The 57,671-nt window shown below is 72.5% G+C and carries 43 protein-coding genes, 1 rRNA gene and 1 other RNA gene (1 of these 45 running past the window's edge); 20 read left to right on the top strand and 25 right to left on the bottom strand.

All coding sequences use genetic code 11. The annotated features are described in order from the left end of the window. Positions 1–549, bottom strand: partial view of a LysR family transcriptional regulator gene (locus IEZ04_RS11610; RefSeq protein ID WP_189216713.1) — the 5' portion only. 462 nt of this gene lie to the left of the window's left edge; the window shows 549 of its 1,011 coding nt (coding positions 1–549); it begins with the start codon at positions 547–549; its stop codon lies beyond the left edge, outside the window. An 83-nt stretch (positions 550–632) separates the two neighbouring features. On the opposite strand from IEZ04_RS11610, the gene IEZ04_RS11605 reads away from it, so the two are divergent. After that, complete coding sequence (locus tag IEZ04_RS11605; protein ID WP_189216712.1) at positions 633–1,892, top strand: MFS transporter; 1,260 nt, start codon at positions 633–635, stop codon at positions 1,890–1,892. A gap of 117 nt (positions 1,893–2,009) precedes the next feature. Further along, entirely contained in the window at positions 2,010–3,029 is a 1,020-nt protein-coding gene (locus tag IEZ04_RS11600; protein WP_189216711.1) for a LacI family DNA-binding transcriptional regulator, read from the top strand. Positions 3,030–3,114: 85 nt separating this feature from the next. On the opposite strand, the gene ssrA is transcribed toward IEZ04_RS11600, so the two are convergent. From ssrA to ftsE, 5 genes are all read right to left on the bottom strand, one after another. Beyond that, positions 3,115–3,515: a transfer-messenger RNA gene (gene ssrA / locus IEZ04_RS11595) on the bottom strand. Between the two features lie 179 nt (positions 3,516–3,694). Continuing rightward, positions 3,695–4,174: an SsrA-binding protein SmpB gene (smpB, locus tag IEZ04_RS11590; protein WP_189216710.1), complete on the bottom strand. Its 480-nt coding sequence runs from the start codon at positions 4,172–4,174 to the stop codon at positions 3,695–3,697. A 129-nt stretch (positions 4,175–4,303) separates the two neighbouring features. Next, the gene (locus IEZ04_RS11585; RefSeq protein ID WP_189216709.1) at positions 4,304–5,491 is read right to left on the bottom strand and encodes a S41 family peptidase; all 1,188 of its coding nucleotides are present in this window, start codon (positions 5,489–5,491) and stop codon (positions 4,304–4,306) included. A gap of 67 nt (positions 5,492–5,558) precedes the next feature. After that, positions 5,559–6,476 (bottom strand): permease-like cell division protein FtsX, encoded by a 918-nt coding sequence (ftsX, locus tag IEZ04_RS11580; protein WP_189216708.1) that lies wholly within the window; start codon positions 6,474–6,476, stop codon positions 5,559–5,561. 34 nt (positions 6,477–6,510) lie between these two features. Then, positions 6,511–7,200: a cell division ATP-binding protein FtsE gene (ftsE, locus tag IEZ04_RS11575; protein WP_189216707.1), complete on the bottom strand. Its 690-nt coding sequence runs from the start codon at positions 7,198–7,200 to the stop codon at positions 6,511–6,513. Positions 7,201–7,528: 328 nt separating this feature from the next. On the opposite strand from ftsE, the gene IEZ04_RS11570 reads away from it, so the two are divergent. After that, positions 7,529–7,723: a hypothetical protein gene (locus IEZ04_RS11570; RefSeq protein ID WP_189216706.1), complete on the top strand. Its 195-nt coding sequence runs from the start codon at positions 7,529–7,531 to the stop codon at positions 7,721–7,723. Between the two features lie 151 nt (positions 7,724–7,874). Here the strand turns inward: IEZ04_RS11570 and IEZ04_RS11565 are convergent, their stop codons facing one another. The 4 genes from IEZ04_RS11565 to IEZ04_RS11550 form a co-directional block, all read right to left on the bottom strand. Next, positions 7,875–8,549, bottom strand: coding sequence for a hypothetical protein (locus IEZ04_RS11565; RefSeq protein WP_189216705.1), 675 nt, complete (start codon positions 8,547–8,549; stop codon positions 7,875–7,877). A 335-nt stretch (positions 8,550–8,884) separates the two neighbouring features. Next, the gene (gene prfB / locus IEZ04_RS11560; RefSeq protein ID WP_189216704.1) at positions 8,885–9,991 is read right to left on the bottom strand and encodes a peptide chain release factor 2; all 1,107 of its coding nucleotides are present in this window, start codon (positions 9,989–9,991) and stop codon (positions 8,885–8,887) included. Between the two features lie 149 nt (positions 9,992–10,140). Continuing rightward, entirely contained in the window at positions 10,141–11,379 is a 1,239-nt protein-coding gene (locus IEZ04_RS11555; RefSeq protein ID WP_189216703.1) for a serine/threonine-protein kinase, read from the bottom strand. A gap of 148 nt (positions 11,380–11,527) precedes the next feature. Continuing rightward, positions 11,528–13,318 (bottom strand): serine/threonine-protein kinase, encoded by a 1,791-nt coding sequence (locus IEZ04_RS11550; RefSeq protein ID WP_189216702.1) that lies wholly within the window; start codon positions 13,316–13,318, stop codon positions 11,528–11,530. A gap of 629 nt (positions 13,319–13,947) precedes the next feature. Between IEZ04_RS11550 and IEZ04_RS11545 the strand changes: the two genes are divergently transcribed. The 5 genes from IEZ04_RS11545 to IEZ04_RS11525 all read left to right on the top strand — a co-directional run bounded on the left by IEZ04_RS11545 (position 13,948) and on the right by IEZ04_RS11525 (position 24,568). Beyond that, positions 13,948–18,147: an FHA domain-containing protein gene (locus IEZ04_RS11545; protein ID WP_189216701.1), complete on the top strand. Its 4,200-nt coding sequence runs from the start codon at positions 13,948–13,950 to the stop codon at positions 18,145–18,147. Between the two features lie 201 nt (positions 18,148–18,348). Further along, entirely contained in the window at positions 18,349–19,770 is a 1,422-nt protein-coding gene (locus tag IEZ04_RS11540) for an ABC transporter substrate-binding protein (protein ID WP_189216700.1), read from the top strand. A 9-nt stretch (positions 19,771–19,779) separates the two neighbouring features. Continuing rightward, the gene (locus IEZ04_RS11535; protein WP_189216699.1) at positions 19,780–21,141 is read left to right on the top strand and encodes a carbohydrate ABC transporter permease; all 1,362 of its coding nucleotides are present in this window, start codon (positions 19,780–19,782) and stop codon (positions 21,139–21,141) included. Further along, the gene (locus tag IEZ04_RS11530; RefSeq protein WP_189216698.1) at positions 21,138–22,067 is read left to right on the top strand and encodes a carbohydrate ABC transporter permease; all 930 of its coding nucleotides are present in this window, start codon (positions 21,138–21,140) and stop codon (positions 22,065–22,067) included. Before IEZ04_RS11535 ends, IEZ04_RS11530 begins: the two co-directional genes overlap by 4 nt. Positions 22,068–22,237: 170 nt before the next feature. Next, positions 22,238–24,568, top strand: a complete 2,331-nt coding sequence (locus IEZ04_RS11525) for a bifunctional glycosyltransferase/CDP-glycerol:glycerophosphate glycerophosphotransferase (protein WP_189216697.1) — start codon at positions 22,238–22,240, stop codon at positions 24,566–24,568. A gap of 163 nt (positions 24,569–24,731) precedes the next feature. On the opposite strand, the gene IEZ04_RS11520 is transcribed toward IEZ04_RS11525, so the two are convergent. Continuing rightward, a complete protein-coding gene (locus IEZ04_RS11520; protein ID WP_189216696.1) occupies positions 24,732–25,145 on the bottom strand; it encodes an organic hydroperoxide resistance protein in 414 nt (137 codons plus the stop codon). 121 nt (positions 25,146–25,266) lie between these two features. On the opposite strand from IEZ04_RS11520, the gene IEZ04_RS11515 reads away from it, so the two are divergent. Continuing rightward, positions 25,267–25,755 carry a MarR family winged helix-turn-helix transcriptional regulator gene (locus IEZ04_RS11515; RefSeq protein WP_189216695.1) on the top strand — a complete coding sequence of 163 codons (489 nt, stop codon included), beginning with the start codon at positions 25,267–25,269 and terminating at the stop codon, positions 25,753–25,755. Between the two features lie 76 nt (positions 25,756–25,831). Here the strand turns inward: IEZ04_RS11515 and IEZ04_RS11510 are convergent, their stop codons facing one another. After that, entirely contained in the window at positions 25,832–26,479 is a 648-nt protein-coding gene (locus tag IEZ04_RS11510) for a TetR/AcrR family transcriptional regulator (RefSeq protein ID WP_189216694.1), read from the bottom strand. Between the two features lie 150 nt (positions 26,480–26,629). On the opposite strand from IEZ04_RS11510, the gene IEZ04_RS11505 reads away from it, so the two are divergent. Then, a complete protein-coding gene (locus IEZ04_RS11505) occupies positions 26,630–27,553 on the top strand; it encodes an ABC transporter permease (RefSeq protein ID WP_189216693.1) in 924 nt (307 codons plus the stop codon). Next, positions 27,546–28,385, top strand: a complete 840-nt coding sequence (locus IEZ04_RS11500) for an ABC transporter ATP-binding protein (RefSeq protein ID WP_373296290.1) — start codon at positions 27,546–27,548, stop codon at positions 28,383–28,385. The genes IEZ04_RS11505 and IEZ04_RS11500 overlap by 8 nt, the downstream gene beginning before the upstream one ends. On the opposite strand, the gene IEZ04_RS11495 is transcribed toward IEZ04_RS11500, so the two are convergent. Together IEZ04_RS11495 and IEZ04_RS11490 are read right to left on the bottom strand one after the other, a co-directional pair. Continuing rightward, positions 28,366–28,848 carry a GtrA family protein gene (locus IEZ04_RS11495; RefSeq protein WP_229820984.1) on the bottom strand — a complete coding sequence of 161 codons (483 nt, stop codon included), beginning with the start codon at positions 28,846–28,848 and terminating at the stop codon, positions 28,366–28,368. The two genes, IEZ04_RS11500 and IEZ04_RS11495, sit on opposite strands and share 20 nt — an antisense overlap. A 172-nt stretch (positions 28,849–29,020) precedes the next feature. After that, the gene (locus tag IEZ04_RS11490; protein ID WP_189216692.1) at positions 29,021–33,961 is read right to left on the bottom strand and encodes an NAD-glutamate dehydrogenase; all 4,941 of its coding nucleotides are present in this window, start codon (positions 33,959–33,961) and stop codon (positions 29,021–29,023) included. Positions 33,962–34,479: 518 nt separating this feature from the next. Between IEZ04_RS11490 and IEZ04_RS11485 the strand changes: the two genes are divergently transcribed. Beyond that, entirely contained in the window at positions 34,480–35,046 is a 567-nt protein-coding gene (locus IEZ04_RS11485) for a DJ-1/PfpI family protein (RefSeq protein ID WP_189216691.1), read from the top strand. Positions 35,047–35,092: 46 nt separating this feature from the next. Here the strand turns inward: IEZ04_RS11485 and IEZ04_RS11480 are convergent, their stop codons facing one another. Together IEZ04_RS11480 and IEZ04_RS11475 are read right to left on the bottom strand one after the other, a co-directional pair. After that, positions 35,093–35,758 (bottom strand): HAD family hydrolase, encoded by a 666-nt coding sequence (locus IEZ04_RS11480; RefSeq protein ID WP_189216690.1) that lies wholly within the window; start codon positions 35,756–35,758, stop codon positions 35,093–35,095. 102 nt (positions 35,759–35,860) lie between these two features. Further along, positions 35,861–36,376, bottom strand: a complete 516-nt coding sequence (locus IEZ04_RS11475; protein WP_189216689.1) for a DUF6912 family protein — start codon at positions 36,374–36,376, stop codon at positions 35,861–35,863. 306 nt (positions 36,377–36,682) lie between these two features. Between IEZ04_RS11475 and IEZ04_RS11470 the strand changes: the two genes are divergently transcribed. Further along, a complete protein-coding gene (locus IEZ04_RS11470) occupies positions 36,683–37,144 on the top strand; it encodes an Rv3235 family protein (RefSeq protein ID WP_189216688.1) in 462 nt (153 codons plus the stop codon). A 682-nt stretch (positions 37,145–37,826) separates the two neighbouring features. On the opposite strand, the gene secA is transcribed toward IEZ04_RS11470, so the two are convergent. Next, complete coding sequence (gene secA, locus IEZ04_RS11465; protein WP_189216687.1) at positions 37,827–40,646, bottom strand: preprotein translocase subunit SecA; 2,820 nt, start codon at positions 40,644–40,646, stop codon at positions 37,827–37,829. 320 nt (positions 40,647–40,966) lie between these two features. Here secA and IEZ04_RS11460 point away from each other — a divergent pair, with 320 nt between their 5' ends. Continuing rightward, positions 40,967–41,539: a GNAT family N-acetyltransferase gene (locus IEZ04_RS11460; protein WP_189216686.1), complete on the top strand. Its 573-nt coding sequence runs from the start codon at positions 40,967–40,969 to the stop codon at positions 41,537–41,539. Positions 41,540–41,591: 52 nt separating this feature from the next. Continuing rightward, complete coding sequence (locus IEZ04_RS11455) at positions 41,592–42,791, top strand: winged helix-turn-helix domain-containing protein (RefSeq protein WP_189216685.1); 1,200 nt, start codon at positions 41,592–41,594, stop codon at positions 42,789–42,791. Between the two features lie 70 nt (positions 42,792–42,861). On the opposite strand, the gene IEZ04_RS11450 is transcribed toward IEZ04_RS11455, so the two are convergent. From IEZ04_RS11450 to mtnA, 7 genes are all read right to left on the bottom strand, one after another. Continuing rightward, a complete protein-coding gene (locus IEZ04_RS11450; protein ID WP_189216684.1) occupies positions 42,862–43,608 on the bottom strand; it encodes a response regulator in 747 nt (248 codons plus the stop codon). 207 nt (positions 43,609–43,815) lie between these two features. Beyond that, on the bottom strand, positions 43,816–44,508 hold the full coding sequence (gene hpf, locus IEZ04_RS11445) for a ribosome hibernation-promoting factor, HPF/YfiA family (RefSeq protein ID WP_229820983.1): 693 nt from the start codon (positions 44,506–44,508) through the stop codon (positions 43,816–43,818). A 310-nt stretch (positions 44,509–44,818) separates the two neighbouring features. After that, positions 44,819–45,724 (bottom strand): ComF family protein, encoded by a 906-nt coding sequence (locus IEZ04_RS11440; protein WP_189216683.1) that lies wholly within the window; start codon positions 45,722–45,724, stop codon positions 44,819–44,821. Positions 45,725–45,929: 205 nt separating this feature from the next. Next, positions 45,930–47,765, bottom strand: a complete 1,836-nt coding sequence (locus IEZ04_RS11435; protein ID WP_487222062.1) for an LpqB family beta-propeller domain-containing protein — start codon at positions 47,763–47,765, stop codon at positions 45,930–45,932. Beyond that, positions 47,755–49,863, bottom strand: coding sequence for an MtrAB system histidine kinase MtrB (gene mtrB / locus IEZ04_RS11430; protein WP_189216681.1), 2,109 nt, complete (start codon positions 49,861–49,863; stop codon positions 47,755–47,757). Before mtrB ends, IEZ04_RS11435 begins: the two co-directional genes overlap by 11 nt. 1 nt (position 49,864) lies before the next feature. After that, positions 49,865–50,554, bottom strand: coding sequence for a two-component system response regulator MtrA (mtrA, locus tag IEZ04_RS11425; protein ID WP_189216680.1), 690 nt, complete (start codon positions 50,552–50,554; stop codon positions 49,865–49,867). 8 nt (positions 50,555–50,562) lie between these two features. Further along, a complete protein-coding gene (mtnA, locus tag IEZ04_RS11420; protein ID WP_189216679.1) occupies positions 50,563–51,708 on the bottom strand; it encodes an S-methyl-5-thioribose-1-phosphate isomerase in 1,146 nt (381 codons plus the stop codon). 140 nt (positions 51,709–51,848) lie between these two features. Between mtnA and IEZ04_RS11415 the strand changes: the two genes are divergently transcribed. From IEZ04_RS11415 to IEZ04_RS11395, 5 genes are read left to right on the top strand one after another with little or no spacing between them, the layout of a single operon-like run. Continuing rightward, positions 51,849–53,204 carry a DUF7847 domain-containing protein gene (locus IEZ04_RS11415; protein ID WP_189216678.1) on the top strand — a complete coding sequence of 452 codons (1,356 nt, stop codon included), beginning with the start codon at positions 51,849–51,851 and terminating at the stop codon, positions 53,202–53,204. 37 nt (positions 53,205–53,241) lie between these two features. Continuing rightward, a complete protein-coding gene (locus IEZ04_RS11410; RefSeq protein WP_373296303.1) occupies positions 53,242–53,982 on the top strand; it encodes a DUF4129 domain-containing protein in 741 nt (246 codons plus the stop codon). Beyond that, positions 53,979–55,181, top strand: a complete 1,203-nt coding sequence (locus tag IEZ04_RS11405) for a DUF4350 domain-containing protein (protein WP_189216676.1) — start codon at positions 53,979–53,981, stop codon at positions 55,179–55,181. The genes IEZ04_RS11410 and IEZ04_RS11405 overlap by 4 nt, the downstream gene beginning before the upstream one ends. Continuing rightward, positions 55,181–56,170 carry an AAA family ATPase gene (locus tag IEZ04_RS11400; RefSeq protein WP_189217117.1) on the top strand — a complete coding sequence of 330 codons (990 nt, stop codon included), beginning with the start codon at positions 55,181–55,183 and terminating at the stop codon, positions 56,168–56,170. The genes IEZ04_RS11405 and IEZ04_RS11400 overlap by 1 nt, the downstream gene beginning before the upstream one ends. After that, entirely contained in the window at positions 56,170–57,480 is a 1,311-nt protein-coding gene (locus tag IEZ04_RS11395; RefSeq protein ID WP_189216675.1) for a DUF58 domain-containing protein, read from the top strand. Before IEZ04_RS11400 ends, IEZ04_RS11395 begins: the two co-directional genes overlap by 1 nt. A 98-nt stretch (positions 57,481–57,578) precedes the next feature. On the opposite strand, the gene rrf is transcribed toward IEZ04_RS11395, so the two are convergent. Beyond that, positions 57,579–57,671: ribosomal RNA gene (rrf, locus tag IEZ04_RS11390) — 5S ribosomal RNA — on the bottom strand; the annotation flags it as partial.

The following is a 57,671-nucleotide window of genomic DNA, read 5'->3' as shown; positions in this document are numbered from 1 at the left end:
CATCGGCTCGTACCGCACGGGCTGCTGCTCCAGGCGGGCGCGTACCGCCGGGTCCAGCCCCGCGTACCGGCCGAACGACACGTCGAGCCGGCCCGCGAGGATCTCCGCCGCGGCTCCGGTGAGGCCGCTCTCGAAGCGGGTCATCAGCTCGTCGTCCGGGGCGAGTTCGCGGGCGCGGGCGAGGATCCGCCCGCCGACCAGGCCCGGGCTGTTGACGTCCACCAGCAGCGGCCGTCGCGGGACTCCGCCGGCCGGCCGTCCGCCCCGCCCGAACGCCGTCAGCAGTTCCTCCTGCGCCTGCAGCACCCGGCGCGCGTACGGCAACAGCCGCGCCCCGTCGGCCGTCAGGGACACCTGCCGGGTCGTCCGGACGAAGAGCGCGCAGCCCAACTCCCGCTCCAGCCGCCGGATGTCGCGGCTGAGCGCCTGCTGGGCGACGTACAGCCGGGCGGCGGCCCGCGTGAAGTGCAGTTCCTCCGCGGCGGCGACGAACGACCGCAGCAGGCGGGGCTCCACGGCGGGATGCACGGTGACGGCTTCGGCAGGCATCCCGTGAACTTACAACCCAGGTGCGTGGATCACCACGGAGCAGGTGTTGGACGGCCGTTCACGGTCCGGGCGACCGTGATCCCATGCCCCAACCACCCACCCGGGAACTCCCCGCACACCGCCCCGGCACGGGCCCGCTCGCCCCGTACCGCCGTCTCTTCGCCCTCCCCGGCACCCGCGCCTTCACCCTCGGCAACCTGCTCGCCCGGCTGCCCTCGGGCATGTTCAGCGTGAGCGCGGTCGTCATGATCGCCAGTGAGCGGGGCTCGTACGCCCTCGCCGGTGCCGTCACCGCGACGGGACTGGTCGCTACGGCGCTCGTCGCCCCCTTGGTCGCGCGGCTGACCGACCGCCACGGGCAGGCCCGGGTGGCCGTACCCGCCGCCGCGCTGGCCGTGCTGGGCAGTCTGTCCCTCGTCCTGTGCATGCGCTTCGACGCCCCGGACTGGACCCTGTTCGCGGCGTACGCGGCCACGGCGACGACCCCGAACACGGGCGGCATGTCCCGCGCCCGCTGGGCCCGCCTCCTGCGGGACGACCCGGCGGCACTGCACACCGCGAACTCCTTCGAACAGGCCGCCGACGAGCTGTGCTTCATGCTCGGCCCGGTCCTCGCCGCCTTCCTCTGCACCTCGGTCTTCCCCGAGGCGGGCACCCTGACCGGCGCGCTGCTGCTGATGACGGGTGTGCTGATCTTCGTCGCCCAGCGGTCGACGGAACCGCCCGCCCGGGGCCGCGCGGCCGTGTCCCGCTCCCCGCTGCGCACCCGCGGCATGCCCCCGCTGGTGGCGGTCTGCCTGGCCACGGGCGCGGTCTTCGGATCGATGGAGGTGGTCACGATCGCGTTCGCGGACGCGCGGGGACAGCAGTCGGCGGCGGGGCTCGTCCTCGCGCTGCAGGCGGCCGGTTCGTGCGCGGCGGGGCTGCTGTTCGGCGCGCTGCGGCCGACGGGCCCGGACGGGCGGCGGCTGCCGCGGTGCGTCGCCGCGATGACGTCGCTGCTGGTCCTGCCGCTGCTCGCGGCCTCCCTGACCGGTTCGCTCGTCGTCCTGGCGGGCGCCCTCCTCGTCGCCGGCATGGCCACGGCGCCCACGATGATCACCACCATGGCCCTGGTCCAGCGGCGTACCCCCGAGGGCCGGCTGAACGAGGGCATGACCCTCGCGGTGACCGGGCTGCTCGGCGGCATAGCCGGCGGCTCGGCGGCCGGCGGGTGGCTGGCCGAGCACGTCTCGGCGACGGCCGGGTACGCGGCTCCGGTGACGGCGGCGGCCGTCGCCCTGGTCCTCGCCCGGGCGGCCGCCCGCGTTCCCCTCCCGTCCGGTTCCCGTTCACCCCATTGACGCCCTCACGACGCACCCCTACCTTCCGGATCGAAACGCTTCAACGCCCGACGCCTGTACTCCGTTCGCCCTTGAGCCCGTACGCCCGTCGACGGAACCGGAAGCGGGATCCCTGTGATGGTGAAGATCACCGATGTGGCACGGCACGCCGGGGTCGCCCCGAGCACCGTCTCGTACGCGCTCAGCGGCAAACGCCCGATCTCCGCGGCGACCCGGCGGCGCGTGGAGGAGTCCATCCGCGCCCTGGGCTACCGGCCGCCCCTCGGCCTGGGCGGGGCGGGCCGCCGCGGATCGAACGTGCTGGCGCTGGTGACGCCGTTGCGGGCCGGTGTCCCCGCGCCCGCCGCGATGGAGTACGCCCTGGCCGCGGTGACCGCCGCCCGCGGGCACGACCACGACGTGCTGCTGGTCGTACGGGAGGAGGGCGAGGAGGCGCTGCGGCAGGTGGTGGAGAGCACGCCCGCGGACGCGCTCATCGTGACGGGCGGGCAGGCGCGGGACGCCCGGGCTCCCCTGCTGTCCCTGCTGCGGCGCCACGGCCGGCCGTCCGTACTGGTCGGGTCCCCTGCCGACCCCACCGGGCTGACCTGCGTCGACCTGGATCACGGCGCGGCGGGTGAGCTGTGCGTCGAGCATCTGGTGGGGCTCGGGCACCGCGTGGTCGCGCTCGTGGGGGCGCCGCCGGAGGCGTATCTGCGCGGGACCGGGGCCGCGCAGCGGATGGTGCGGGGCTTCACCGCGACCGCCGACCGCCATGGGCTGTCGTCCGCCGTACGGCCCTGCCCGGCGTCGCCCGCCGCGGCCCGCGCGGTGGCCGAGCGGCTGCTGCGCGAGCGGCCCGCCCTGACCGGGGTCGTGGTGCACAACGAGGCCGTCGTGGAGCCGCTGATCGAGGCGTTCGAGGCGCTCGGGCTGCGGGTGCCGGCCGACCTGTCGCTGATCGCCGTCCGCCCGCCCGGACCGGCCACCACCAGCCGTTCGCCGGTCACCTCCGTGGACGTCCCGGCCGCCGAGGCGGGCGCCGGCGCCGTCGACCTGCTGATGCGCAAGCTGAACGGAGCCCACGTACCGGAGACGACCCTGCTACCGCCCCGTCTGACCTTCCGCACGACCACAGGCCCCCGCGCAACCCCCTGATCGCACAGAGGACGGCGAAGCCGCGCAGAAAACGACGAAGGCGACGCGGCCCACGCTTTCCGTGGGCACACGCCGCCTGTCGCGTTCGTGGAGATGGCGGGAATCGAACCCGCGTCCAACGGTGCGGAACCAGGGCTTCTCCGTGTGCAGTCCGCTACGTTTTTCTCGGCCCCGGAGATCACGCGGACAAGTCTCCGACGGGCTCAGTCACTGTTTGGTTTCCCTCTTCACCCCGTGACCGGGATCGAGGTTTAGTTCCCTAGTCGATGCCAGGATCCGGGTCGGGAACAGCCCCGGGCTGACACTCCCTTAATAGGAGGCTCGCGGTCGCTACCTGAGATCAGGCAGCGAGGGCGAAGGCCTGCTGGGAGGAATCGCGCTTGGTGTTGGCGATTATTTTTTTCGGCCTGTGGTTTACGAGATCATGGCCGCTTCCTCGACACGCTTCCCCTGCTTCGACAGCCGCTGTCGAAACCGATCATCCCCATGTTGATTTTTCAAACGGCGCCCCTCGCGAGGAGGGACTCACACCTGCACGGTGCTGACGCCATCGTACGTGACCAACGCACGTCCGTGCCAGCGTATTCCCCGGCGGCCCGGTGACCCGGCGGCCCGGCGGCCTGGTGACCCGGCGGCCCGGTGACCCGGGCGGCGCCGCCGCGGCGTCACGCCCGCTGCCGCCGCCGTACCGCCGAGATCGCGCGCTCCGCCTCGCGCCGGTCCTGCTTCTCACGCAGCGTCTGCCGCTTGTCGTACTCCTTCTTGCCCTTCGCCAGCGCGATCTCGATCTTGGCCCGGCCGTCCTTGAAGTACAGCGCGAGGGGCACGATCGTGTGGCCCGTCTCCTGCGACTTCGACTCCAGCTTGTCGATCTCCACGCGGTGCAGCAGCAGCTTCCGCTTGCGCCGGGCGCTGTGGTTGGTCCAGGTGCCCTGGCTGTACTCCGGCACGTGCACGTTGTGCAGCCAGGCCTCGTGCCCGTCGAGCTGCACGAACCCGTCGGCCAGCGAGGCCCTCCCCTGGCGCAGCGACTTCACCTCGGTCCCGGTGAGGACCAGGCCGGCCTCGTAGGTGTCGAGGATGTGGTAGTCGTGCCGCGCCTTCTTGTTCTGCGCGATCAGCTTGCGCCCTTTTTCCTTAGCCATAGTGCTGGCCATTTTGGCACCACGGGGACACCGCACGGGAAGTCGTTTACGCGGACCGCGCGCCGGAGGGCCGCACGCCGGAGGGCCGTGCACCGGCGGGCCGTGCGCCCAAGGACGGACCCGGCCGGACTACGAGGGCGCGCCCAGCCCGCTCAGCACCGTCTCCGCCCGCCGCAGGGCGTCCTCGTCGGTCTCCAGGTCGGGGGTGATCCCCCGGCCGTCGACCTCTCGCCCGGACGGAGTGCGGTAGTGCCCGACGGTCAGCTCGGCGACGGAGCCGTCGGGGAGCCGGCCCGGCATCTGCACCGAGCCCTTGCCGAAGGTGCGGGAGCCCACCACGACCGCGCGGCCACGGTCCTGCAGGGCGCCGGTCAGGAGTTCGGCCGCGCTCATCGTGCCGCCGTCGACGAGCGCGACCAGGGGTCTGGAGATGTCGGCCCCGGGCTCGGCGTGCAGGGCGCGCTGGTCGCCGTCGACGTCGTACGTGGCGACGAGCCCGCCGTCGAGGAAGGCGGAGGCGGCGGTCACGGCCTCCGCGACCAGTCCGCCGGAGTTGCCGCGCAGGTCGAGCACGATCCCCGTGTCCGCGCGGGCCCGGTCCACGGCGGCGCGTACGAGCTCGCCCGAGCCCTTGGTGAAGGCGGCGACCCGGACGACGGTGACCCCCGCGGCGGTCTCGCGGACGGTCACCGGGTCCGTGGAGAGCCTGGCCCGGCGCAGCGTCTCGCTCCACGCGCGCGCGTCCCGCTCCAGGCCCACCGTGACGGCCGTACCCGCGGCCGCGTCGTGGTCGTCGCCGCGCAGCAGGGAGACGACCTCCGTGACGGGACGGCCGTCGACGTCCCTGCCGTCGACGGTGCGCAGCCGGTCGCCCTCGCGGATGCCCGCCCGTGCCGCGGGCGAGCCCGCCCGTACCCGGCTGACCTCGATCCGCCCGTCGCGCTCGCGCCGGGCCCCCAGGCCCACGCCCGTGTACTCGCCGTCCAGTGCCTCCTCGAACGCCTCGTACTCGCCCTCGGAGTACACCGCGCCCCAGCGGTCCCCGCTGCGGCTCACGGCGCGCTCGGCGGCCTCCGTGGCGGACTTGCCCTCGGCCAGCGCCTCGGCGGCGGCCTCGGCGACGTCCTCGTGGTGGCCCGTGGGGGCGGAGTGTTCGATGCTGACCGGCCTGTCGCCGGCGCCGGCGCTGTCGACGGGTCCCGGTGCCCCGAACGATCCGGTGGCGGCACCCGCGGCGAGGACGCCCGCGAAGACGATGGTCAGGGCCGCTCCGCGGCGCACGCGGCGGGGCGGACAGCACATATCTCGGCCCGGCATGCCGGTGAGTCTAGGACAAGGGAGAGGGCCGTACGGCCGGTTGCCCGTACGGCCCTCTTGGCGTGCGTCACACCTTCAGGTACTTGCGCAGAGCGAAGGAAGCCGCCAACGCGGGCATCAGGAAGCTCGCCGCGAGGATGAGCGGCAGCTTGGTGAGGACGGCGTCCCAGCCGACGAAGTTGATCAGCGGGAGCTTCTCCGAGAGGGTCACGCCACCCTCGATCACGAACTGTTGTCCCAGTACGAGGGAGGCGCAGGCGATGGTGCCGCCGATGAGACCGGCGACCGCGGCCTCCATGATGAACGGCGCCTGGATGTAGAACCCGGAGGCACCCACCAGCCGCATGATCCCGGTCTCGCGGCGGCGGCTGAACGCCGAGACCCGCACCGTGTTGACGATCAGCATCAGCGCCACGGCCAGCATGACGAACATCACTCCGCGCGCGGCCCAGTTGAGGTAGCCGAGGAGGGTGAAGAGGTTGTCGAGGGTGCCCTTCTGGTCCTGGACCGACTGCACGCCGGCCCGGCCGTTGAAGGCGCTCGTGATGACCTGGTACTTCTCCGGGTCCTTGAGCTTGACCCGGTACGACTCCTGCATCTGGTCCGGGGTCAGGGAGCTGGCCAGCGGCGAGTCGCCGAACTGCTCCTTGTAGTGCTTGTACGCCTGGTCCTGCGACTCGTACGCCACCGTGTCGACGACCGGCATCTTCTCCAGGTCGGCCTTGATCTGTTCCTTCTGCTCCGTGGTGACGGCGCCCCTGGCACAGGCGGGGTCGGACTCGGCGTCGCTCTTGTTGCAGAGGTAGATCGAGACGTTGACCTTGTCGTACCAGTAGCCCTTCATCTGGCTGACCTGGTCGCTCATCAGGAGCGAGCCGCCGAACAGGGCCAGGGAGAGGCCGACGGAGACGATCACCGCGAAGGTCATCGTCAGGTTGCGGCGGAGACCGACACCAATCTCCGAGAGAACGAACTGCGCGCGCATGGCGTCTTCTTCGGGCCTTTCGTGGACGTGAGGATCAGTGCTGGTAGCCGTAGACGCCGCGCGCCTGGTCGCGGACGAGACGGCCCTTCTCCAGCTCGATGACGCGCTTGCGCATCTGGTCCACGATGTTCTGGTCGTGGGTCGCCATCACCACGGTCGTACCGGTGCGGTTGATCCGGTCGAGCAGCTTCATGATGCCGACGGAGGTCTGCGGGTCGAGGTTGCCGGTCGGCTCGTCGGCGATCAGCAGCTTCGGCCGGTTGACGAAGGCGCGCGCGATGGCGACGCGCTGCTGCTCACCGCCGGACAGCTCGCCGGGCATCCGGTCCTCCTTGCCGCCGAGCCCGACGAGGTCGAGCACCTGGGGCACGGACTTGCGGATCTCGCCGCGCGACTTGCCGATCACCTCCTGCGCGAACGCCACGTTCTCGCCGACGGTCTTGTTCGGCAGCAGGCGGAAGTCCTGGAACACGGTCCCCAACTGGCGGCGCATCTGCGGCACCTTCCAGTTGGAGATGCGCGCGAGGTCCTTGCCCAGGACGTGCACCTGGCCCTGGCTGCACCGCTCCTCGCGGAGGATCAGCCGCAGGAAGGTGGACTTTCCGGAGCCCGAGGACCCCACGAGGAAGACGAACTCGCCCTTCTCGACCTCCAGGGAGACATCCCTGAGGGCTGGACGGTTCTGCTTGGGGTAGACCTTGGACACGTTGTCGAATCGGATCACGGATGCACCACGGGTCGCCGGGGGTAGATGAGCGTGACCATACGCGAACCGGGAGCACGGGCGCAGGCGACGGTCACTTCTTCGTGAGGGTTGTTCCTTTTGTACTGGCCGGAAGGCGGCGCTCCGGCCGGGGCACGGGGGAAACCGTGCGCGACCGCGGCAGACCTGCGGCGCCCGGGAGTCCCCGGCGGCGCCTCACCGGGAGCGTTTCCGGCCGTCGCTCCGGGGCCGCGCCGAATTCCGCGGAACCTGGCACAGTGGAGAGGAACGGTCGCGGATCGCGACGCGTTGTGCATGCACGAAAGGCCACTGCGAGGAGGGCGGGCGCATGACGTACGACCGGTTGGTGTGCGCGAACTGCGCGGCGCCCGTGAGCGAGGGCCGCTGCCCGGTCTGCCGGGCCAACCGTGAGCGGTTGCAGCAGGAGAGCCCCTTCGCGGGACTGAACCCGACGGCGCTCATCGCGCTGCTCGCCGTGCTGATAGCGGCCGTGGCGCTGGTGGCGGCCCACCAGACGGCGTGACGGCCGCGGGAGCCGTGACGGGCGCCTGAGGGCGCCCAGGGCGTACGGCAAGGGCCTGGAGTGAGCGCTCACTCCAGGCCCTTGCCGCGTGTCCGGCCCGTCTCACCGTCCCACCGCGCCGGCTGCGCGGCAGGACGTCACGCGCTCAGTCTCAGGCAGCGGCGTTGCGACCGGCCGCGATGCGCGGCAGGAAGCGGAAGCCGATGCCGCCGGCGATCATCGTGGCGGCGCCGATCAGCAGGAACGTGGTCTCGGCGGCACCCGTCTCGGCGAGCTCCTCACCGGAGCCCTGCGCGGCGGTGTTCTGCGTGCCGGTCTTGGTCAGGGCGGAGGTGCCCTGGTTCTGCGGGACGGCGTTGCTGCCGCCGCCGTTGGTGTCGGCGTTGTTGCCGCCACCGCCGGTGCCGTTGCCGTTGCCGTTGCCGTTGCCGTTGTCACCGCCGCCGTTGCCGGTACCCGGGGTGGTCGGGTCCTGGCCGGCCGGGGGCTCCTCGACCGGGTCCTCGGAGGCCGGGGGCTCCGAGGTCACCGGCGGTTCGACCGGGTCCTCGGTGACCGGGGGCTCCTCGGTCACCGGGGGCTCCTCGGTGACCGGCGGCTCCTCGGTGACGGGAGGCGTCGGGACGCCGACGCCGTCGTCCGGCTCGCTCGGGTCCGGGTCGGGCGTGGTCGGCGGCTCCGTCGAGTCGTTGTTGCCCACTCCGACCTCGATACCGATGCCGAGGTCGAGGGCCGAAGCGGCGCCTGCGGCACTCAGCGAGGCGCCGGCCGCAATCACGGCACCCGCGGTGACACGCGCAAGGCGGATCCGCGTCTTCCTGGTCATATGTTTGCTACCCCCAGTAGCTCTTCGTCAGTGGAGCAGCGCCCGGGGACACGGCGTCAGAGGCAGCCCAAGGAAAGAATGAAGCCCCCCGCGTCACATGCGTCCCCGTAGACAGCGCATGCCTCGGTCACCCTCCCTACTTTTCAGGCCACCGTCAAGCACATTGCGCGCGCAATGTCTGCTTCGCAGGCATATGCCCGTCGAGAGGAGATGTGAGCGTGACGTAAAACCCGGACATGGCAGGCAAACACGACAACTGCCGCCTCGTGAGCGACAGTTGTTATGTCGACAAAGCACCCCAAACGCGAACGCCCGTGCCGGGCGCCCGCCCGCGGTTACTTCTCCTGCTGCTTGCGCCAGCGAATACCGGCCTCCAGGAAGCCCTGGATCTCGCCGTTGAACACGGACTCGGGGTTGCCGACCTCGTACTCGGTGCGCAGGTCCTTGACCATCTGGTACGGGTGCAGCACGTACGAACGCATCTGGTTGCCCCAGGAGTTGCCGCCGTCGCCCTTGAGGGCGTCCATCTTGGCCTGCTCCTCCTGGCGGCGCCGCTCCAGGAGCTTGGCCTGCAGGACGTTCATCGCGGTCGCCTTGTTCTGGATCTGCGACCGCTCGTTCTGGCACGAGACGACGATGCCGGTGGGGAGGTGGGTGATGCGCACGGCCGAGTCGGTGGTGTTGACGCCCTGGCCGCCGGGCCCGGAGGACCGGTAGACGTCGATGCGCAGCTCGCTCTCGTCGATCTCGACGTGGTCGGACTGCTCGACGACGGGGAGGACCTCGACACCGGCGAAGGAGGTCTGGCGCCGCCCCTGGTTGTCGAACGGGGAGATGCGCACCAGACGGTGGGTGCCCTGCTCGACGGAGAGCGTGCCGTAGGCGTACGGGACCTGCACGGCGAAGGTGGTGGACTTGATGCCCGCCTCCTCCGCGTACGAGGTCTCGTAGACCTCGGTCTTGTAGCCGCGCTGCTCCGCCCAGCGCAGGTACATGCGCTGGAGCTTCTCGGCGAAGTCGGCGGCGTCGACGCCGCCCGCCTCGGCGCGGATGTTGACCAGCGCCTCGCGGGAGTCGTACTCGCCGCTGAGGAGGGTGCGGACCTCCATCTCGTCCAGCGCCTTCTTCACGGCCGCGAGCTCGTTCTCGGCCTCGGCGCGGGTGTCCGGGTCGTCCTCCTCCTCGGCCATCTCGAAGAGCACGCCGAGGTCGTCGATGCGACCCCGCAGCGCCTCGGCCTTGCGGACCTCCGCCTGGAGATGGCTGAGCCTGCTGGTGATCTTCTGCGCCTCGTCGGGGTTGTCCCACAGGGACGGCGCGGCCGCCTGCTCCTCGAGCACGGCGATGTCTGCCCTCATCCTGTCGAGGTCCAGGACGGCCTCGATCGACTCCATGGTCGAGGAGAGGGACTTGAGCTCTTCGGAAACATCGACGACTGCCACGCCCTCCAGCCTAACGGCTGTGGCAACCGACCCGGGCGCGGCCGTCTCCGCCGGGGAGTGCGCGGGGGCGCCCGCGCCGTGCCGATGCGCCGTTCTCCGCCACCGCAGATCCGTGGTCCGGGACCGTTGCCGCGGCCCGGTGCGCCGGGTCAGGGGGACCCGGGGGCCGAGCTCTCCGTGCCGTCCGTGGGGGTGCCGCCCGGGTCGTCGCCCGCGCCGGCCGCCCAGGTGCCGATGCCGGCCGCGGCGACGAGGACCACGGCCGCCGCGCCGAGGGTGATCCGTCTGCGGCGGGCCGCGGCGCGGTTGCGGGCCGAACCCGGCCGGGGGGCGCCGGCGGTGCGGGGGGCCCTGGCCGTGCCGCGGGCGCCGCCGGCCAGCTCGTCCGGGGCGGGCACCCGCATGGAGGTGTGCGTGTCCCGGTTCGAGTCGGGCTTGGCCCCGGGGACCAGCGGCACCGCGCCGCGCCGTACGCGCTCGCGGGGCGCGGGCGCCGCAGCGGTCGCCTCCTGCGGCTCGCCGCCCGGCTCCGCCTCCGGCTCGTCCACGTCCAGCGGCGGGAGCCCCGCCAGCGCGGGCAGCTGCTCCCGCAGCCGGGTCGCCAGCTCCGAGGCGCGCAGCCGGGACGCGGGCGCCTTGGCCAGGCACTGCACCAGCAGCTGCCAGAGCTCCTCCGTGATGCCGGGCAGCGGGACCACCGTCTCGGTCACGTGCCGGCGCAGGACCGCGCCCGGATGTCCGCCGCCGAAGGGCGTGAACCCGGCGAGCAGCTCGTACAGCACCGTGGCCAGCGCGTAGATGTCCACCGCGGCCGTGGGCGGCAGGCCCTCGACGATCTCCGGGGCCAGGTAGTCGGGGGTTCCGATGATCTTCGTCGCGCGGGTGCGGCGCGGGGTGTCGATCAGTTTCGCGACGCCGAAGTCCGTCAGCAGCGCCGGGTGCGCGCCGCCCGGGCCGAGCGGTCCCTGCATGTCGAGCAGGATGTTCTCCGGCTTGACGTCCCGGTGCACCACTCCGGACGCGTGCGCGGCGGCCAGCCCGTCGGCGACGTCCGCCGTGATCGCCACCGCCGCCTCGGGCGCCAGCCGCCGCTCCCGGTCCAGCCGGGTGCGCAGGTCGGTGCCCCGGACCAGGTCCATGACCAGCGCGAGGTCGTTGCCGTCCACCACGAGGTCCCGTACGGACACCACGTGCGGATGGTCCAGCTTCAGCAGCGCCGTCCGCTCCTGGACGAAACGCCCCACGAGTTCCTCGTCGGACGCGAGGTCCTCGCGGAGCAGCTTGACGGCGACGGGCCCCTCCGGTCCCTCGCCCAGCCACACCGTGCCGGCGCTGCCCCGCCCCAGAATCTGGTTCGCGGTGTACCGGCTCCCGATCTTCCGTGCCAAAACTGCTCCTACGGCCGCGTGTTGTCGCCAAAACTACGCGGCCGAGGCCCCTGCCTTCACCGACCGGGCCGAAATCACCCGTCGGATGTCGACAAATCCCCAACCCCGGTCACCGGTCGCGGGAGGGGCGGGTCGCCTCACCGGCCCCCTACCCGGAGAAGGTGTTCCCCAGGTTGCTGATCCAGTCGGAGACGTCACCGACCCAGGTGGTCAGCTGGTCCCAGTACCCCTTGCCGGTCCCGATCCACTCCTGCAGCGGGCTCAGCTCCCAGACCAGCCAGCCGGCGACGAACAGGATGACGAGGGTGAACAGGCAGCCCTTCAGGCAGCCGAGCCCGGGGATGCGCATCGGGTTGGCGCTGCGCTGCCGCGGCGGACGGGGTTCACGCGGCTCGCGGGGCGGGCGGGGCGCGGGTGCCCGGGGCCGCTGCGGGGCGGGCGGCGCGTACTGCTGCGGCTCGGGCTGCGGCGTGACCTGGCGCCGCTGCGGCTGCGGGGGGTACTGCTGGGGCTGCTGCGGCTGGTACGGCTGCGGGGACTGGTACGGCTGCTGCGGGTAGCCGTACCCCGGGCCGGGCTGCGGGGGCTGCGGGCGCCGTCCCTGCGGCGGCTGCTGCTCGGGCCGTGCGGCCTGCCGCCGGGGGCGGCGGCGCAGCGGGTCCTCGCCCGGGTCGAGGTACTGGACCTGCGTCTGCTCGTTGCGGTCGCGGGCCGCGCGGAGCTGGTTCTGCCAGGGGTGCGGGTCGTCGCCCTGCCCCGGGCCGCCCGGACCTCCCGGACCGCCCTGCGCGTCCGGTCCGCCGGGCTGGTGCTGCGGCATGACGGCGGTCGGGTCGGCGGCCCCGTGCTGCGGCAGTACGGCCGTGGGGTCGGCCGCGCCCGCCGGACCGGAGGTGTGCGGCAGCACGCTGGTCGCGGCGTTCGGGTCGTACGCGCCCGCGCCCCCGTCGGCACCCGCGCCCTGCGGCAGCACCTGCGTCGGGTCGGCGGCGCCGGCCGGCCCGGGGGTGCCGGGCACCCGCGCGGGGGCCGGGTCGGGCGCGAGCAGGACGCCCACGCCCTCGGCGGCGGCGATCTGCGCGGAGCTCGCGTGCACGCCCACGCCCTCGGCGACGACCCGCAACGCGCGCGCGAGGCTCGCGGCACCGGGCCTGTCGTCCGGGTTCTTGCGCAGACAGCGCTCGATGACCGTCCACAGCGGGTCCGGGACGGTGGACGGGCGGCGCGGCTCGGCGCTCAGGTGCTGGTGCAGCACCTCGAGCGCGGTCTGGCCGGAGAACGGCGGGCGCCCGGTGACCAGCTCGTACAGCAGGATGCCGGCGCCGTAGATGTCGACGGCGGAGGTCTGCGGGCGGCCCTCGGCGGACTCGGGGGCGATGTACGCGGGCGTGCCGACGAACTCGCTGGTCCGAGTGAGCCCCGGGGAGTCGGCGAGGCGGGCGATGCCGAAGTCGGTGAGCATCGGGTGCATCTCGCCGCCGTCCTGCTTCAGCAGGACGTTCGCGGGCTTCAGATCGCGGTGCACCACGCCGTCGGCGTGGCTGGCCGCGAGGGCGTCGGCGATCTGGGCGGTGAGCAGGGCCGCGGCGACGGGCGTGAACGGACCGTTCTCCCGCAGGTAGCGGTGCAGGTCCGGGCCGTCGACCAGGTCCATGACCAGGGCCAGCAGCTCGCCCTCGACCACCAGGTCCCGCACCCGCACGATGTTCGGGTGGGTGAGCCGGAGCAGCACGGACCGCTCGCGCAGGAAGCGCATCACGATGTCCGGATCGCTCGCCAGCTCCTCCTTGAGGACCTTGATGGCGACGGTCTCGCCGGGCTGGCCGGCCACCGCCGCCTCGGCGCCCGCGGTCTCCCGCTGGCGGGCGCGCCAGACCGTGCCCGTGGCGCCGCGTCCCAGCGGCTCCTCCAGGAGGTACTTGCTCCCTACCGGCCGCACGTCATGCGCTCCCTGCTGCTTGCTTGCCTGGTCCGTGGTCCTCGCCGGCGCCCTGGGGTTCCGGCGTGTGTTCGACGTGTGTTTCCGACCCACTGTAGTGCCGCCGTGTACGAGACCGGCCGGTTCGCTCCCGGTGCCCGGGCGGGTCGGCCGGGCGGCCGGGCACACCCTGTGCGTGCCGTGTGCGCGATGCCTGCCTTTACGTATGCCTCGCCATGGCCGTTCGCCATTCTTTACAGATCCCGCGCCCTGTACACGTGGCATGGATCCGGCCGCCCGGCCCGGTGCCGGGCGCCGCTCGCTCCCTTCGCGAGGGCCTGGGCCACGGCCTGCGAGGGCTTCCGCGCGGGAAAGACGCCGGACTCGGGCGGTTGGTTGCCCGATCCGGACGCGACCGATCCCAATCGGACAACTGTCGCGCACTGGTCAGGCACTTTTGCGGGCAGAGCCGACCAATCAAGATCACTTGCCGTTGGGAGGCGGGCGTGTTGTCAGCGGCAGGTGCGAGGATGCCTACTGATACTGGCCGACGTGCCCGTGTGCGGTGGGGGAAGTCTGCGGTGGGGACCGCGCAGGCTCGTCCCCGTCTCCGTCTCCGGGCGCCCGCGCGGAAGGGACCGCTGACGGCGATGCAGATCCGGCTGACCGTCGTAGACCCGCTGGGGCAGCCCTCGGAGGCGCGGGGGCACACCACGGCCTGCGATGTCCTGGTGACGGCACCGTCGGGGACCGCGCTGGCCGCGGTGGCTCCGGGCCTCGCGGCGGCGGTCGGGGGAGGAGCGGGCGCCGTACCGCCCGAGAGGGGCCGCGAGTCCGGGACGGGGCCGGTCGTGCTCTACGCGGGAGCGGAGCGGCTGGACGCACAGCGCTGCACCCTCGGCGAACCGCCGCTGACCGACGGCGCCGTGCTGTCCCTGGGCGCGCCCGCCGAGCCGGGCCCCGAGGTGGACGAGTCCGCGCCCCGGCTGCACGTGGTGGCCGGCCCGGACGCGGGCGGCGTGCATTTCCTGCACGGCGGCAGGATCGACGTCGGCCGCTCCGCCGACGCCGACGTCCCCCTCGACGATCCGGACGTGTCCCGCTTCCACTGCACGGTGATCGTCGTCGACGACGGCCGCGTCTGGGTCGCCGACAACGGCTCCACCAACGGCACCGAGCTCGACGGCACGCGCGTGGACGACCGGCCGGTGCGCTTCCCGGCGGGGTCACTGCTGCGGATCGGCGAGTCCGCGCTCCGGCTGGCGCCGCCCGGGGCCGCGCGCGTGCTGGACACGACGCCCGACGGCGAAGGACACGTGCGGGTGGTGCCGCGAGGTGGCTCCTGTGAGGGGGAGGACGTTCCCGACGCCCGCGGTTCGTCGGTGGGGGTGACGGCCGAGCCGAAAGAGCCGAAGGTGTCGCCGCGGCTGCCCGCACAGGCCGGAACGGCGCCCGCTTCGGACGGGGGCACCCGGGCAGCCACCGGCTCGGTGGCGGCGGGGGCGGGTGTCCCGGGTCAGGGTGGCGCGGGCGGTTCCGCGGCGACGACGGGTGCGGTGCCCCACGCGCGCGCGGAGGGCGACGACGGGCACGCCGCCGGGGGCGGCAGCGGGGCGCGCACGGCCTCCGGTGCCCCGGCTCCGGCTCCCGGGGCCGCCACCGGCGCGTGCGGGCACGCGACCGGGCACGGGGCCGTCGTACCGGGCCGAAGCGCGCCCCGGAGCGGCAGCGGAGGCAGCACGCCGGAGGCCGGCGGGAAGGGGCGTACGGGCACCGACGGCGGCACCGGCTCGGCGGCTCCCGGCGGCACCGGTGGCGGGTACGGGACCGAGGGCGGCGTCCCCGGCCCGGGCGGCACCCGGAAGGGCACGCCCCTGCGGGGCACCGACGCCCCCCGTGAGCCCCGCAGGCGCGGCGGGTTCACCGCCTGGGCTCGGCGGCTGACCGGCGGGCGCGGCGACCGGACGGCCGACGACCGCGATCCGTACGACGTGGACGACGTGGACGACGCGGCCGAAGACCTCGCCCCGCGCCCCCCGGTCTCCGCGGGAGCCCCCGAGACCTGGCCGGACCCGGCGGCCCTGCTGCTCACGGCGCTCGGCCCGGGCCCCCGGCTCTGGGAGCGGACGCCCGGCCACCCGGAGCTGCTGACGGTACGGCTCGGCACGGCCGACCGCACGGCACCCGACGGCACGGGGGTGCTGCCCGCGGTGCCGGTGACGACCGGGCTGCGCGAGGTCGGCGCCCTGGGACTCGCCGGTCCGCGCGCGCGGCTGACGGGTCTGGCCCGCGCGGTCGTCGCGCAGCTCGCCGCGCTGCACTCCCCCGACACCCTGGAACTGGTACTGATCAGCGCGGACCGGTCGCGTCCCGTGGACGAGCGCACGGCCGAGTGGGCCTGGTTCGGCTGGCTCCCCCACGTCCGCCCCGGTCACGGCCAGGACTGCCGTCTCCTGCTGGCGTACGACCACGAGCAGGCCACGGCCCGCACGGACGAGCTCCTGCGGCGCCTGGAGGACCACCTCGCCGACACGGGTCCCGCCGACGGCACGCACCAGGAGGGGGCGCCCGGTGCCCGCGGTGCTGTCACGCCCGCGTCCGCCGGGCCGTACACCGTGGTGCTGGTGGACGGGGACCCCGGTGGCGCCGATGTCCGGGAGGCCGTCGCGCGGCTGGCGCTGGACGGTCCCGTGGCGGGCATCCACGTGATCTGCCTCGCCGAGACGGACGCCGCGTCGCCCGCGTCGCCGGTGACGGAGACGTACGAGGCCGCGTGCGCGGCCTCGCCGGTGTTCCGCGCGTGCGGGGCCGTGGCGCTGCTCAGCGGGGACGTCGCCACGGCCCTGCGGCTGATGCGGGTCCCCCCGGCCCGGCCCACGGCGCGGGACACGAGCGCGGCGGCGGCGCCCCGGCACACCGGGCCCGACGGCCACGCGCGCGCCGCGGACGCCGACGGCCAGGCGCCCGCGCGGACCGCCGCCCACGGGCCGGCCGGCTCGACGAACCCCACCCGGCCGGGCGGCGACCACCGCGATCCGCGCGACCGACGCGCCCCGCACGAGCGCCACGAGCGCCACGAGGACCGCGAGGACCGCGAGCTCCGCGCACCCCGAGCGGACCGTGACCGGCCCGATCCCGGGAGCGGTTCCACCGCCGTCCCCCGGCCCCGGTCCGTGCCCCGGACGGACACCGGGCGCACGAGCCCCACGCACGTCGGCCTGACGGCCCGCCCGCCCGCCGACGCCCCCGGACACGCCCGCACCGGCAGGCCGGACGCTCGGGGCTCTGCGGGTGCTCCGGGTGCTCGGGGCTCCGCGGGTGCTCCAGGTGCTCCGGGCTCTGCGGGTGCTCCGGGCACGTCCGGCCCGGTCACCCCCGGCACCGTCGCCGCCGTCGACGCGGTCTCGGCGGAGTGGGCCGAACGGTTCGCGCGGGCACTGGCACCGCTGCGGGCGGGCGGCGCCGTGGGCGAGCGGCACGCGCGCGTGTCGGCCCCGTTGCCCCAGTCCGCGCGTCTGCTGGACGAGCTGGGGCTGGCCCGGGCCACCCCGGCGTCCCTGCTGGCCCGCTGGGCCGACGCGGCCGACGACGCCTCGGCCGTCGGCGGGCGGGCCCGGGCCGTGCTCGGCGCCGGCCCGCGCGGTCCCGTCTGCGCGGACCTCGTCGCCGACGGCCCGCATCTGCTGATCGAAGGCCCGCCCGGCAGCGGCCGTACGGAGCTGCTGCGCTCCGTCGCCGCCTCGCTCGCCGCCGCCGAGCGCCCCGGCCGGCTCGGCATCACCCTGGTGGACGGCCGGGACGGCACCGGCCGGCTCCCCGGCGACGGGCTGGGCGCCTGCACCGACCTCCCCCACGTGGGCACCCACCTCACGGCCACCGACCCGGTCCGTATGCGGGAGTTCGCCCAGTCCCTGAGCGCCGAGCTCAAGCGCCGTGCCGAGCTGCTCGGCCGTCTCGACTTCGTGGAGTGGCACACGAACCGCGAGGTGTCCGACCGTCTCGTCGGCCAGCGCGCGGCCACCGGCAGAGGGCCGGGCAGGGCCGCGGGTCCGGGCACGAGCACAGGCACGGGCACGGGCACGAGCCCGAACCCGGGCCCAGGCACAGGCACGAGCACGGCGACGCCGCGCGGTGCGTCCACGGGGACGGCGCCGCCGGCCGGACCGGTCCTCCCGGCCGGCGCCGCGGAGCCCGACGCCCCGTCCACCGCCACGATCCGCCTGCGTCCCGCCGCGGGCCGGGAGCGTCCGGAGCCCGGCCCGCCGCTCGCCCGCCTGGTATTGATCGTCGACGACCTGGACACGCTGCTCTCCCCGCCGCTGGGCGCCCCGGGCCGTCCGGCCGCCGGCTCCGTCGTACGCGCCCTGGAGGCCGCCGCCCGGGAGGGCGCCCGGCTCGGCGTGCACCTCGTCGCCGCCACGGCGGGCGGCGCCCGTACGGCCGAGACGGTTCTCGCCCGCGCCGCCACCCTCCGCGTCACGCTCGACGCCCCCGCTCCCGGCCCGGACGAACCGGCGGCGGGGCGCGGCCGTCTGACCGTCACGGACGGCACGGCTCCCGTCACCTCTCCCACCACCGCCCCCACCACCGCTCCCGGCGCCGATCCCGTCACCGACCCCACCGGTCGCACCATCCCCTTTCAGGCGGGCCGCGTCACCGGCCGTATCCCGCGTACGGCCACGCTCCGGCCCACGGTCGTCCCCCTGGAGTGGGCCCGCATGGGCGATCCCCCCGCCCGCCGCCCCGTGCGTGAGCTGGGCAACGGCCCCACGGATCTGGCGCTGCTGGCCAGCGCCCTGGACCGCGCGGCCCGCTCCGTCGCCGCCAAGGAGGTGCCCTCTCTGCTCTGAGCGCCCGCGCGCGTGTGTGTGCGCCGTGTGTGCGCACCTCGTGTGCGAGCGCCCACACCTCCTCCCGCTCCACGTCACGAGCCGATTACGATCTTGGAACGGAGGCCGCAGACGCCCTTGCCGCTGCCGGTGACGCGGCGTAGACCAGAGCGACGGGACAGCCGCTCGGACGTTCAACGCGGAACGCAGAACGGGGCAGTGATGCGCAGCACTCTTCGTACACGCAAGTGGCCCAGAAACACGCCACGCACCACCTCGCACAACACCAGGGCCAGAGCCGGGAGGGCCGTCGCGGCACTCGCCGCCGGAGTCCTCGGCGTCTCCCTCACCGCCTGCGGTGGCGGGGACGACGGTGACGACGGGACCGGTTCGGGCGGCGGCGGCGAGGCCAGGGTCACCGTGCAACTGCCCAAGCTGGACGGGCAGAAGCTCGAGGTCGCGGCCGTCTGGACGGGCGCGGAGCAGGAGAACTTCACCAAGGTCCTCGACGAGTTCGAGAAGCGCACGGGCGCGGAGGTCGCCTTCGTGCCGACCGGGAACAACACCTCGACCTTCCTCGGTACCAAGATCCAGGGCGGCCAGCCGCCGGACGTCGCGTTCCTGCCGCAGGTCGGCGTGTTGCGCCAGTTCGCCGAGAGCGGCTGGCTGAAGCCGATCGGCGCGGAGGCCGAGGCGCAGCTGAAGAAGAACTTCTCCCAGGGGTGGCAGGACCTCGGCGCGGTCGACGGCACGCAGTACGGCGCGTACGTGAAGGCCGCGAACAAGTCGCTGGTCTGGTACAACACCGAGGCCTACGAGGCGGCCGGCATCACCGAGGAGCCCAAGACCTGGGACGAGTTCGTGCAGACCGCGCAGACGGTGTCCGACGCGGGCTACCCGGCCGTCTCCGTCGGCGGCGCGGACGGCTGGACGCTCACCGACTGGTTCGAGAACGTCTACCTCTCGCAGGCGGGCCCGGAGAAGTACGACCAGCTGGCCAAGCACGAGATCAAGTGGACGGACCCGTCCGTGAAGGACGCCCTGACCACGCTGGGCGAGCTGTGGGGCAAGGACGAGCTCCTCGCGGGCGGCCGCAAGGGCGCGCTGGGCACGGAGTTCCCGAAGTCGGTCACGCAGACGTTCTCCGGTGACGCCCCGGCGGCGATGGTCTTCGAGGGCGACTTCGTGACCGCGAACATCAACGCCGACACGGACGCGAAGATCGGCACGGACGCCAAGGTGTTCCCGTTCCCCGCCGTCGGCGACAGCTCCCCGGTGGTCAGCGGCGGCGACGTGGCGGTGGCGCTGGAGGACAACGAGGGCGCGAAGGCGCTCCTGACGTTCCTCGCCTCCACCGACGCGGCCGAGATCTGGGCGGCGCAGGGCGGCTTCATCTCCCCCAACAAGGAGATGGACATGGGATCGTACCGGGACGACGTCACCCGGGACATCGCCGAGGCGCTGCTCGCGGCGGGCGACGACTTCCGCTTCGACATGTCCGACCAGGCCCCGGCGGCCTTCGGCGGCACCCAGGGCATCGGCATGTGGAAGGACCTGCAGGACTTCCTGCGCAACCCCGGCGACGTGGCGGGCGCCCAGCGACAGCTGGAGGCCGACGCGGCGAAGGCGTACGGGAAGAACTGACGGCTCGGGATGGCCAACTCCGTTGCGAAGTCGACGGAGGGTGCGGGCGCGCTGCCCACGCCCTCCGTCCCCCCGCGCAAGAGCGTGACGGGCACCCGGCTGTGGGTGGCGGTGCTGTTCCTGCTGCCCGCCCTGGTGCTGCTCGGCTCGCTCGTGGTCTACCCGATCGGGTACTCGGTCTGGCGCAGCCTGTACGACGCGGACGGTTCCGGGTTCGTCGGGCTCGGCAACTACGTCGACGTCTTCACCGACGACGCCACGCTCACCGCCGTGCGCAACACGGCGGTCTGGGTCGTCGTCGCCCCCGCGGTCGTCACCGCGCTGGGCCTGATCTTCGCCGTGCTCACCGAACGGGTGCGCTGGGGCACGGCGTTCAAGCTGATCGTCTTCATGCCGATGGCGATCTCGATGCTCGCCGCGGGCATCATCTTCCGGCTGGTGTACGAGGCGGACCCGGACCGGGGCGTCGCGAACGCCGTGGTCACCTCGGTGCACGACACGTTCTCCGACGCGTCGGTCTATCCGAAGGCCCGGCCGAACGCCCAGGTCAGCGATTTGAAGGCGTCCGGCGAGGGCTCCTTCACGACGACCGGCACCGTGTCGGCGGGCTCCCCCGTGATGCTGCCCATGGTCGGCATCGCCCCCAACCGGCTGCCCGGCGACCCCGTGGACGCGAAGCCCGCGGCCCCCGGAGGCGACCGGGTCACCGGCACCGTCTGGCTGGACTTCCGGCTGGGCGGCGGCGGGGAGAAGGGCGCGATCGACGAACGCGAGAAGGCGCTGAAGGGCGTCAAGGTCGAGGCGGTGAAGAACGGGAACGTCGTCGCCTCCACGACCAGCTCCGCCGACGGCACCTTCAGCCTGCCCGCCGAGGCCGACGGGGCGCAGCTGCGACTGCCGGGCTCGAACTTCGCCGCGCCCTACAACGGCATCGACTGGCTGGGCCCGGCCCTGGTCACGCCCGCCATCATCGGCAGTTACGTCTGGATGTGGGCGGGCTTCGCGATGGTGCTGATCGCGGCGGGGCTCGCGGGTGTCGACCGCAACCTGCTGGAGGCGGCCCGCGTGGACGGCGCCAACGAGTGGCAGGTGTTCCGGAAGATCACCGTGCCGCTGCTGGCACCGGTCCTGTCGGTCGTGCTGGTCACACTGATGATCAACGTGATGAAGGTCTTCGACCTCGTCTACATCATCGCGCCCCAGCCCAGTCAGGACGAGGCGAACGTGCTCGCCCTCCAGCTGTACCTGTCGTCGTTCGGCGGCGGGGGCGACTACGGTCTCGGCAGCGCGCTCGGTGTGATCCTGCTGCTGCTCGTCCTGCCGGTGATGTGGGTCAACATCCGGCGACTGCGGAAGGAGCGCCAGCGGTGACCGCTCTCGACACCCCCGCGCGCGGGCCGTCCGGGCCCGCCGGAACCGATGCGCCGAACACCTCCGTACGCCCCGAACGCTCCCTCGCCTCGCGGGTGGCGGGCCGGGCGGCGGGCGGTGTGCTGCGCGTCTTCCTGGTCCTGGTGGCGCTGTTCTGGCTGGTGCCCACCTTCGGCCTGCTGGTCTCGTCGTTCCGCGACCCGAAGGACATCGCCGACTCCGGCTGGTGGACGGTCTTCAGCGCGCCGGCGCAGCTGACCGCCGCCAGTTACGAGTCGCTGCTGAAGAACGACCAGGTCACCAGCGCCCTGTTCAACACCGTCTGGATCACGGTCCCGGCGACCCTGCTGGTCATCGTCATCGGCGCGATGGCGGGGTACGCCTTCGCGTGGATGGACTTCAAGGGCCGCGACTGGTGGTTCATGGGCGTCGTGGCGCTGCTGGTGGTGCCGGTGCAGGTGGCGCTGATCCCGCTGTCCAGTCTCTTCGGCACCCTCGGGATCTTCGGCGACATCATCGGCGTCGTCCTCTTCCACGTCGGCTTCGGACTGCCGTTCGCGATCTTCCTGTTGCGCAACTTCTTCGCGGAGATCCCGCGGGAGCTGCTGGAGGCGGCGCGGCTGGACGGGGCCGGGGAGGCGCGGCTGTTCCTGACCGTCGTCATGCCGCTCGCCGCTCCGGCGATCGCGTCGCTCGGCATCTTCCAGTTCCTGTGGGTGTGGAACGACATGCTGGTCGCCCTGGTGTTCTCGGACTCCGGCTCCCAGCCGCTGACGGTCGCCCTGCAGCAGCAGGTACGGCAGTTCGGCGCGAACATCGACGTGCTGGCGCCGGGCGCCTTCATCTCCATGGTGATCCCGCTGATCGTGTTCTTCGCGTTCCAGCGGCAGTTCGTGTCCGGCGTGATGGCGGGCGCGGTGAAGTAACGGCGGACACACGACACGTACGCACCGAGCGGGGGCGGGCCGGACACGGCCCGCCCCCGCTCCGTACGCCCCCGCGCTCCCGCATCCCCCGTATGCCGCGCCGGGCGTGACCCGTGTGCGCGACAGGTCGTTGCCGGGCACGACTGCCGCGCCGACCCTTGGATGCCGCTTTGCCCAGGTTCAGTGTCATCGTCCCCGCGCACGGGGTCCAGGCGTACCTGCACGAGTGCCTGGACTCCGTACTGACCCAGTCCTTCACCGATCTCGAACTGATCGTCGTGGACGACTGCTCACCGGACGCCTGCGGCGCGATCGCCGACGAGTTCGCGGCCCGCGATCCGCGCGTACGCCCCCTCCACCTGCCGGCGAACGGGGGGCTGGGACCGGCGCGCAACGCGGGACTGCGCCTGGCGACCGGGGACTACGCGGTCTTCCTGGACGGCGACGACACCCTCACCCCGGACGCGCTGCGGGCGATCGCCGACCGGATCAAGGAGACCGGCGACCCCGATGTCGTCGTCTACGACCACGCGCGCGTGCTGTGGTCCGGCGAGACCCTGCGCCACCAGCGCGCCCCGCGGCTCACCGAGCAGGGCCCGGCGCCCTTCCGCCTCGACGACCGCCCCGCGCTGCTGTCGGCGCCGACGGCGGTGTGGAACAAGGCGTGCCGCCGGGAGTTCCTCGAGCGGGAGGGCCTCCTGTTCGCGCCCGGCTTCTACGAGAACGTGCCGTGGACCTACCCGGTGCTGATGGCGGCCGGCTCGATCGCCACCCTGGACCGCGTCTGCGTGCGCTACCGCCAGCGCCGCCGGGGCGGCATCCTCGGCACGACCAGCCGCCGCCACTTCGACGTCTTCGAGCAGTACGACCGGCTCTTCGCGTACGTCGACGCCCGGCCCGCGCTGGCCCACTGGCGCCCGGCGCTGTTCCGCCGCATGGTCGACCACTTCGTGACCGTGTTCTCGCGGCGTGTGCGCCTGCCGCACGGTGCCCGTGCCGAGTTCCTGCGCCGGGCGCGCGCCCACTACGCCCGCTACCGGGTGCCCGGTGTCCCGGTCCGCGGCCACCGGCGGCTGCGGCACCTGCTCGTCCGGCTGGGCGCCCACCGCACGTACCAGGCGCTGTGGCTCGCGGCGCGGGCGGGCCGACGCTGCGGACAGGTGCTGTCGTCGGCGCTGCGCGCGGCCGGGCGGGGCGCGCTCGCGCTGCACTACCGCGTCCAGCGGCTGCTGCCGCTGCGCGCCGACCGCGCCCTGTTCTCCGCGTACGGGGGCCGCGGCCACTGCTGCAACCCGGGCGCGCTGGAGGAGGCGTTCCGGGAGTTCGCCCCGCACGTGCGCACCGCGTGGGCCGCGCATCCCGAGCACCACCACACGCTCCCGACGGCGACCCGGCGCGTGGTCCCGGGCTCGGCGGCGTACTGGACGGCGCTGGCACGCGCCAAGTACCTCGTCACCAACGCCGAGTTCGACACCCGGCTGGTGAAGCGCGCCGGGCAGGTCCTGGTGCAGACGCAGGCCGGCACCCCGGTCAAGCGCATGGGCCTGGAGCTGCGGGGCCGTCCGGCCGCCGCCCGCGGCGCGGACACCGCGGGCCTGCTGCGGGGCGCCGACGGCTGGGACTTCGTCCTGTCGGGCAACCGGCACTCCACGCTGGTGTGGGAACGGGTCTTCCCCGCCGGCTACGAGACGCTGGAGTACGGGCTGCCGCGCAACGACGTCTTCCAGCGGGCGACCCGGACCGACGTGGACCGGCTGCGCGCCTCGCTCGGCATCCCCGAGGGCGCGGTCGCCGTCCTGTACGCGCCCACGTACCGCGACTACCGCGGCGACGCGCGCACGGCGCTGGACCTGGAGCGCGTCCTGCGCGGGCTCGGCCCGCGCTTCGTCCTGCTGGCGCGGACCCACCACGCCCACGACGCCCCGCCGTCCGGTCCCGCGTACGACTCCCCGTCGGCCCGCGCCGGCGGCGGGCGGCTCCTCGACGTGACGGGTCACCCGAGCGTCGAGCACCTGTGCCTGGCGTCGGACGCGCTGATCACCGACTACTCGTCGCTGATGGTCGACTACGCCAACCTGGACCGCCCGATCGTGCTCCTCGACGACGACCGGGAGGTGTACGAGGCGACGCGCGGCACCTGCTTCGACCTCCGCTCCGCCCCGCCGGGCGCGGTGGCGCGCGGTGAGGACGAGCTGATCGACATCTTCACCAGCGGCCACTGGCGCGGCTCCCGCTCGACCCAGCTCAGGGCGGCGTTCCGGGAGCGCTTCTGCCCGTACGACGACGGGCGCGCGGCCGAACGGGTGGTGCGCCGGGTGGTGCTGGGCGAGACCGCGGCCCGGACCGGCGCCGCGGTCACGGGGCTGCCGCCGGTCGTGCCGCTCGACCGGCGGCACCCGGTGCCGTCGGCGGCGGCCCGTCCGGCGGCGTCCGTGCCCGGGCCCTCGCCGTCGTTCCCGCCGGCGTTCCCGGCGGCTCCAACGTCCTTGATGCGTCCGTGAACCCACCCGAGCCCTCGCGCCGGTTCCCCGGACCGTCCGAACCGAAAGCAGGCCCATGCGCGCGACGTCGCACCCCACGCCGACCCGGCCCCCGACCTGGCGTCCTCCCACGGGACGGCCGGGCCGGCCGGGGCGCTGACGGATCGCGCCGGACCGGCCGCCGCTACTCGACGACGAGCTCGACCGGGATGTTGCCGCGGGTGGCGTTGGAGTAGGGGCAGACCTGGTGGGCCTGCTCGACCAGCTTGCGGCCGGTCTCCTGGTCCACCGTGTCCGGCAGCTCCACGCGCAGCGTCACCTTCAGGGCGAAGCCCTCGCCCTGCTTGCCGATGCCGACCTCGCCGGTCACCGCGGCGTCACTGACGTCGACCTTCGCCTGGCGGCCGACGAGACCGAGGGCGCTGGCGAAACAGGCGGCGTAGCCGGCGGCGAAGAGCTGCTCGGGGTTGGTGCCCTCGCCGTTGCCGCCCATCTCCACCGGCATCGCCAGCTTGAGGTCGAGCTTGCCGTCGGAGGTGACGGCGCGCCCGTCACGGCCGTGGGTGGCGGTGGCGACGGCGGTGTAGATCGCGTCCATGAATGATCATCCCTTGCGCAGTCGGTCGTCGCGGCGGCCGGGTCCGGCCGCCTCACCAACGAGTACAGCACACAATTTAATTGCACACAACTTAATCACGGTGCGGAGTTACCCTGGTGTCATGACCACGAGCCGCGCCACAGCCGACGATCTCCTCCGTCTCGACCAGCAGATCTGTTTCTCGCTGAGCGCCGCCTCGCGCGCCTTCAACGGCCTGTACCGGGTGCTCCTGAAGGACCTCGGCCTCACCTACCCGCAGTATCTGGTGATGCTGGTGCTGTGGGAGCACGGCGAGCTGCCCGTGAAGAAGGTCGGCGAGCACCTGCGGCTCGACTCCGGCACCCTGTCGCCGCTGCTGAAGCGGCTGGAGGCGGCGGGACTGGTACGGCGTGAGCGCAGCGCGCGCGACGAGCGGTCGGTGGAGGTGCGCCTCACCGAGAAGGGCGTGGCCCTGCGCGAGCGGGCGCTCCAGGTGCCGCGCCGGATCGCGGCCGCGACCGGTCTCGGCCTCGACGACATCCTGGAGCTGCGCACCCGGCTGGACAGCCTGACGGCCGCTCTGGACACGGCGGCGCTGGAGGGCGCACAGGACCCGGAAGGGCTCCCTTAGGGCCCGGAAGCACCGAAGGCTCCTTTAGGGCCCGGAAACACCGGAGGCTCCCTTAGGGCCCGGAAACACCGGAGAGCTACAGCGCCTTGAGTGCCGCCGTCGTCGCCCGGGCCAGAGCGGGCAGATGCCCCTTCGGCAGCTTCGGGCTGCGGACGACCACCGCACGCCAGTAGAGCGGGCCCGAGATCAGATCCAGGGCCAGGTCCTCGTCGATGTCCGCGCGGATCTCGCCCCGTTCGGCCGCCGCCCGGACGATCCCGCTCGCGACGCTCTGCTGACCCTCACGGAGCGCCTTCTGCATGGCCTCGGCGATCTCCGGGTTGCGGGCCGCCTCCGCCTGCAGGTCGGGAATGATCTGACCGGCCACCGGGTGCCGCAGGGCGCGCGAGGTCACCTCGTACAGCAGCCGCAGATCGGTCTCCAGCGAGCCCGTGTCGGGCGCCGGCAGGCCCTGCACCGCCACGGCCGAGACCAGGTCCAGGACCAGGTGGAGCTTGGAGCGCCAGCGGCGGTAGACCGCCGTCTTGCCGACACCGGCGCGGCGCGCGATGCCCTCGATGGACATGCGCGCGTAGCCGGCGGCCGCAAGCTCCTCGAAGACCGCGGCGCGGATGGCCTCGGTCACGTCCTCCCGCAGCACGGCCGCCCCCGCGGGAGCCCGGCGGCGCGCACGCTGCGGCTGCGCCCCTGCGGTGTCGGCTCTGCTCGTCATGGCGTCCAGCATAGGGCGTTACGACGAAACGGTTGCGTTCCGACGTAGCTTGGCCCTACGCTCGCGTTGCGACGAAACGGTCCCGTCCCGACGTACAACCGGCGCTCGACGAGACACGCCGGGCAGGGACACCTCCCCCCTCCCCGAGCGAAAGCAGCGGATGTGAGCCAGGTCCTCGACACGCCGCCCCCCACGAAACCCACCGCGCCCGCCGCCACCGAGTCCCCGGCGGAGCTCGCCGCGCGGTACGGCCTCGGCGTCAGCGGCGCCCGCCCCTCCCTGCCCCAGTACGTGCGGCAGCTCTGGGCACGCCGGCACTTCATCACCGCGTTCGCCACCGCCAAGCTCACCGCGCAGTACAGCCAGGCGAAGCTCGGCCAGCTCTGGCAGGTGGTGAACCCGCTGCTGAACGCGGCGGTGTACTACCTGATCTTCGGCGTGCTGATGGGCACCAGCCGCGGCGTGCCCGACTACGTGCCGTTCCTGGTGACCGGCGTCTTCGTGTGGACGTTCACGCAGAGTTCGATCATGGCGGGCACCCGGGCCGTCTCCGGCAGCCTCGGGCTCGTCCGCGCCCTGCACTTCCCGCGGGCGTCGCTGCCGGTGTCGTACTGCCTCCAGCAGCTCCAGCAGTTGCTGTTCTCGATGGTCGCGCTGGCCGTGATCCTGCTCTGCTTCGGCGTGCCGGTCGCCGCGTCCTGGCTGCTGATCGTGCCCGCGCTCGCCCTGCAGTTCATGTTCAACGCGGGCGTGGCGATGGTCATGGCCCGCGTCGGGGCGAAGACGCCGGACATCGCGCAGCTGATGCCGTTCGTGCTGCGCACCTGGATGTACACGGCGGGCGTGATGTTCAGCATCGATCACGTCCTGGCCGGGAGGGACGTCCCGTCCTGGGCGCGGCTCCTGCTGGAGTACAACCCGGCGGCGGTCTACATCGACCTCGTACGGTTCGCGCTGATCGACAGTTTCCAGGGAAGCCAGCTTCCCGACCACGTCTGGGCCGTCGCCCTGGGCTGGGCCCTGCTCGCCGGCATCGGCGGCTTCATCTACTTCTGGAAGGCTGAGGAGACGTACGGCCGTGGCTGACACCATCACCCGTCCCGACCTGGACCCGGCGGACGGCGCGCGCGGCGCCGCCCCCGCCGAGCGCGTCCCCACCGTGATCGCCGACCGCGTCGACATCGTCTACCGCGTCAACGGCACCGGCGCGGGCCGCGGCAGCGCCACCGCCGCCCTCAACCGCATCCTGCGCCGCAAGAAGTCCGAGAAGGCGGCGGGCGTCCGCAGGGTGCACGCCGTGCGGAACGTGTCCTTCACCGCGTACCGCGGCGAGGCGATCGGCCTGATCGGCACGAACGGGTCGGGCAAGTCCACGCTCCTCAAGGCCGTCGCCGGCCTGCTGCCCGTGGAGAACGGGCACATCTACACCGACGGCCAGCCCTCCCTCCTCGGCGTCAACGCCGCGCTGATGAACGACCTCACCGGCGAGCGCAACGTCCACCTCGGCGGTCTCGCGATGGGCATGACCCGCGAGCAGGTCAGGGCGCGCTACCAGGAGATCGTCGACTTCTCCGGGATCAACGAGAAGGGCGACTTCATCACGCTGCCGATGCGCACGTACTCCTCCGGCATGGCGGCGCGGCTGCGGTTCTCCATCGCCGCCGCCAAGGACCACGACGTCCTCCTCATCGACGAGGCCCTCGCCACCGGTGACCGCTCCTTCCAGAAGCGCTCCGAGGACCGCATCCGCGAACTGCGCAAGCAGGCGGGCACGGTGTTCCTGGTCAGCCACAACAACAAGTCGATCCGCGACACCTGCGAGCGGGTGCTGTGGCTGGAGCGCGGGGAACTGCGGCTGGACGGGCCGACGGAGGACGTCATGAAGGAGTACGAGAAGTTCACGAACGGGAAGAAGTAGCGCCGGCGAACACCCACGTCCGGTAGACGAGGAAGCGGAACGCCGAGGCGAGCGTGATCGACAGGGCCTTGGCCAGGTTCGAGCCGACCGGTCCGTCCAGGGCCAGGCCGTGGTGGGAGACGTAGAACAGCCCGCTCTCCACGAGGATGCCGAGGCCGCTGAAGACGAAGAACAGGGCGATCTGCCGCGGGACGCGCACCGCCCGGTCGCGGTAGGCGAAGAAACGGAAGCCCAGGTAGTTGGTGGCCATGGCGAGGCAGCTCGCGATCACCGTGGCGGCCATGGGCGGTGCGGCCCCGCCGTGCAGCAGGGCGTTGAACACCAGGAAGTTCACGGCGACACCGCTGCCGCCGACGATGCCGAACTTCACCACCTCGACGGCGAGACGACGGGTCCGTCCGCGCGCCGGGCGGGCACCGGTGCCCCGGGCGCGCACCCGCACGTCGGCGAGGTTCAGTGTCACGGGCCCGCTCCCTCCCTGTTCACCGGCCGAACGACTCTCGACACTCTTCGGACAATCGGGGCAACGATAACCCGAATATCCCGTATGCCACGGAAAGGTACTCCCCGCGCGCCGGGACACGAGAGCGCCCCCGGGTCCACCAGGACCCGGGGGCGCGCCCTTTTCCGTTCCGTCACGAGCTGCGCAGCAGCGTCCTCATCGTCCGCATCGCCACCGACAGGTTCGCCAGGTCGAACGAGTCCGAGCCGTGGATCTCCTCCAGCGTCGTGCGCGCCCGGCTCAGGATCGCCGCGTTCTTCTGCTCCCACACCTTGTAGCGCTGCTCGGGCGTGGACGAGCCGTTGCCCGCGGACAGGACGTCGGCCGTGAGCGCCGCGTGCGCCGCGTACAGGTCCTCGCGGATCGCCGCGCGGGCCATGGACTGCCAGCGGTCGGCGCGGGGCAGCTCGATGATGCGGTCCATGAGCTGCGCGATCCGCAGCCGGTCACCGAGGTCGTAGTAGACCTCGGCGACCTCGATCGGGTCCCGGTCGACGCGGTGGGCCACCGTGACGATGTCGAGCGTCGGGAACGCGGAGGAGAACCCGGCGACCCGCGTGGCGAGTTCACCGGGGACACCCGCGTCCGTCAGCTCGTCGTAGATCTTCTGGTACCACTCCAGGTCCGCGCCGCGCAGCAGCTTGGGCAGCTCGGCCCAGACCCGGTCCACGCCCTCCTCGAAGAACGCGATGGTCCCGCTGAGCTCCAGCGGCTGCGGCCGGTTGTTGAGCAGCCAGCGTGTGCCCCGCTCGACCAGCCGGCGCGAGTGCAGCCGGATGCGGGTCAGCACGGCGGCCTCGACCTTGTTGTCCAGGGCCTCGACCGCGTCCCACACGGCCGACGAGCGGAAGATCGCGCGGGCCGCGGTCTGCGCCCGGACGATCTCCTCCAGCGAGGCGCCGGTCTCCTCGCGCAGCCGGTGCAGATACGTCGTACCGCCCGTGTTGACCGTGTCGTTGACCAGCACCGTCGTAGTGATCTCACGGTGCAGCGGGTGGTTGTCGATCCGGTCCGCGAACCGTTCCCGCAGCGGCTCCGGGAAGTACGCGTGCAGCAGACCGCGCAGGTAAGGGTCGTCGGGCAGCGAGGTGTGCAGCAGCTCCTCGGCGACCGTGATCTTCGTGTACGCCAGCAGCACGGCCGTCTCCGGGCCGGTCAGACCGTGCCCGCCGGCGAGGCGCTCGCGGATCTGCCGGTCGGTGGGCAGGAACTCCAGCGCCCGGTCGAGATGGCCCTCGCGCACCAGGTGACGGATGAAGCGCTGCTGGGCGTGGAGCATGTCCTTGGACTGGGCGAGGGCGTTGGCCAGCGCCATGTTCTGCGCGTAGTTGTTGCGCAGCACCAGGGAGCCGACCTCGTCGGTCATCTCGGCGAGCAGCTTGTTGCGCTGCTTGACGGTCATGTCGCCGTCCGCGACCAGGCCGTTGAGCAGGATCTTGATGTTCACCTCGTGGTCGGAGGTGTCCACGCCCGCGCTGTTGTCGATGGCGTCGGTGTTGATCCGGCCGCCCTGCCGTGCGAACTCGATCCGGCCGAGCTGGGTCAGGCCCAGGTTGCCGCCCTCGCCGACGACCGAGACCCGGAGGTCCGCGCCGTCGACCCGGATGGCGTCGTTGCCCTTGTCGCCGACGTCGGCGTGCGACTCGGTGGACGCCTTGACGTACGTCCCGATGCCGCCGTTCCAGAGCAGGTCGACCGGCGCCTTGAGGATGGCCCTCATCAGGTCGGCGGGGGTCATCTTGCCGACCCCCGCCTCGATGCCGAGGGCCTCGCGGATCTGCTTGTTCAGCGGGATCGACTTCGCGGTGCGGGGGAAGATCCCGCCGCCCGCCGACAGCAGCTTCCGGTCGTAGTCCTCCCAGGAGGACCGCGGCAGCTCGAACAGCCGGCGGCGCTCGGCGTACGAGGTCGCCGCGTCCGGGGCCGGGTCGATGAAGATGTGCCGGTGGTCGAAGGCGGCCACCAGTCGGATGTGCTCGGAGAGCAGCATGCCGTTGCCGAACACGTCACCGGACATGTCACCGATGCCGACCACCGTGAAGTCCTCGGCCTGCGTGTCCACGCCCAGCTCGCGGAAGTGGCGCTTGACCGACTCCCAGGCACCGCGCGCGGTGATGCCCATGCCCTTGTGGTCGTAGCCCGCGGAGCCGCCGGAGGCGAAGGCGTCCCCGAGCCAGAAGTTGTAGGCCTGCGCGACCTCGTTGGCGATGTCGGAGAATGTCGCGGTGCCCTTGTCCGCGGCGACGACGAGGTAGGTGTCGTCCTCGTCGTGCCGGACGACGTCGGCGGGCGGCACGACCTCGCCGGCCACCATGTTGTCGGTGATGTCGAGCAGGGCGGAGATGAACGTCTTGTAGCTGGCGACGCCCTCGGCCATCCAGGCGTCCCGGTCCACCGACGGGTCCGGGAGCTGCTTGGCGACGAACCCGCCCTTGGCGCCGACCGGCACGATGACGGTGTTCTTCACCATCTGCGCCTTGACCAGGCCGAGGATCTCCGTACGGAAGTCCTCACGCCGGTCGGACCAGCGCAGACCGCCGCGCGCGACCTTGCCGAACCTCAGGTGCACGCCCTCCACACGCGGCGAGTACACCCAGATCTCGTACGCCGGACGCGGCGCCGGGAGGTCGGGAATCGCCTGCGGGTCGAACTTCATGGAGACGTACGTGTGCGGCCTGCCGCCACTGGCCTCCTGGAAGAAGTTGGTCCGCAGGGTGGCCTTGATGACGGTCAGGAAGGACCGCAGGATGCGGTCCTCGTCGAGGCTCGCCACCTGGTCGAGGGCGCTGTCCAGCTCCTCCAGGAGCGCGTCGACGAGCTCGTGACCGGCCTTCTGCCGGTCCGGCGACATCCGCGCCTCGAACAATGACACGAGCAAACGGGTCGTGTGGACGTTGTGACGGAGGGTGTCCTCCATGTAGTCCTGGCTGAAGGTCGAGCCCGCCTGCCGCAGGTACTTCGCGTACGCCCGCAGCACCATGGCCTGCCGCCAGGTCAGCCCGGCGCTCAGCACCAGCGCGTTGAAGCCGTCGTTCTCGGCGCGCCCGGTCCAGGTCGCCGCGAACGCGTCCTGGAACCGCTCGCGCCCGTCGTCGCCGAGGTGGTCCCCGTTCCCGTTCGCCGCCTTGGGCACGCGCAGCCCGAAGTCGTAGATCCAGGCGGTCGTACGGTCCGCGCAGCGCAGCTCGTACGGCCGCTCGTCGACGACCTCGACGCCGAGCCGGCTGAGCACGGGCAGCACCGCGGACAGGGAGACGGACCCGCCCTTGCGGTAGATCTTGAAGCGGCGCTCGCCGGGGCCCGCCCCCACGGGCTCGTACAGGCTCAGCGCGAAGTCCGTGCCGTCCTCCGCGGTGCCGAGCTCCTCGATGCGGGCGAGGTCCGCGACGGCCGCCCGCGGGGAGTGGTCGGCCTTGTACCCCTCGGTGAAGGCGCCCGCGTAGCGGCGCAGCAGCTCGGCCGCGCGCTCCTCGCCGAACTCGGCGTTCAGCGCCTCGCCGAAGCCGTCGGCCCAGGAGCGGGTGGCCTCCACCAGCCGCGCCTCGATGCGCTCCTTGTCGGCGGCGCTCAGGCTGGGCAGCTCGGTGCCCTGCGGGACGCGGACCACGAAGTGCAGCCGGGAGAGGACCGACTCGGTGTTCCAGGCGGTGAAGTCGACGCTGGTGCCGCCGAGCTCCTCCTTGAGGATGTCGATGATCCGCAGCCGGACCGCCGTGGTGTACCGGTCGCGCGGCAGGTAGACGAGGGCGGAGTAGTAGCGCCCGTACTCGTCCTGGCGCAGGTAGAGCCTCAGCCGCCGGCGCTCCTGGAGGTAGAGCACGGAGGTGACGACGGGGAGCAGTTCCTCGACGGACGTCTGGAACAGCTCGTCGCGCGGGTACGTCTCCAGGATCTGCAGCAGGTCGCGCCCGTCGTGGCTGTTGGACGAGAACCCGGAGATCTCGAGCAGCGCCTCCACCTTGCGGCGGACGACGGGCACCCGGCGCACGGACTCGGTGTACGCGGCGGACGAGAACAGTCCGAGGAACCGCCGCTCCCCCACCACGTTGCCCTCGGCGTCGAACTTCTTTACGCCCACGTAGTCGAGGTAGCTCGGCCGGTGCACGGTGGCGCGGCTGTTGGCCTTGGTGAGCACGAGCAGTCTGTGCTCGCGGGCCTTGGCGCGGGCGTCGGCCGGGAGCCGCTCGAAGGACGGGCTGACGGGGTGGTCGTCCTCGCCGTGGTGCGTCGGGTCGGCGCGCAGGATGCCGAGCCCGGTGCCCGCGACGGCGGCGAGCGAGTCGTCGTCCCGCAGGCGGTACTCGCGGTACCCGAGGAAGGTGAAGTGGTCCTCCGCCAGCCAGCGCAGCAGCTCGCGGGCCTCCTCGATCTCCTCCCGGCGCAGGTCGCCCGCCACGGGCTCGGCGGGCAGCTCGTCGGCGATGCGGACCGCCGCGTCGCGCATCTTCTCCCAGTCCTCGACGGCCTCGCGCACGTCGGACAGGACCCGCAGCAGATCGGCGGTGATCTGCTTCAGGTCCTCGCGGTCGGTCTCACGGTCGATCTCGACGTGGATCCAGGACTCGACGTGGGCGTCGTGCGGCAGCTCCGCGGCGGCGGCCGGAGTCGTGAGGACCTCGATCAGCCTGCCCGTCACGTCCCGCCGGACGACGACCTGCGGGTGGATGACGACGTGGATGCCGCGCCCCTGCCGCGACAGCTCGTTGGTGACCGAGTCGACGAGGAACGGCATGTCGTCCGTCACGACCTCGACGACGGAGTGGCTGCAGGTCCAGCCGTTCTCCTCGACGGTCGGGGTGTGCACCCGCACGCTGGCCGTGCCCTGGGGGCGCGTCTCGGCCAGCCTGTGGTGCGAGAAGGCGGCTCCGAAGATGTCGACCGGGTCGCGGTCGGCGAGATCCTCCGGGGCGGTGTGCAGGTAGTAGCGCTGGAGGAAGGCGAGTACGGCGTCCTGGTCCGGTGCGCCCCCGCCCGTCGTCCCGGTCGGGAGGGTTCCCCCGGCCGGACTGTTCTCAGCTACCCGGGCGGCCCGTTCGAGCAGCTCGGCCTTGGCTTCGTCCAGCTTGGTCTGCATTGTCCTCTGGCTCCTGTCGCGCGCCGTTGCGTGACGTTGAAGGAAGTACGGTCTCTCGCCTTCCGACACGACGCCCGGACGCGGGGTCTCCGGTCTGATCCGACGCTATGCCGCAAGGTGAGACGAGCGAGGGGTTATCAGCCATTTCCGGCGTCCCCGAAAGGTGTGATGCTGCTCTCTGTGAGCCGCCCCCGGGTGCTCCCGGCCCCCTGGGAGCCCTCCCGGCCCCCTCCCGCCCGTGTGAAGCGGCGACCGCCGCCCGGTCACGGCCGTCCGCCGTGCTCTCCGGGCGCTGGGCAGGGACGACGAGGTCCCCGCTGGATATCGCGCTGATCACCTCACAAGGCTATCGCTCCGGACGGGCGCCCCGTCACGAGCCGTATGTGTACAAAAGCGGGGGCCCGACTTCGACGTTCCGCACAGAAGACGCGCCCTCTTGGCAAGCCCCGCCCCGCGAGGCACGTTGCTCATGGCGCCCGGCAGTGGCGCCCACACCACGCCGAGGGGAGCGCAGCGGCATGTCAGCCAAGATCCTGATCGTCACCGGTGACGCGGCGGAGTCACTGGAGGTCCTGTACCCCTACCAGCGCCTGCGCGAGGAGGGCTACGACGTGCACATCGCGGCGCCCGCCCGCAAGAAGCTCCGATTCGTCGTCCACGACTTCGAACCCGGCTTCGACACGTACACCGAGAAGCCCGGCTACACCTGGCCCGCCGACCTCGCCTTCTCGGAGGTCGACCCCGGCCAGTACGCCGCCCTCGTCGTCCCTGGCGGCCGCGCACCCGAGTACCTCCGCAACGACCCCGAACTCCGCAAGATCCTCAAGTCGTTCTTCGACACCGACAAGCCGGTGGCCCAGATCTGCCACGGCCCGCTGCTGACCGCCGCCGTCGGCGTCCTCCGCGGCCGCCGGGTCACGGCGTACCCGGCGCTGGAGCTGGACATGCAGGCCGCCGGCGCGACCTTCCAGGACGCCGAGGCGGTCGTCGACGGCATGCTCGTCTCCTCCCGCGCCTGGCCCGACCACTCCCGCTGGATGCGCGAGTTCCTGACCGTCCTGCGCGCCAAGGCACCGGTGACCTGAGGCCCGGGGGAGCGCCACCGACGCCCACCGTCGCGCGGGCGCCCCCCTACGCCACCAGCCGCTCGGCCTCCGCCACCGCCTCTCTCAGGGTGTCGACCACGGGCACGCCCACTCCCTCGAGACTGGCGCGGCTGTGCGAGCCCCCGGTGTACAGCACCGCCTGCGCACCGGCGTGCCGCGCCGAGACCGCGTCGTCGGCCGCGTCCCCGATCACGACCACACGCGAGGGACGCACCCCGGCCAGCGCGGCCAGGTGTCGCACCATGTGCTCGGCCTTGCTGCCGCCGGACGGCCCGGTCCGCCCGTCGACGCGTATGAAGTGCGGCTCGATCCCGAAGCCCCGCACCAACGGGACGAGTTGCTCGTGCCCGTACATGCTGAGGATGGACTGGCTGCGCCCGCCCGCCGCCCAGTCCGCCAGCAGGGCCGGCACCCCCTCGGCGAGCCCGCAGACCGTGCTGTGCTCCGTGTAATACCGGTGGAAGGTCTCGTCCATGACCGCCCACTCGTCGTCCGTCGGCAGCCGGCCGAGCAGCCGCTCGTAGAACTTCGGCACCGGCACGCAGTACAGCGCCCGGTACCGGTCCAGCGTGATCGGTTCGATGCCCAGTTCGGCGAAGGCGGCGTTCGTCGCACCGATGACGGCGTCGTTGTCGTGGAACAGGGTGCCGTTCCAGTCCCAGACGATGTGCGCTGCTCCCGAATTCCCCATGCCGAAGAACGTACACGCGACCACTGACAACGCACCGTGACCGCCTGCGCACGGTCACGGCCGCACGATGCGGACCGCCCGGCCGCGGCCCCGCCGGGGGATTCAGCTCGTCAGCCCCACGAGGTTGGGGATCTCCTGCGTCGCGTACCAGAGCAGCTCGTGGTCCTCGGCCCCGTCCACGGTGAACTGGGCGTCGTCGTCACCCTGGTCCGCCGCGCCCAGCGCCGCCGCGGCCGCCGAGACGTCGGCCTCGGCGTCGTCCGCGTCGACGTGCACGGCGGCGGCCTTGGCCAGCGGCACCGGCCCCGGCACCCGCACCTCGCCGAGCGCCGCGGGGTCGAGCCCGCGGTCGGGGTCGGCCACGGCCGAACCGTCGGGCACGTCCACGGCCACGACGACCCGCCGCCGATCGGCACCGGGGTCCACCGCGAGGAGCCGCAGGGAGGCCAGAGCGGCGCGGCTCAGCGCGGCGTACTCCAGTTCCTCGATGTCGTCGGACAGGTACCACTCGCGCAGCGCCGGCGTCACGGCGTACGCGGCGAACGGTCCTTGTCCCAGCTCGCCGGTCTTGTACGCCTCGGCGAGCCCGGGGAGGGTCAGGGGGACGTAGACGCGCATGGCGAGCCGCTTTCGTAGTCGGAGACGGCCACCGGAAGGGCCAGTCACCCCAGGATACGTGCGGGGGTCCCCCATCGGGTTCCCGCCCGCGTCCGCCGCGGCGTCCACCGGTCACCTCACGATTCACCCGGCACACCCCGGCAACGGCGGGGGGCACGCTCCCGCGCATCATCCTGATAGGTGAACCTCCCGGCCGTCCCGCGGCGCCTTCCGGACGCCTTGCGACCGCCGCTCCGGCCCCCGTACAAGGTCCTCAGCGCGGAGTTACCGACCGGTATCGACCGGCGCAGGAAACGGGGGACTTCCATGAACAAGGTCATGACCAGGAACAGGCGTCACCCGGCCGGCCGCCCGCCCGGCCGCCACGACGGCTCCCGCCATGACACCCGCCGTCCCGGCGGCCCGTCACCGGTCCGCACGGCCGAGGCCGACGATCTGGACCGTTTCACCGAACGGCTGCTCGCGGTGCTGAGCGGGCAGCGCCCGGTGCACAGCATGCTGCGGCACACCGTGGGCCGCGCCTACGACGAGCTGGCCTGGCTCGCCGAACGCGGCCCCCTGCGCACCACGCGCGGCACCCGTCCCGTCGTACGCGCCATCGGCTACGACGAGCCCCGCCCGGGCGCCGTCGAGGCCTTCGCCCGCGTCGGCGCCGGCGACCGCCTCCGCGCCCTGGCCTTCCGCCTGGAACGCGGCCCCGACGGCCGGTGGCGATGCACGGCGGTGGAACTGGGCGGGCCGAGGATGCCACACGGGGACGACGGCTGAGGGAGCGTGCCGCTCGGGGCGCACGGAGATCGCCAAGAGCACGAAGACCGCGGAGGAGGCCGGGGAAGTCGGGAAGGCCAGGATGGCCGGGGATGCCGTGGAGCCAGGAAAGACAGAGAAGCCACGGCGGCTGAGGAAGCCGCCGTGGGAATCAGGGAAGTCGGGGAACCAGGGAAGTCGGGGAGGCCGGGGAAGTTGGGGAGGCAGGGGAGGTTGGGGAGGCCAGGAAATCCAGGGAGGCCAAGGAGACCTCGGGGACGCCGAGCCGAGCAGCCCGGGCAGGCCAGGGACGCCGAACCGGGTAGCCCGGGCAAACCAAGGACGCCAGGCCCGACAGGTCAAGGAGGCCGAGCCGGGCGGGCCGAGCAGGCGAGGGGCGCCAGGCCGGGCAGCCCGGGCAGACCGAGGACGCCAGGCCAAGAAGCCTGCCCGGGCAGGCCGAGCAGCCCGGGCAGGCCGAGGACGCCGGGCCGGACAGGCCGGGCCGGGTGAGCCGGCCGGGCCGGGCCGGGTGAGCCGGACAGACCGAGGACGCCAGGCCGAACAGGCCGGGCCGGGCGGGCAGACCGGGCAGACCGAGGACGCCAGGCCGGACAGCCCAAGAACCGGACAGCCCGAGGGCCGGGCACCCCAAGGTGCCCGGCCCTCGTTCGGCCCGTCTCGCTCCCCGCGGAGCGAGACGTCACTTCTTGCGGCGCCGGCCGCCCTTCGCCTGCTTGCGGCGCTCCGCGCGCGTGAGGCCGTCGGCCGCGGAGCGGACGGGCTCGTCGTCGGTGGTCAGGTCACCCTCGACGACACCGCCCTCGCCGTCCACGGTGGGCGCGGAGAAGTGCAGCCGGTCCGGGCGCTGCGGGGCCTCCAGGCCCTTGGCGCGGATCTCCGGGCGGGCCCCCGCCTGGGCCGGCACCGTGTCCTGCTTGTCCAGCGACGGCGACGGCTTCGCGTCCTCGACGGGGACCTCCTCGACCTGCTGCTCGACCTGGACCTCCAGGTTGAACAGGTAGCCGACGGACTCCTCCTTGATGCCCTCCATCATGGCGTTGAACATGTCGAAGCCCTCGCGCTGGTACTCGACCAGCGGGTCCTTCTGCGCCATCGCCCGCAGGCCGATGCCCTCCTGGAGGTAGTCCATCTCGTAGAGGTGCTCGCGCCACTTGCGGTCCAGGACCGACAGGACGACGCGGCGCTCCAGCTCACGCATGATGTCGGAGCCGAGCTGCGTCTCGCGCTGCTCGTACTGCTCGTGGATGTCGTCCTTGACGGACTCGGCGATGAACTCGGCGGTCAGCCCGGCCCGGTCGCCGGCCGCCTCCTCCAGCTCCTCGATGGTGACCTTCACCGGGTAGAGCTGCTTGAACGCGCCCCACAGCCGGTCGAGGTCCCACTCCTCGGCGAAACCCTCGGCGGTCTCGGCCTGGATGTAGGCGTCGATCGTGTCGTCCATGAAGTGCAGGATCTGCTCGCGCAGGTCCTCGCCCTCCAGGACGCGGCGCCGCTCGCCGTAGATGACCTCGCGCTGGCGGTTGAGGACCTCGTCGTACTTGAGGACGTTCTTACGGGTCTCGAAGTTCTGCTGCTCGACCTGCGACTGCGCCGACGCGATCGCGCGCGTGACCATCTTGTTCTCGATCGGCACGTCGTCCGGCACGTTCGCCATGGACATCACGCGCTCGACCATCTGGGCCTTGAACAGGCGCATCAGGTCGTCACCGAGGGACAGGTAGAAGCGGGACTCGCCCGGGTCGCCCTGACGGCCGGAGCGGCCGCGCAGCTGGTTGTCGATACGCCGCGACTCGTGCCGCTCGGTGCCGAGGACGTAGAGCCCGCCGAGCGCCTCGACCTCTTCCTTCTCCGCCTTGACGGCCTGCTCGGCCTTCTCCAGGGCGGCGGGGAGGGCCGCGGCCCACTCCTCGATGTGCTCCTCGGGGTCGAGGCCGCGCTGGCGCAGCTCCGCCTCGGCGAGGTCCTCGGGGTTGCCGCCGAGCTTGATGTCGGTACCGCGGCCGGCCATGTTGGTGGCCACGGTGACGGCGCCCTTGCGGCCGGCCTGGGCGACGATCGTCGCCTCCCGGTCGTGCTGCTTGGCGTTGAGCACCTCGTGCTGGATGCCGCGCTTGCTGAGCTGCTGCGAGAGGTACTCGGACTTCTCGACCGAGGTGGTGCCGACGAGGATCGGCTGGCCCTTCTCGTGCTTCTCCGCGATGTCGTCGACGACCGCGTCGAACTTGGCGACCTCGGTGCGGTAGATCAGGTCCGACTGGTCCTGGCGGATCATCGGCTTGTTGGTCGGGATGGGGACCACGCCGAGCTTGTAGATCTGGTGGAACTCGGCGGCCTCGGTCATCGCCGTACCGGTCATGCCGGAGAGCTTGTTGTAGAGGCGGAAGAAGTTCTGCAGGGTGATCGTGGCGAGCGTCTGGTTCTCGTCCTTGATCGGCACCCCTTCCTTCGCCTCGATCGCCTGGTGCATGCCCTCGTTGTAGCGGCGGCCGGCGAGGATACGGCCGGTGTGCTCGTCGACGATCATGACCTCGTCGTCGATGACGACGTAGTCCTTGTCCTTCTTGAAGAGCTCCTTGGCCTTGATGGCGTTGTTCAGGTAGCCCACCAGCGGGGTGTTCACCGACTCGTAGAGGTTGTCGATGCCCAGCCAGTCCTCGACCTTGGAGACGCCGGGCTCGTGGATCGCGACCGTGCGCTTCTTCTCGTCGACCTCGTAGTCGCCGGTCTCCTCGATGCCCTTGAGGGGGTTGCCGGGCTCGCCGCGCTTCAGCCTTCTGACCAGTTTGGCGAAGTCGCCGTACCACTTGGTGGCCTGGTCCGCCGGACCGGAGATGATCAGCGGCGTACGGGCCTCGTCGACGAGGATGGAGTCGACCTCGTCGACGATGGCGAAGTTGTGGCCGCGCTGGACGAGCTCGTCCTTGGACCACGCCATGTTGTCGCGGAGGTAGTCGAAGCCGAACTCGTTGTTCGTGCCGTACGTGATGTCGCAGGCGTACTGCTCGCGGCGCTGGGCCGGCGTCATGTTCGCGAGGATGCAGCCGACGCTCAGGCCGAGGAACTTGTGGACGCGGCCCATCATCTCGGAGTCGCGCTCGGCCAGGTAGTCGTTGACCGTGATGAGGTGGACGCCGTCGCCGGACAGGGCGTTCAGGTACGCGGGCAGCGTGCCGACCAGCGTCTTGCCCTCACCGGTCTTCATCTCGGCCACGTAGCCCATGTGCAGGGCGGCGCCGCCCATCAGCTGCACGTCGTAGTGGCGCTGGCCGAGGACGCGCTTGGCGGCCTCGCGGACGGTGGCGAACGCCTCGGGCAGCAGGTCGTCCAGGCTCTCGCCGTCCTGGTACCGCTGCCTGTACTCATCGGTGAGGGCCCGCAGCTCGGCGTCGGAGAGGTCGACGAAGTCCTCTTCGATGGAGTTGACCTGGTCCGCAATGCGGTGCAGCTTGCGCAGGATCTTGCCTTCGCCTGCACGCATGATCTTCGAGAGGACGGACACGGGGGTTTGTCTCCTTGCCGGTCGGGCCTGGGACGGGTCGGTAGTACTGACGGGTTCCACAGCAGTTTCGAGCAACGGCCATCGTAAGCGAGGACCCCACCGCGCCGGGAGGTCTGGCGGTGACAGCCACTAGGACAACGGACGGGCGCGGCGGATGGTGCCGCGTCGGGCCCATGAAATGCGCGATTCGTCACCGGACTCTCACGGTGCGTGCAGGCGGTTCTCTCCGTGAGGCGGCCGCGGCACATCCTCGGCCCACCCGATCGAACCCGTTCGATAAGGAGTGGCCCTTTCGGCACCTCACCGCAGAGAATCGGCCGATGGAACCCGTCACGCTCACCACCGACCGACTGCACCTGCGCACACCGGCGGGTCCGCAGGACACCGACGCCGTGTACGAGGCCGCGCAGGACCCGGACATCCAGCGCTGGACCACCGTGCCGTCGCCGTACCTGCGCGAGCACGCGGAGGATTTCGTCGGGCGGATGGCCCCCGACGGCTGGGCGAACGGCTCCTCGTTCACCTTCGGCGCCTTCCTGCCCTCCGGGGGACTGGCGGCCATGATCGGGCTCTCCCTGCACCCTCTCAGCACGGGGGAGATCGGTTTCTGGGCGACGAAGGAGCACCGCGGCAGGGGCTACGTCACCGAGGCCGCCCTCGCCGTCTCCCGCTGGGCCTTCACCACGCTCGGGGTGGACCGTGTCGAGTGGCGTGCCGAAGTGGGCAACCACGCCTCGCGCGCGGTGGCCGTGAAGGCGGGCTTCACGCTGGAGGGCACCCTCCGGTCGGCCATCGACAACAAGGGCGTGCGGCGCGACTGCTGGGTCGGTTCGCTGCTCCCGTCGGACCTCGGCCTGCCGTCGACGGCGCCCTATCTGCCGACGCCTCAGTAGCAAAGGCGCAGCTCGGCGCGGGCTGTCAGCGGCACCGCCTATTGTGCGCGACATGACGAGTCTGCCGAGCCCCACCGTAGAACTCACCGCCGACGAGGCCCGCCGTATCGCCCTGCGCGCGCAAGGGCTCCTGGGCGCTCCCGACCGCCGGGCGGGCGTCCGCGGCGTGCTCCGCCACCTCGGCGCCGTGCAGCTCGACACGATCTCGGTACTGGCCCGGTCGCACGAGCTCGTCCCGTACGCGCGCCTCGGCGCCGTGGGCCGCCGGACCGTCGAGAGCGCGTACTGGGGCTCCGCGCCGGGCGCGGCCCCGGCCCGGCCGCACGCCTTCGAGTACTGGTCGCACGCGGCCTGCATCCTGCCCGTCGAGGAGTGGCCCCACTTCGCCTTCCGCCGCCGCGCCTACCGCGCCCGCCCGCACTGGCACCACGAGCTGCCGGAGGGCGCGTACGACCGGGTGATCAAGCAGCTGCGGGCCGAGGGGCCGCTCACGGCCACGGAGCTGGGCGGTGCGAAGCGGACCAGCGAGTGGTGGGACTGGTCCGGTGAGAAGGTCGCCGTGGAGCGCGCCCTCATGTACGGCGAGGTGGTGTGCGTGGAGCGCCGTGGCTGGAAGCGGGTGTACGACCTCGCCGAGCGCGCGATCCCGGACGATCTGCTGCACGCCGAGCCGGACGACGCCGAGTGCCTGCGCCGTCTCGTGCGGCTGGCCGGTGAGGCCCTCGGCGTCGGTACCCGCGCGGACATCGCGGACTACCACCGTCTCAAGGGCGAGCAGGTCGACGCGGTGATCGCGGACTCGGGCCTGGTGCCGGTGACGGTCGAGGGCTGGTCCAGGCCCGCCTGGGCCGACCCGGCGGCCCTGGCGGCACCGCCGCGCGGCCGGCACCGCACGACGCTCCTGTCCCCCTTCGACTCCCTGATCTGGGAGCGGGCCCGCACGGAACGCGTCTTCGGCTTCACGCACCGCCTGGAGGCCTACGTCCCCAAGCGCAAGCGCGTGCACGGCTACTTCGCGATGCCGGTCCTCGCCGGGGGCCGTCTCGTCGGCCGTGTCGATCCCGCCCGCGACGGCCGCACCCTGGTGGCGAAGCAGGTGACCCTCCAGGACCGCAAGGCGGTTCCCGCCGTGGCCCAGGCCCTGCTGGAGGCCGCCTCCTGGGTGGACTGCACGAACGTACGCGTGGAGCGCGTGGACGCGCCGGAACTGACCGAGCCGCTGACGAGAGAAATCGAGCGCGTACTGGCGTGACGGCCGGGCGGCATTTCGGCCGGGCGCTCGACGGAGTACCCGGCCGGACCGTCGCTGCCCGGCCGGGCGCTCAGCGGATTTCCAGGATCTTCTCCCGCATCGCGTAGACCACGGCTTCCATCCGGGAGTGCAGCTGGAGCTTCTCCAGAATGTTCCGCACGTGGTTCTTCACCGTGTTCTCGGAGATGAACAACTCCTTGGCGATGTCGCGGTTGTTCATCCCCGTGGCCACGAGTTTGAGGACTTCCAGCTCACGGTCCGTCAGACGCGGCGCCGGCACGAGGCGCCGTTCGTCGGTGCGCTGGATCATCGACTTGAATTCCGTCAGCAGTTTCGACGCCATCGAGGGGCTGATCTGCGACTGTCCGTCGGCGACCGCGCGAATGGCCGTGGCCACCTCGTCCGTGGAGATCTCTTTCAGGAGGTAGCCGGTCGCGCCCGCCTTGATCGCCTCGTAGAGGTCGGCCTCCTCGTCACTGATCGTCAGCATGATGATCTTCGCGCTGGGGGCCACCTCCTTGATGGAGGTGCACGCCTCGATGCCACCGCGCCTGGGCATCCGCACGTCCATCAGCACGATGTCGGGCAGCAGGTCGGCCGCCTTGTCGACCGCCTCCGCCCCGTCCCCGGCCTCTCCCACGACCTGGATGTCCTCCTCGGCCGCGAGCACGATCTCCAGACCGCGGCGGAAGAGAGCGTGGTCGTCCACGACGAGAACCCGGATGGGCTCCTTGCGCGGGGAGCCCGCTTCCGGGCCCATGCCGACGACGCCGCCGCCGGCATCCTCGTCACGCATCGGTCCGAAGCTGTCCGCCATCGTTCCTCCCCCTAGAAGGCCGTGGCCTGTGTTCCTGTGCCATCGCCAACCCAAGGCAACGGCCCACCGGTTGGGGCCGGTTCGGCCATGATTTCACGTCCGGACGACCGGGCGGTGACCGGAGCGGGCGGCCGGGCGGTCGCACAGAGGTGCCCCTGGGGGCGCGCGCACCCTCCAGGGGCACCGGATCGGCCGTCATCCGGCAGGTCAGCCGCCGAGCGCACCGCCCCCGGCAGCCGACTGCCCTTCGGCCACCATGGGGTCCGTGCTGAGGTGGATGACGCCGTAGTCGTAGGCGTGCCGCCGGTAGACGACGCTCGGTTCCTTGGACTCGGAGTCGATGAACAGGTAGAAGTCGTGCCCGACCAACTCCATCTCGTACAACGCCTGGTCGAGTGTCATGGGCGACGCGACGTGGGTCTTCTCGCGGACGACGAGGGGACCCTCACCCTGGACCTCGAGCGAGCCGATCCGCTTGGTGGGCACGTCGTCCGGCTTCTCCTCGGGGACGGCCTCGCCGTTGCCGTTCAGCGTCGCCACGCCCGGGACGTGATCGGCGACCTCGGCGGCCGTGAGACGCCGGGTACCGCGCCGCGTGTTGCGCTTGTCGTGCTGCTTGCGCAGCCGGGCCTCGAGCTTGTCCGCCGCCAGGTCGAGCGCTCCGTACGGGTCGCTGGCCGCTGCCTCCGCCCGGATCACCGGACCGCGGGTGCGAAGCGTGATCTCCACCCGGTCGGAGCGGTCGGCCTGTCGGGGGTTGGGCTCCTTGGACACCTCGACGTCCAGGCTGATCACCTTGCCATCGAGCTTCTGGATCTTCTCCAGCTTCAGCTTCTCGGCCACGTGCTTCCGGAACCGCTCGGGCACTTCGGTCTTGCGGCCCTTGACGACGATGTCCACGCAGAACTCCGTTCCCGGATCGCTCCGCTCCGTCGGCGGAGCATCCCCTTTTGCACCAGGCTCCGGTATGCATTCCGGAACCCCGGACTCCGTGACGTCCTCCTCCTGCCCGACGGCGAAATATTCACCTGCCGACGCGGGCCTTCGCGGAAAACCCGCGGTACGGCATTCGGCCCTACGGGAAACGGCTCGCGCCTTCCCTCACAACCGAACATATCTCGCCGGGACGGATGGCGTCACCCTCTACTGCGACGTACCTCCGTTCAGGTGAATTACCCCTCTCTTTACCTGCAACGTTGTAAGTCTTCGGTCAGTTCCGGTTCGTGTCGAAGGATTCCGGTGAAGCGGCGACCACAGCGGCGCGGACCGCAACCCCGGCAGCGTTCGTACTCGCCCTTCCCAGTACCCCTTCCGCCCGGTCCGTCTCCTCCGTCGTCGAGTGCGCCCGCTCCTCTTCCGTCGCTGCCGTCACCCCCTCGCGCCCTTGCGCTGTTCCTTCCCGGGACATGCCGTCGTACACGGCCGTTTCCCGACGCGTCGCCCGAACGGCACGTGCCGCCTCCGCCAGCGACGCACCCGTCGTCATCAGGTCGTCGACGAGCACGATCCGGCCACCCGCCAGCAGCCGTCCCGCCCCGGCGGCCACGGCCAGGGCACCGGCGAGATTGTCCAGCCGCTGCCGGGAGTCGAGGCCCGCCTGGTCGGCCACGGGCCGGCGCTGCCGCAGCACCGCGAGCACCCGGGCGGGCGTCCCCGTACGCCGCAGTTGCCCCGCGGCGGCCAACGCGATCCGCCGCGCCGGGTCGTGCCCGCGCGCCCGTACCGCCTCGCGTGCCGACGGCACGGGAACGAGCAGCACGGGCTCCCGCATGCCCTCCGGTACGGCTCCGCTCCCCCGCATGTTCACCCGCGCGCTCCCGGTCCGGTGTACGCCCGCCCGTACGGCCCCGGCCAGCGCCGCTCCGAGCGGTGCCGCCAGTGCCAGCACGCCGCGCTCCTTGTGGGCGAGGAGCAGGGCCCGCACCTCGTCCTCGTACGGAGCCGCCGCGTGCACCACGGGCAGCCCCGGCGGTTCCGGCACCGGCCGCACCCGGCGCGGTTCCGCCCCGCACACAGCGGCGCGGCACTCCGGGCAGAGCACGGTGCGAGGCCTCCCGCAGCCTCCGCACTCGGCCGGCAGCACCAGGTCAGTGAGGTCCTGCCACCACCCCCGCATGCCCACCACTGTGCCAACGCCCACGCCGCCCGGCCAGCCCTGTGGACAACGGCCTGTGGACAACCGGCCGCATCCAAGGCCGCTGCTCCCTCACACGGGCGAACGGGTTCGGTGGACGCACGAGCAACCGCCCACACGCGAAGCGGCGAAGCCGCGGAACCGCGGCGCCACGTTGCCCGAGGCCGTACCCGACGCGGTACCCGGGCTACCCCGGATAGACCGGCGCCGCCCCGTTCTCCACCACCTGCTGCCACTGGGAGCCCGAGGACAGCCGTACGATCCCGTCCTCCGAGTGCGCCACCAGGGGCAGGCTCTCGTCCTCGGAGGCGGCGATCTCCTGCACGCCCGTGAGCGCCGCGAGCTCCGGACCGTCCGGCGTGGAACCGTCGACCTGGACGTACCGCATCTGCTGCACGCCTCCGGACTCCCGGCCGACCACCACGAGCCGGCTGTCACCGGCCCACGACATGGCCCTGACCTCCTCAAGCCGGGGTGTCACCGAACGCAGGTCCACGATCGACACGGCCGTGTCCCCGCTCCCGCCGGACTCCCGTTCGATCCGGCCGACCAGCAGCGACGAGCTCTTGCCGTCGTCCTGCTCCAGGATCAGGGCGATCCGCACCCCGTCCGCGGCCACGCGCACCGCCTTGATCCGGCCGTCGAGCTCCGGCGTCGTCACCTCCACCGGCTCGCCCTCGCCGTTCCGCAGCATCAGCAGCCGGGGGTTGTCCGGGTCACGGTCGGCGACCCACAGGTCGTTCCGCCCGTCCCAGCTGGGCGTCGTCAGCCGGTCGCCCTCGGTCTGTCCCTCGCTGTGCACGACCGGCTCCCCGAGCGAGGAGGCCGTGGCCAGCGACCCGACGTACAGGTCGCTGCCGTCGAGCGACACCCCGGCCGCCCGGTCCTCGTCGCGCGCGACGGCGGCCGAGCGGAAACTCATGTCGCCGGCGCCCAGCGCACCGGGCACCGCCTCGGGGGCCGGGGCGGAGCTCCGGACGGGCATGCGGACGAGCCGCTTGTCCTCGGCGATGAAGTACTCGAACTCCGGGTCGTTCCCCGCGCCGTGCGCGGCGACGGCATCGGTCCGGTCCTCACCGAGCGAACAGAGCTTCTTCCCCTCCGGCCCCTGCAGCTCCACCTCGTCCACCCCTGTGGGCATCAGGTCCTGGAGGGTGAGCAGCAGCTGCGCGGCCATCTCGTCGCACTTGTCCCGCGCGACGTGGTCGGCCTTGTCGTTGAGCGGGACGGTCAGCTTGTTCTGGTCGTCGGGCGTCAGCGACTCGACGCCCTCCCGCAACGCGGTCCCCGACGGGAAACCCGTCCTGGCCACCGGGTCCAGCCAGCGGGTCGGGCCCTGCAGGAGCGACCGCACCATCTGCGTCACCGGGTCCACCTGCCGGCGGACGTAGATCGGGTCGGCGACCGTGCCCAGCTGTCCGGACCGCGTGGCCGACGTGAAGTAGTACTTGTTGACCGACACGTAGGTGCGCTGGAAGTCGGACTTGCCCATGACCACGCCCTGCGGCAGCTGGTCGATGCGCCACTGGCCGCTGTCCTCGAGGCGGGTGAGGTGCACCGTCTCCCGGTAGGAGCCCTCGGCGGGTTCGTAGGCGTTCTGCGCGTCCACCCGGGCGGTCTTCTCCCCGGTCAGCCGGTACACGCGCTCCTCGTCGCTCTCCTGGGTCCGCGAGGCCACGGCGTACCTGTTCGGCCCCTCGGCGAGAACCGTCGTCGACGCGTCCGGCCGCCACTCCGTCAGCGCGTCCCCGGCCAGGTACTTGCGCGCCGTCTCGTAGTTCGGATCGTCGCTGGTGAGGGCCTCCAGGAAACCCTGCACGATCTCGGACGGGGCGGCGTCGTCGGGCGGCGGCAGGGCGAAGACCCGGACCTGCGCGTCCTGCCGCGGCGTGGACTCGACGTCCCGCAGGTCGCCGCTGTCCGGCATCGAGGCACACCCGGCCAGCAGGACGGCGGCCACACCCGCACACACCGCCATACGCACCGGTCGCCTCCGCGCGCGGTCTCCACGCTCAGCGCCCACGGAAGGCCTCCCCTTGTTCGTACTGCTCCGAGCCGTCCCGCCCGTACTGCTCCGGGCCGCCGTCCCGGACCCGTTCGCCGTCGCGCTCACCGCCCGTGGGCACGTGCGCGCTTCCGGTGGGCCGGGGCACCACACGCGCGCCGCTGCCGGGCAGCGCCGTCGGATCGGCGGCCGGAACCGTCCCGGCCGGCCGGGGACCTATGGCTGTCCTCGCCGGTGCGTCCGCACCGGCGGCCTGCACCGGGACGGTGGCGAGCTTGCCGCCCGGAGGCGCGCCCGCGCCGCCGCTCGCACGGCTGCTCCGCGAGTCCTTCGGCTCCAGGGGGATCGGTGAACCGCGCAACGGTTCGTCGGCGGTCCGGGGCAGCGTCAGCCGGAACTGCGACCCGCCGCCCGGCTCACCCCACGCCTGCAGCCAGCCGCCGTGCAGCCGCGCGTCCTCCAGGGCGATCGACAGCCCCAGGCCCGTGCCTCCGGTGGTACGCGCGCGTGCCGGGTCCGCCCGCCAGAAGCGGCTGAACACCCGGGTCGCCTCGCCCGGCTTGAGGCCCACTCCGTAGTCGCGCACCGCGACCGCGACCGCGCCGCCCGCCGCCGCCAGCCTGACCACGACGTCCTTGCCCTCGCCGTGCTCCACGGCGTTGACGACGAGGTTGCGCAGCACCCGCTCCACCCGCCGGGCGTCGGCCTCCGCCACGATCGGCTGCTGGTCGCCGGTCACCCGTATCCGCGTGCCCTTGCGCTCGGCGAGCGGCTCGGCACCGCTGACGACCCGCCGTACGACCTCCCTGAGGTCGATCGGTTCCGCCTCCAGGGCGGCCGCGCCCGCGTCGAACCGGCTGATCTCCAGCAGGTCCGCGAGCAGCGACTCGAACCGGTCCAGCTGGTCGGCGAGCAGCTCCGCGGACCGCGCCGTCACCGGATCGAAGTCGACACGCGCCTCGTGGATGACGTCGGCGGCCATCCGGACCGTGGTCAGCGGCGTCCGCAGCTCGTGCGACACGTCCGAGACGAACCGCCGCTGCATCCGCGACAGGTCCTCCAGCTGCTGGATCTTCAGCTGCAGGTTCTGCGCCATCTTGTTGAAGGCCTCGCCGAGCCGCGCGATGTCGTCCTCGCCGGTGACCTTCATCCGTTCCTGCAACCGTCCCGCGGACAGCCGCTCGGCGATCCCCGCCGCCATCCGTACGGGCGTGACGACCTGCCGCACGACCAGCCAGGCGATGGCCCCGAGGAGCACCGTGACGAACAGTCCCGCCGTCGCCAGCGTCCCCTTGACCAGGCTCAGCGACTTCTCCTCCTGGGTCAGCGGGAAGAGGTAGTACAGCTGGTACGCGTCGCCGTTCGGGTCGTTGACCTGCTTGCCGAAGATCAGCGAAGGCTGGGAGGGCCGGCCGTTGGTGTACGACACGCGCGTGTAGCTCTGCACCGCGCCGGTACCGGTGCCGACGCGGTCGCGCAGGTCCGCCGGCACGCTGCGTTCCCAGTCCACCCCGCCCGAGGCGCGCGGGCCGAAGGCCCCGCTGCTGCTGTCCCCGTCGGCGAGCGTCACGACGTCGAACGCGCCCTGGCCGCCGCTGGAGAGGGACTGCACGAGGTTGCTCATCCATTCGCCGACGTTCTGCACCGGGTTGCCGTCCGGGTCCACCGACTCGCTCCCGGCCGCGTTCGCCGCGCTGTCGGCCTCCTGGCTCGCGGCCGTGAACCCGCCCGTGGCCTGGCTCTGTGACGCCTTCACCTTGGCGTCGAGCAGGCCGTTGCGCACCTGTCCGATGACGACGAAACCCAGCAGCAGGACCACGCCGAGCGACATCAGCAGGGTCGTGACGACGACCCTGAGCTGGATGTTGCGCCGCCACAACCGCATCGTGGGCAGCAGCGGACGGCGCACCCAGCGCATGACCAGCCGGAGCACCGGGCTGCCCTGGACCCCGCCCTGCAGCAGCCCGCTGTCGAGGATGCGCCCCCAACGGGAGCCGCGGGACCCCCGGGCCTTCCGGGACTCCTGGGTCCCCGCACTCTCCGCGTTCACGCCGACAGGCCGCTCCGGGCGGGGCCCCGGCCTGCCGGGCGCCGAAGCGGCACTGTCTCCGGACATATCAGCTCGGTCCGGCCTTGTAGCCGACGCCACGGACGGTCACCACGATCTCCGGCCGCTCCGGGTCCTTCTCCACCTTGGACCGCAGCCGCTGCACATGGACGTTGACCAGCCGGGTGTCCGCCGCGTGCCGGTAGCCCCACACCTGCTCGAGGAGCACCTCCCGGGTGAACACCTGCCACGGCTTGCGGGCCAGCGCGACCAGCAGGTCGAACTCCAGCGGCGTCAGCGCGATCGACTGCCCGTCCCGCTTCACCGAGTGACCGGCCACGTCGATGACCAGGTCACCGATGGCGAGCTGCTCGGGAGCCGGCTCCTCCGACCTGCGGAGCCGGGCCCGGATCCGCGCCACGAGCTCCTTGGGCTTGAACGGCTTGACGATGTAGTCGTCCGCCCCGGACTCCAGACCGACCACCACGTCCACGGTGTCGCTCTTGGCCGTGAGCATCACGATCGGCACACCGGACTCCGCCCTGATCAGGCGGCACACCTCGATGCCGTCCCGGCCGGGCAGCATCAGGTCGAGGAGCACCAGGTCGGGCTTGGTCTCCCGGAACACGGCCAGGGCCTTGTCGCCGTCGGCTACGAAAGACGGCTCGAAACCTTCACCACGCAGCACAATGCCGAGCATCTCGGCCAGTGCGGTGTCGTCGTCGACGACAAGGACTCGTCCCTTCATGAATGACATCATCCCATTAGCTAAATCGTTACCTGGCGTGACCTGTCACACAGCTCGGCGAGCGCCTCCGCCGTCACCGGCGACACGACGCCCTCCTCGGTGACGATGGCCGTCACCAGTTCCGGTGGTGTCACATCGAAGGCCGGGTTGTACGCCTGGGTTCCCAGGGGCGCCACCGGAATCCCGCCTCCCACCTCCACTCCTGCCATCGGCACCTGCGGCGCCACGATCTCCGTCACCTCGTGCCCGGCCCGCTGCTCCACCTCGATGGACGCGCCGTCCGGGGTGCCGGGGTCCAGCGTCGTCACCGGCGCCACCACGATGAACGGCACATGGTGGTACCGGGCCAGCACGGCGAGGGGGTACGTCCCCACCTTGTTCGCCACCGAGCCGTCGGCCGCGATCCGGTCGGCACCGACCAGCACCGCGTCCACCTCCCCGGCCGCGAACAGCGAGCCCGCCGCGTTGTCGGTGAGCAAGGTGTACGCCATTTCGTTGCGCGCCGCCTCGTACGCCGTGAGCCGGGCGCCCTGCAGGAGCGGCCGCGTCTCGTCGACCCAGAGCCTGCGCAGCCGGCCCTTGCGGTGCGCCGCCAGCGCCACCGCGAAGGCCGTCCCCTCACCGCCCGACACCAGCGCACCGGTGTTGCAGTGCGTCAGCACCCGGTGCCCGCCGCCCGGCAACAGCTCGTCGAGCAGTGCCAGTCCGTGCGCGGCCATCCGCGTACTCGCCTCGGCGTCCTCCCGGTGCAGCGCCCGCGCCTCGGCGAGCGCCGCCTCGGCGGCCTGCTCCTCGCTGCCGCCCCGGGCGAGCACGGCCCGGTGCGCGGCCCGGGCCCGGCCCACGCCCACCGCGAGGTTCACCGCGGTGGGCCGTGCGCCCTCGAGCGAGGTCGCGGCCTCCTCCACGTCGAAGCCGCGCGCGGCGGCGAGCGCGACACCGTACGCCCCGGCGATACCCAGCAACGGTGCCCCGCGCACGGCCAGGTTACGGATCGCCTCCACCAACGCGGGCGCGTCCGTGCACACCAGCTCGATCTCTTCGGCCGGCAGCCTGGTCTGGTCGAGGAGGACCAGGACGGGGCCCTCCGGGGGTTCGTCCCAACGGATCGCGGGAATCTCCGCCGGCCGGGTGCCGTCGCCGTATCGCGCGTACTGATCAGCCATTCGCCCAGTCTGCCCCGTACCGGGCACACAATTGAAGGTGTACAGCCCAGACCGCCCCCCGTCCCTTCGCAAGCACGTCGTGGCACGATGGGCGCCGAACCGCCGCCGCGACTGCGGTCGGGCACCGTGAAGGAGCGACGATGAACGACACTCCGGGCTGGGCCTCGCCCGGATCCACCCCTTCGGACGGCAGCGAGCCGGCCGGCTCCAGCGGCGCGCAGTCCCCGGAGCAGCCGGGCCGGAGCGGCGCGAACCAGCCGGAGCCAACGTCCAAGTGGTCCAAGGAGCAGCCCCCGCCCGGTCAGTGGTCCGCTCCGAACCCGCAGAGCGCCGGCCAGGCACCGCCGCCCCCACCGCCCGGTCCGGGCTGGGGCGGCCACCACCCGGAAGGCCACGGCGGCCAGGGCTCGGGACCATCGGGACCATACGGAGGCTGGGGCGCCCCCGGTGGCTGGGGTGGTTCCGGCGGCGGCTGGGGCGGAGGCGGCTGGGGCGGTCCCCCGCCCGCGGCCAAGCCCGGTGTCATACCGCTGCGTCCGCTCGGCGTCGGCGAGATCCTCGACGGCGCGGTCTCCACCATGCGCACCTACTGGCGCACGGTCCTCGGCATCGCACTGACCGTCGCGGTCGTCACCCAGATCGCGACCATCCTGCTCCAGGGTTTCGTCCTCGCCGACTCCGCCGACACGGCGGCCCTCAGCGACCCGAACGCCACGCTCGACGAACTGACCCAGGCCACGGCCAACTCGATGGTCGGCTCGGTCGCCGTCTCCGTGGTCACCCTGCTCGGCACCATCGTGGCGACGGCCCTGCTCACGTCCGTGACCAGCCGGGCGGTGCTCGGCAAGCCCGTGACGACGGCGGAGGCCTGGCACGAGGCGCGCCCCCGGCTGCTGCGCCTCCTCGGCCTGACCCTTCTGCTGCCGCTCATCGCCGGCGTCATCGTCTTCGTGGGCGTCCTGCCCGGCATCCTCGTCGCCGCCGGCGGCCAGGCGGCGGCAGGTGCCGTTCTCGCCCTGCTCGGCGGCCTCGGCGCGTTCGTCCTGGCCGTCTGGCTGATGGTCCGCTTCTCGCTCGCCTCGCCGACCCTGATGCTCGAGAAGCAGAGCATCGGGAAGGCGATGGGCCGCTCCGCCAAGCTGGTACGCGGCTCCTGGTGGCGCGTGTTCGGCATCCAGCTGCTGGCCACGGTCATCGCCTACATCGTGGCGTCGATCATCGTGATCCCGTTCGTCTTCATCGCCACCGCCTTCAGCGGCGACGGCGCCGTCGGCCTCCTCAGCGGCACCGGCGGACTCGGCTGGACGTTCCTCATCATCAGCGGGATCGGCTCGGTGGTCGGGTCCATGCTCACGTTCCCCATCACCGCGGGCGTCACCGTGCTCCTCTACATCGACCAGCGCATCCGCCGGGAGGCCCTCGACCTCGACCTGGCCCGCGCCGCCGGGGTCCAGGGCTACGGCACCGACACGCCCGGCGCCACCCCGGGGGGCTGACGCAGTGCCGGGGGGAGTTCTCGTCGCGGTCCTCGCACTGCCGCACGCGTTCCCGTCGGCCGTACGGCCGGCGGGCACCGGCGGCACCGTGCTGTCGGCCCTGCCGGCGTCCGCCGACGAGCCGCCGCTCACCGTCCCGCGCGACCCCGCGCGGGAGGCGGCACGCCGCGAGCTGGCCAAGCGGATGTACCACGAGAACGACCCCAGCTGGTACCAGCGCGCCCTGAACGCCTTCTGGGACTGGGTCGGCAAGCTGTTCGACGCCGCCTCCTCCGCCACCCCGGGCGGAGCACTCGGCCTCGTCGTCATCGTCGTGACCACGCTGGTGCTCCTGGGCGCCCTGTGGTGGCGGCTGGGCGCCCCGCGCCGCACCCCCGCCCCGTCCACCACGCTCTTCGACGACCGACCCCGCAGCGCCGCCGAGCACCGCGCGGCCGCGGAGGCCCACGCGGCCCAGGGCCACTGGAACCAGGCCGTCCAGGAACGCATGCGCGCCGTCGTCCGCTCCCTCGAGGAACGCGCCCTGCTCGACGTACGCCCCGGACGGACCGCCGACGAGGCGGCCTCCGAGGCGGGCCGCGCACTACCGGCCCATGCCGACCGACTGCGCGCGGCCGCCCGGGACTTCGACGACGTCACGTACGGCGGCAGGTCCGCCGACGACGCCACGTACCGCCGCGTCTCCACCCTCGACGACGATCTGGAGCGCACCAGGCCCGTGCTCACCAGCAGTGCCCGCAGCACGGCCCACAGCACCCGCCAGGGAGCCGCCGGATGACCACCGAGGCCTCCTCCCTCCCGTCCACCTCGGCCTCGCCCACCGTCCGCCAGCTGTGGACCCGTACGCGCGGTGTCGTGCTGGCGCTGGTGCTCCTCCTGGCCGCCGCGGTCGCGATCGCGGCGGTCCGCTCCACCTCCCAGCACGGCGTACTCGACCCGCGCTCGGCGGACCAGTACGGCAGCCGTGCCGTCGCCGAGCTCCTCGACGAGCGGGGCGTGTCCACGCGCGTGGTCACCACCCTGGACGAGGCGCGCGCCGCGGCCGCCTCCGACACCACCCTGCTGGTCGCCGTCCCGGACCTCCTGACGCGGGAGCAGCAGGACCGGCTGCACGCAACGGCTGAGCACTCCGGCGGCCGCACCGTCCTGATCTCTCCCGGTCCCGCGTCCGTCGGCACCCTCGCCCCGGGTCTCGGCGCGGACCCCGCGCCCAGCCTCGAGTCGACGCTCTCCCCGGCCTGCGACCTGCCGGACGCCCGGCGGGCCGGCACCGCCGACACCGGAGGGGTCCGCTACCACGTCACCGCCCCGGACGCCGACGCCTGCTACCTCAGCGACGGGCTCCCGGGCCTGGTGCGCGTCCCGGCACCCGAGGGGGACGGCGACACGGTCGTGCTCGGTGCCCCCGACATCCTGTTCAACGACCGCCTCGACGAGCACGGCAACGCCTCGCTCGCGCTCCAGTTGCTCGGTTCGCGTCCCCATCTGGTCTGGTACCTCCCCTCGCTGTCCGACGACGCGCTCACCGGCAGCGGCGAGCGCAGCTTCCTCGACCTGCTCCCCTCGGGCTGGCTCTGGGGCACCCTGCAGCTCTTCGTCGCCGCGGCCCTCGCCGCCCTCTGGCGAGCCCGCCGGCTCGGCCCCCTGGTGCCCGAACGTCTCCCCGTCGCGATCCGCGCCTCCGAAACCGTCGAAGGCCGCGCCCGCCTCTACCGCAAGGCCGGGGCCCGCGACCGCGCGGCCGCCGCCCTGCGCTCCACCGCACGCACCCGCCTCGCCCCCCTCGTAGGCGTCCCCCCGGCTCAGGCACACACGCCCGAGACCCTGCTCCCCGCCCTCTCCGCCCAGCTGCACGACCGCGGCGACGGACAGGCGCTGCACACCCTCCTCTTCGGCCCACCGCCCGGCGACGACGCAGCACTGACCGCCCTCGCCGACCGACTCGACGCCCTCGAAAGTGAGGTACGCCGTCCATGATGGACCCGACCACTGACAACGCCGGGTACACCGGGGATCCGGGCGCCGCCCGCTCCTCCCTGGAAGCCCTGCGCGCCGAGATCGCCAAGGCCGTGGTCGGCCAGGATCCCGCCGTGACCGGCCTCGTCGTAGCCCTGCTCTGCCGAGGTCACGTCCTCCTGGAGGGAGTCCCCGGCGTCGCCAAGACGCTCCTCGTACGGGCACTGGCAGCCGCGCTCGAACTCGACACCAAGCGCGTCCAGTTCACCCCCGACCTGATGCCCAGCGACGTCACCGGCTCGCTCGTCTACGACACCCGCACCGCCGAGTTCTCCTTCCAGCCGGGCCCGGTCTTCACCAACCTCCTCCTCGCGGACGAGATCAACCGCACTCCGCCCAAGACCCAGTCGTCCTTGCTGGAGGCCATGGAGGAACGCCAGGTCACGGTCGACGGCACACCGCGCCCGCTCCCGGACCCCTTCCTGGTCGCCGCGACCCAGAACCCGGTCGAGTACGAGGGCACCTACCCCCTCCCGGAAGCCCAGCTGGACCGTTTCCTCCTCAAACTCACCATCCCCCTGCCGTCCCGCCAGGACGAGATCGACGTCCTGACCCGCCACGCCGAAGGCTTCAACCCGCGCGACCTGCGCGCCGCCGGCGTACGCCCCGTGGCGAACGCGGCCGACCTGGAGGCCGCCCGCGCCGCGGTCGCCAAGACGACGGTCTCTCCGGAGATCGCCGCCTACGTGGTGGACATCTGCCGGGCCACTCGCGAGTCGCCGTCCCTGACCCTCGGCGTCTCCCCCCGCGGCGCCACCGCCCTCCTCGCCACCTCACGCGCGTGGGCATGGCTGACCGGCCGCGACTACGTCATCCCCGACGACGTGAAGGCCCTCGCCCTCCCCACCCTCCGCCACCGCGTACAGCTCCGCCCGGAGGCCGAGATGGAAGGCGTGACGGCCGATTCGGTCATCAGCGCGATCCTCAGCCACGTCCCCGTGCCCCGCTGATGGCACTCACCGGACGCGCCGCTCTCCTCGCGGCCCTCGGCTCCCTCCCCGTCGGCCTCTGGGAACCCAGCTGGACGGGGCTCCTGGCCGTGAACGCCCCCCTGGCACTGGCCTGCGCCTGCGACTTCGCCCTCGCCGCGCCCGTACGTCGCCTCGGGCTGACCCGCAGCGGCGACACCTCGGCGCGCCTCGGCGAAACGGCCGACGTCACCCTCACCGTTACGAACCCCGCCAACCGCCCTCTGCGCGCCCGTGTCCGTGACGCCTGGCCGCCCAGCAGCTGGCAGCCGGGGACCGAGGTCGTCGCCTCCCGCCACCGCATCACCGTCCCCGCGGGCGAACGCCGCCGCGTCACGACCCGACTGCGCCCCACCCGTAGGGGCGACCGTCAGGCGGACCGCGTCACCATCCGCTCGTACGGACCGCTGGGCCTGTTCGCCCGCCAGGGCAGCCACCGGGTCCCGTGGACGGTACGCGTCCTGCCCCCGTTCACCAGCCGCAAGCACCTGCCTTCCAAACTGGCCCGCCTGCGGGAACTGGACGGCCGTACCAGCGTGCTGACCCGAGGAGAGGGTACGGAGTTCGACAGTCTCCGCGAGTACGTTCCCGGCGACGACACCCGCTCCATCGACTGGCGCGCCACCGCCCGCCAGTCCGCGGTCGCCGTACGCACCTGGCGCCCCGAACGCGACCGGCACATCCTCCTGGTCCTCGACACCGGGCGCACCTCGGCAGGCCGCGTGGGCGACGCCCCGCGCCTGGACGCCTCCATGGACGCGGCTCTCCTCCTCGCCGCGCTGGCGTCCCGCGCCGGCGACCGTGTAGAGCTGCTCGCCTACGACCGCCGCGTACGCTCCCTCGTCCAGGGCCGCGCCGCCGGTGATGTCCTTCCGTCCCTGGTCAACGCGATGGCCACCCTGGAACCGCAGCTCGTCGAAACGGATGCCCGGGGTCTCACGGCCATGGCACTGCGCACGGCTCCCCGCCGCTCGCTGATCGTCCTGCTGACAAGCCTCGACGCGGCGCCGGTCGAGGAAGGTCTGCTGCCCGTCCTCCCTCAGCTCACACAACGCCACACCGTTCTGGTGGCATCGGTGGCGGACCCGCACATCGCCGGCATGGCGAAGGCCCGCGGGACCACCGAGGCCGTGTACGAAGCGGCCGCAGCGTCGCAGGCCCAAGCGGAACGGCACAGGACAGCCGAACAACTCCGCCGTCACGGTGTCACCGTCGTCGACGCGACTCCGGACGACATCGCGCCGGCTCTGGCGGACGCCTACCTGGCTCTGAAAGCAGCGGGACGCCTCTGAGGCTCGGCTCCCGCTGAGCGGTCGGATATGACCGCTGAGGACCCTGAACGCAGAAATCCCCCGCACCGAAGGTGCGGGGGATTCCTCTCTCAAAAATTGTTCGGCGGCGTCCTACTCTCCCACAGGGTCCCCCCTGCAGTACCATCGGCGCTGTAAGGCTTAGCTTCCGGGTTCGGAATGTAACCGGGCGT

The sequence above is a fragment of the Streptomyces ruber genome, assembly GCF_014648075.1.
In the GTDB taxonomy this organism is placed as follows: domain Bacteria; phylum Actinomycetota; class Actinomycetes; order Streptomycetales; family Streptomycetaceae; genus Streptomyces; species Streptomyces ruber.
This window is presented reverse-complemented; position numbering and strand designations above follow the sequence as displayed.

Coding starts and splice junctions, on each gene's coding strand:
- IEZ04_RS11515 (WP_189216695.1), top strand. CDS start 25,267: ATGACCACGAGCCGCGCCACAGCCGACGATCTCCTCCGTCTCGACCAG.
- IEZ04_RS11415 (WP_189216678.1), top strand. CDS start 51,849: ATGAACGACACTCCGGGCTGGGCCTCGCCCGGATCCACCCCTTCGGAC.
- IEZ04_RS11405 (WP_189216676.1), top strand. CDS start 53,979: ATGACCACCGAGGCCTCCTCCCTCCCGTCCACCTCGGCCTCGCCCACC.
- IEZ04_RS11570 (WP_189216706.1), top strand. CDS start 7,529: ATGACGTACGACCGGTTGGTGTGCGCGAACTGCGCGGCGCCCGTGAGC.
- IEZ04_RS11510 (WP_189216694.1), bottom strand. CDS start 26,479: ATGCTGGACGCCATGACGAGCAGAGCCGACACCGCAGGGGCGCAGCCG.
- IEZ04_RS11455 (WP_189216685.1), top strand. CDS start 41,592: ATGACGAGTCTGCCGAGCCCCACCGTAGAACTCACCGCCGACGAGGCC.
- IEZ04_RS11520 (WP_189216696.1), bottom strand. CDS start 25,145: ATGGACGCGATCTACACCGCCGTCGCCACCGCCACCCACGGCCGTGAC.
- IEZ04_RS11395 (WP_189216675.1), top strand. CDS start 56,170: ATGGCACTCACCGGACGCGCCGCTCTCCTCGCGGCCCTCGGCTCCCTC.
- IEZ04_RS11440 (WP_189216683.1), bottom strand. CDS start 45,724: ATGCGGGGGTGGTGGCAGGACCTCACTGACCTGGTGCTGCCGGCCGAG.
- IEZ04_RS11470 (WP_189216688.1), top strand. CDS start 36,683: ATGAACAAGGTCATGACCAGGAACAGGCGTCACCCGGCCGGCCGCCCG.
- IEZ04_RS11450 (WP_189216684.1), bottom strand. CDS start 43,608: ATGGCGGACAGCTTCGGACCGATGCGTGACGAGGATGCCGGCGGCGGC.
- IEZ04_RS11490 (WP_189216692.1), bottom strand. CDS start 33,961: ATGCAGACCAAGCTGGACGAAGCCAAGGCCGAGCTGCTCGAACGGGCC.
- IEZ04_RS11605 (WP_189216712.1), top strand. CDS start 633: ATGCCCCAACCACCCACCCGGGAACTCCCCGCACACCGCCCCGGCACG.
- mtnA (WP_189216679.1), bottom strand. CDS start 51,708: ATGGCTGATCAGTACGCGCGATACGGCGACGGCACCCGGCCGGCGGAG.
- IEZ04_RS11545 (WP_189216701.1), top strand. CDS start 13,948: ATGCAGATCCGGCTGACCGTCGTAGACCCGCTGGGGCAGCCCTCGGAG.
- IEZ04_RS11600 (WP_189216711.1), top strand. CDS start 2,010: ATGGTGAAGATCACCGATGTGGCACGGCACGCCGGGGTCGCCCCGAGC.
- IEZ04_RS11480 (WP_189216690.1), bottom strand. CDS start 35,758: ATGGGGAATTCGGGAGCAGCGCACATCGTCTGGGACTGGAACGGCACC.
- IEZ04_RS11460 (WP_189216686.1), top strand. CDS start 40,967: ATGGAACCCGTCACGCTCACCACCGACCGACTGCACCTGCGCACACCG.
- IEZ04_RS11485 (WP_189216691.1), top strand. CDS start 34,480: ATGTCAGCCAAGATCCTGATCGTCACCGGTGACGCGGCGGAGTCACTG.
- IEZ04_RS11475 (WP_189216689.1), bottom strand. CDS start 36,376: ATGCGCGTCTACGTCCCCCTGACCCTCCCCGGGCTCGCCGAGGCGTAC.
- IEZ04_RS11585 (WP_189216709.1), bottom strand. CDS start 5,491: ATGCCGGGCCGAGATATGTGCTGTCCGCCCCGCCGCGTGCGCCGCGGA.
- IEZ04_RS11540 (WP_189216700.1), top strand. CDS start 18,349: ATGCGCAGCACTCTTCGTACACGCAAGTGGCCCAGAAACACGCCACGC.
- mtrA (WP_189216680.1), bottom strand. CDS start 50,554: ATGATGTCATTCATGAAGGGACGAGTCCTTGTCGTCGACGACGACACC.
- IEZ04_RS11400 (WP_189217117.1), top strand. CDS start 55,181: ATGGACCCGACCACTGACAACGCCGGGTACACCGGGGATCCGGGCGCC.
- IEZ04_RS11535 (WP_189216699.1), top strand. CDS start 19,780: ATGGCCAACTCCGTTGCGAAGTCGACGGAGGGTGCGGGCGCGCTGCCC.
- ftsX (WP_189216708.1), bottom strand. CDS start 6,476: ATGCGCGCGCAGTTCGTTCTCTCGGAGATTGGTGTCGGTCTCCGCCGC.
- smpB (WP_189216710.1), bottom strand. CDS start 4,174: ATGGCTAAGGAAAAAGGGCGCAAGCTGATCGCGCAGAACAAGAAGGCG.
- IEZ04_RS11565 (WP_189216705.1), bottom strand. CDS start 8,549: ATGACCAGGAAGACGCGGATCCGCCTTGCGCGTGTCACCGCGGGTGCC.
- mtrB (WP_189216681.1), bottom strand. CDS start 49,863: ATGTCCGGAGACAGTGCCGCTTCGGCGCCCGGCAGGCCGGGGCCCCGC.